A 57671-nucleotide genomic window follows, 5' to 3' on the forward strand; every position below is an offset into this window, starting at 1 on the left:
TCGCTTCAGGCGCAAGACAGGGTAGGGTTTGTAAACGATGGGCAAAGCAACTAGCTTCCACCTGCGTACCATCCGCTGTTTGCGCGCAGCCAAACTCAATCAAATGTTTCAGCTCACGCACATTTCCCGGGAAGTCGTACTGCTTAAGGCAGTCGATGGCTCGATAGTTCAAACCACGAATGCGCGTGTTATGTTGCAAGTTGAACACGCGCACAAAGTGCTCACTGAGCAGCTCAATATCTTCCAAGCGTGCCGCCAAACGCGGCAAGGTGATCGGATACTGGAATAGACGGTAATAGAGATCTTGGCGAAATTCTTTTTTGCGTACTTGATCCAGCAGATTGACGTGTGTGGCAGATACCAGACGGAAATCGGAACTGAGCTCCTGCTTACCACCGAGCGGTCGAAAAGTACGCGATTCAAGCACACGCAATAATTTGGCTTGTAAGGTGAGCGGCATATCGCCGATCTCATCCAGAAATAGCGTGCCACCATTCGCTTGTGCGATAAGTCCCTGTTTATCGCTGTCCGCTCCAGAAAATGCCCCTTTGCAGTAACCAAACAGTTCACTTTCCAGTAGATGCTCAGGGATCGCCGCACAGTTGATCGCAACAAACGGCGCAGACTTACGTGACGAAAGTTCATGCACGGCCGCGGCGACTAACTCTTTCCCCGTGCCAGTTTCACCTTGCACCATGACCGAGAGCTGAGAGTTAGCGGCAGAGACAATCTGCTCACGCAGCTTTTGCATCGCAGCGCTTTCACCAATCAAAGTACGCGATAACGCATTGGCCAGTGAGCGCTGCGCCGAGTCGCGTTCAATATCCGTCAGCGATTGTTTCAGCTCCAAGCGGCGCTGCTCTTCACGTTCCATATCGTTGAGCAGTGACCATTGCTGGGAAAAAACCTCGATAAACTTCAAAAAGTCCGCGTTTTCAAAAGCGCTCACGATACCGTGACTCTCGCCCATCAACAGCAAGATCGAGTGTACTTGACGAGTATCCATCGGCAGGGGTTGGATCCATACCGAATCAAACATCCCCACGCGAGAGGTTAACTGGCTAAAAGTGCGATTGGATTGCCAAAATACCAACTCTTCCGCGGTCAAATGCATCGCATTGGATGACTGCAAAACATGGGCAAAAGGCACATCAAAATCCGTCACTGACCACGCGAACTGACGCTGTGGATCATGAGGCACAAGTAAACGCCCATCCGACGATGGCAACAACAAAAGGCTATCACTCAGATCTAAGCCTTGAGTCAGCAGATCAACAAATTGCAGCGCAAGCTGGTGGGACTTCCTTACTCCCACCAATTGGGTTGCAAACGCCAGCCATTGACTCATGGTTACGCTACCTCTCCGATAAATTCACCCGCTTCTGCCGCTAAACGAATGCGCTCAACGGGCGCTCTCTCGGCGAGTTTATTCAGCAGCGCCAATGAAACGGGCGGCAGCAATTGCCCTTCAATGATCGCCTCCAGCATACGCGCACCGTTTTCGCTGCGTGTCGCACGGCTTAAGATTTCGTCAATTAAGCTCTCTTCAATCACCACTTCTGCGTTGTAACGTGTCTTGAACAGTTTCTCGAGACGAGCCAGCTTGCCGCGAACAATCTGTGCCAACACTTCTTTACCCAGTGGTAGGTAAGGGATCACTTCCATACGCGCCAGCAGAGCAGGTTTAAAGAAAGCGGCCAATTCAGGATAAAGCGCTTCATCAAGCTTGGCGGGCTCATCGGCATAATCGACTATGGTTTGGTAGCCTAAGTTCGATGTCAGGAAGAACACGATGTTTTGGCAGTCGATGACACGACCTTCACCATCGGCGATTTCGCCTTTATCAAAGCCTTGGTAGAAGATATTTAAAACTTCTGGATGGGCTTTTTCGACTTCATCAAGCAGAACCACCGAATAAGGCATCTTACGGATAGCCTCCGTCAGCACACCGCCTTCACCGTAGCCAACATAACCCGGAGGTGAACCAATCAGGCGGGAAACGGTGTGTTTCTCTTGGTATTCCGACATGTTGATGGTGGTGAGGAACTGTTTACCACCGTAAAGCTGCTCTGCCAGTTGCACTACCGTTTCGGTTTTACCTACACCGCTTGGCCCCACCAGCAGGAATGCCCCTTTCGGACGTCCCGGACGACGCAGATCGGCACGCGCTGTCAGTAAGTGACGATGGATACGTTCGATGGCCGTTTCTTGGCCTTTGATCGCTTGGCCTAAAATCGAGGTCAAATGGGTGATTTTATGCAGCTCATCGGTGTTCATCTGATCAACAGGCACGCCCGTCCAATCGGCGATCACTTCAGCAATCTGATCCGCATCGACTTGCGGGTGCATCAAGCGCTCAGCATGATCAATCGCATCGAGTGCTTGATACTGCTCTTGCAGCGCCGTACGCACCACCAATAAATGGTCGGGATCTTGCTCTTGCGCTTGGCTTAACTCCATCAGCTCAGCACGCAGTGCGATGATCGACTCCACCAAGCTTTTTTGCTGCTGCCAACTCTGTGTCAACGCGGCTTTTTCCGCTTCATCGGCCAACTCTTGATTACGCAAAACATCGAGGCGCTCGCTATCGACCTCTTGGCCAAGGAATTGCGCCCGCTCTAGCATGTCAATTTCGAGTTGACGCTGATGGCACAAGGTTTCAAGTAGCGCTAAACGCTTAGGTGGCGTGGTCATATTGATCGCAATCCGCGCACAAGCGGTATCCAGCACATCAATCGCTTTATCGGGCAGTTGACGACCTGAGATGTAACGCGCTGACAGTTCAGCGGCAGCTTTTAGTGCATCATCAGTGATCAGTACGTTGTGTGCCTTTTCATAGACACTGTTAAGACCGCGCAGAATATCGACGGCTTGATCGATCGTTGGTTCATCGAGTTTGACCAGTTGGAAACGGCGCGTCAGCGCGGGATCTTTTTCAAAATACTTTTTGTACTCTTTCCACGTCGTCGCCGCCACTGTGCTTAACTCACCACGCGCCAGCGCAGGCTTGAGCAAGTTTGCCGCATCACTGCCCCCTTCTTGGTTACCAGAACCAATTAAGGTGTGCGCTTCATCGATGAATAAAATGATCGGTTTAGGCGATTGCTTAATCGCATCAATCACCCCTTTTAGGCGCTTTTCGAACTCGCCTTTCACCGATGCACCCGCTTGCAAGCGACCAAGATCCAACGAATAGAGTTCTACATTTTGCAGTTGGGTGGGCACTTTGCCAGCCACCACACGCAGCGCCAAACCTTCAATCATGGCACTTTTACCAACACCTGCTTCACCCACCACAATCGGGTTGTTTTTGCGGCGACGGCACAGAATATCCACCATCAAGTTGAGTTCATTTTCACGGCTCAGGACAGGATCAAGCTCACCGTTACGGGCTTGCTCAGTCACATTCGTGCAAAAGCGTCCGAGTGGTGTTTCTGCGGCGGCTTGCAGTGGATTGGCCGCATTTTTGTCTGTTTTAGCCACTGCGGTTTCTGCAGAATCACTTAAGATCATCGCAAAGTGTTTTTTGAGGTTTTCGCGGTTGATGCCTTCAAACAAACTGATCAATTTGAATGACAGATAACGGTCCGCACGGGTCAGCGCGGCTAAGAAAATCGCCCCTGAACGCAGCTCAGCCTGCTCTAACTCGGTACTGGAAAGCAGCCAAGCTTCTTGCAGTAACTCGACCAGCAGTGGCGAAAACGCTGGATAGGTATCCAAGACCTGTTCACGGCTATAGGTTGATGCGATGGCCTGTTTCACCTGATCGACTTCCAGCCCCGCTTGCTTGAGTACGAGACGCACATCAGAGAGGGGATTATCCAGTAACACATCCAGATAATATTCTAGAGTGACTTCAGGGTGTTGGCGCTCAATACAGAGAGAGGCAGCTTGCTCCAGAGCCAATTTGCTTTGTGCATTCAGTTTTGCAATAAGAGTGGGTAATTCAATACGGATCACAACGTACCACCTAGCCTAATTATGTTTAAAGTATTTGATTGAGTTGATTGAGCACATCGCTGGATTTGCTATGCAGTACATAGCTGTAGCCGAGAAATAGACCTACCCAAAGCACGATAAAGCCAGCAAACACAGACCAAACAGGCATCTGTCTGCTTAGGGTATATTTCGCACGCACCACATGATCGGTCGGACGGGTTAAGTCTTGTGGCTCGCTCTCTTCCAAGCTGCTCAGCAGTTGATGCAGGCGGCTGATCACTTTTTCGCGCTCAGCTTGTCCCCCTTCCATCACACGGTATTTGCCTTCAAAGCCCAAAATCAGGCAATGATAAATAAAGGCCAATAGCGCTTGGTAACGGTGTGGTTCACCCTCAAGACGGCTCAAAATCGTAAACACTTTCTCGCCACCCCACGTTTCATTATGGAAGCGTGACAGCATGGAGTGCTCGGCCCATAAACTGGACGCGCCCCACTCGGTTCCCATCACGGATTCATCCAAAAAGGCGCACAAGATGTAGCGATAGGCCATCAAAATGGCGTGTTCGTAACCTTGCTCCGTCAACTCAATTTCAATCGCTTTGATCTCTTCAATCGTCTGACGGTAGATCTGTTCAATGTTGTCGCATTCGGTGAGGGTACGAACCCGCAGAGAAAGCCCAAACAAGGGTGTCGCGGCATCAATCAGCACATTCGGATTGTCCCCACGCAATTGGAACCAGTAGTCTTGGTCGTGGTTAATTTTTTCCACATCGTCGAACAACAAACTGGCTAATGGCGTCTCTTTTTTACTCTGTGACATGGTTAGCTCCTGATAGCCCAGAATTGCAGCTCAAGATCGTCAAAAGCTGCAGCAACGTGGAACGCAAAACCGCTGGAATGAGTCAACATCGCCCATGCAGCGCTGGTTTTATCCAGTTGGTAGTAGGTGTAGCCAGCGTGGTAAGGCAATTGGCGCGGTGCGACGGGTAATGGCGTCAATGGAATACCCGGCAGTTGCAGTGAGATGAGTTCACGAATTTTCTCAACCGATGCCACTTTGGTTTGCTGAGTAAACAGACGGCGTAGCTCATCCAACGGCATGCGAGCTTTAACCGCGATGATAAACTCTGCACTCTCCATCAGTTGCGGATCATGGATTGGCGCAACCATCAAACCGTACTTACGTTTATCCAGTTGGATAGAGACGGCACGCGGCTCTAGCACCACGCTCAAGCTCTGACGCAAGCTGCGGATCAGCGGCTGGAAAGAGTGGCTGGGTGAATCATGGTTATAGCTTGGCAAACTGGGCGGCAGACGACTTTCGTCAGTAAAGGTAGCCAGCTCACCACACACACACACGAGAGACATTCAAACAGACGCTCTGGGTGTAAGCTGCGCAGCTCTGCCAAATGCTTCATTTGTGGTTGCAGACGGTTTAAAGCTTGCAGCAGCATAAAGTCCGAAACATCAGCAACCCCACCTTGTGCTGGAGAGCTGATCCGCTGAGCAATATTTTTCGCTCGCTCACGCATCAGGCCTGACATCTCATTAATAAAGCGGTGCAGCGCAGAGATGCCCACCACATTCAAGTGACAAGGGATGAAATCCGGATCGAGCACCACACTGCCATCAGGACGTTTTTCTAAAATACGGCCAATAGCAATTGAGGCATACGCACTGCGATCCTCTCGCTCAAGCATGAGTTGCAAACGCACAGGGGAAACATCAATCGTCGTGGTATCACCCTGCACGCTGTGGACATCACGCACTTCGAGACGACGGCTGACATAGCGCCCCGTACCACGCTCTTCTGGCCAGTTAATCTCCATCAGCGACTCACTACGTAGCGGTACGGCTAAGTAGACAATCTGGTTTGCCAATGACGCATCGGTCACTTCGAGCGCATCGGGAAGATGATCTTCTTGAGGAATACGAAAGGTGGTGCCATCGGGCATCACGCCGACCGCTCGCTCAATCGCAATACGGCCAAACGAGAGGTATTCCGGGTTGAGCGACAACTCGGAAATCCCATACAAGTAACGGCTCACGGTGCTCAGGCGCTCGTCTAGGCAGTACTCCGTATATCTCTGCTGTTGCTGGAAATGTTGCGGCTTAATAAATAGCCCTTCATTCCAGATCACTCGGTTACGCGCAAACATCGTTTGTTATTCCACCCTATCCAATTTCACATCGTAGTCTTTAAACAGCATCAGCAAGTGATACTCTCGCCCTTTATTGATCACCTTGACCGCTTTCTTCCATTCGCTGAGTTCAGGCTCGGCAAAATGAGCCATCACGCCGATGTAGTTGGTCTCCTCATCGACTTCGAAAGCGTTGACGAATTTGAACTGCCCTGGAGTCAGTACATAGTCGTAGTTTTTAACAAAGTTACTGCGCAGCGCTTTTTTATAATCGGTTTTGATCTGGTCGTAGTCGGACGACATAAACATCGAGTCATCCTTTAGCTCAAAAACTTGAATTTCTATCGGTGACGCTTCACCCCAGATGTTCGGGTTCACCCCTTCATCGCTGACTAAGCTAAAAGTCACCTTGGTCGGCTCTTTCGCAGGCTCGTACTTATCCGACGAACTGCACGCGGTCAGCACCGTCAAGGCAAACAGCATCCACAGCACTTTGTTCACGGTTATAGCTCCAGTTGCTTCTCGCGAATTTTGCGATCGTAGGCTTGCTCAAAGATCTCCCAAAACAACTTCTCAAAGCCGCGTTGGCGGTTAGAGGTCAGCTCTTGGTAGTAGCTGCAGTACATATTCCACGCCCAAGCATCCGTGGAAGTTTGTGTGGTATCAGAATTGCGCTTGTAGTGGTGGAAACGGCGCAGCATCACCTGTGGTGAGAAAGCGTTGAGAATTTGGCTCAAGGCTTCTGACGTGGCGAACTGCATCGCTTCATTATGATCGCGAACGGTTTTTAGGCTTTCAGCAATCGCCGCAGGGGCAGAAAGGTGCACGACGCTCTTATCAGCATCGTACAGAGTGCGGATCGTCTTTTCATAGGAGAGGCCTAAACGCAGCGGGTTATCTTCAATGGGTTGCAGATTACGGTTCAAAGTACCGAAACGGCTTTCACTCACTTGTTGATGCAAATCGAGTAAACCGCGCACACAAGCTTGCAAAGACTCACCCAGCTCTTGCGATAAAAGATGCATACGATTCATATCATTTTCATCACTCAGGTCTACGCCGAGCCCTTCCAAGATCGGACCTGTCACCAAGTGGTTAGCTTGGCTGGTTGAGCTTGTGTGCATAGTGGAATACGCGCTTTTCTCCAACTGCGGTTGGAAACTTTTCGCGACTTCCTCTTCTAACAAATCCAGTACTTTTTCATCCATTGTGAAGCCCTCTGATACGTTGCTTTCGCTGGTTTTATATTGAGAAATTGTGGGGGTGGCAGAAGTCACGTTCGGTGCTTCTGATTTGGTTTGCTTAGCAAAGGTGGCCTTCGCAAAACCAAGAATTTTCTTAAGGCGGATCGATGAGGTCATCTCATACTCACTGTCCGCTTGTGGCGTAAAATCGGCATTTTGCAGCACTAAGTTATCTTGTGGCACGAGGCTAGGTTGGGCGGATAACGGCTGCTCACTTTTAGGATCATCCAGTAAGGAGGTCGAACTGCCCGCCGCACCCATCAGGTTATCGAGCGCCTGTAATGGGTCTGTATTGGTTGGTAATTCGTGTTTTTCTGGTTCGATGTCGAGCGTCAAATCCGCTAGCAGATCCTCATCCTTAGAGGCAAACAGCGCATCTAAAGATCCATATTGTTCTTCCACTTCGATGGCGTTACCAAACAGCACTCGCAAACGGTAAGGCCCCACACTCACTTCATCTTTGTGAGTCAGACGTGCCATTTGCCCAACGCCCAGTGGCATGTCTGCCCCGTTGACATACGTGCTGCCGCAGCTGTCTTTTAAACAATACGCCCCGTCTACCATCATCACTTCACAGTGCATGGGTTTTACACTGCCTTGCGCATCGACCAAACGCCACTGCGCATTCGGCGATGAGCCGATCACCCCACCTGACGAGGTCCACGTATGCTGAGCGGACAAGCCAGACTCTAAGTGCTGAGCATTGGTGACTAATAGGGTCAACGAAGGTAATGTCACTGAGTTCATGGTTATTGCCTTACTTGAATTAACACATGTTTATTGGCTGCATCTTGGCCAAGAAACGAAGTCCAGCCGAGGGCGATATTCTGTTTCGCATCCAGACAAAACAGCGGCGCTTCCCGTTCATCCATCGCCAGCTCGAGGTCGTACGCCATCTGTTCGCGCAAAATAAACTCCACCAGCTTGCAAAGTGGCTGATACTCTTTACCGGAGGGCAAAAAATCAGCAAAACGACTGCGAGATAACCGTTTGATACAGATAATAAATTTTCCACTACAATCAATAACGGACTCGCCAATCACCGTGTCCATCCCCAACCGCGCATTCTGCTTGCCCAGCGCCAGTTGCTGACTCCGGTCAATCGATACCCGACGTCTGACCCACTGGCGAATGGAGACATCCGGTAAATCAAAACAGTGAGCAATAATGCCGGCCACGACTTGTGGCGAACGGCTACGTCCGGCCAGCGTGCCCGCGTAAGCCAGCATTTTGCACCAGTTGATCGGCGTTTCACCGCGAAGGTCAGGATCGCCCAACCCCACCAGCGCAAACAGCTGTGCAGAGAACACATCCTGCGCACCGGGCTGAAAACGTACGTAGTAACGGTATTTACGCCAAACGCGATAAACCAAATTAATCAATCGGTTATTGAAAAAATCGAGAAACGGCTGCTTATACCCCCCAGGCTCTTCCGTCACCAATTGCTCAAGGATGAACCCCGGCAGAGGTGACTGTGCACCGGAAAGGCCAAAAAAGTTGGTCAACATAACCCAGCGATCATCGTCACGCGCTTCAAGCGCCATCACATCACTAGGCGAAAATCCAAGGCTCGGGTTAGCACTGAACACCAAGCGGCAATCGCGCTCCCACTCTTCCGATTCAGGATTGATATCAGCCAGTTTTTGCAACAGCTCAACCAGTTGGTAGAAGTTGTATTCCCGTACATTGCCCGGCAAGCTCAAGGGAGAGGCTTGCGCTGGATCTGAATTCAGATCAACGGCTGCATTCCGCTCTGTGTGCCCCATGAGTACTTCTCTTGATTGCTGATGTTAACCACGACTAATTCGTGAAATGAGTTGATGCTGGCGTAAAGTGCAAAGAAATGACTGAGTACCGTACCAAACAGGAACAAATCACCTTCCGAGCCAAATCCCGCTTGATCGACATACAAAGTCGATTGCAAACCACGCACAGGCAAACCACGTAGGATTTTATCAACCGGTTTAGATTCTATTTTGACTATGCCATCAAGGCGCATCCGTGCGACACGTTCAGCTTGCCTATCGACCAAGGCGCGAAAATCGTAAGCGCGTAGCACACAGCTCAGTGCATCTTTTGAGAGCAGTGATAGGTAGTTCAGCGATAGATTCGAGATCAGCGTCCACAGTAAGCTGCCATCGAGAACCGGGCGCAGTGACTGCGAAGGCACCGTAATATTTTTGAATGTGGCAAAAGGGGGTGAGCTGTCGGTCGCCACACAAATATCCCCCACCCCAAGTTCCAATGGCAGCAAGCGATTGGTGCAGGTGAGTTTGATTGAGACGGCTTCATCTACGCCCATTGATAAGGTTTCATCACCGCGCACAAAAGAGATAAATGAATCAAAACCATCCCCCCGGATGCTCTCTTTGACTCGTGTGCGATAGTAAAGCGCTTGACGATGACGAACCCGTTCCACTTCATGTTGGAAGCTTTCAAAAGAAGAGTAGATACGCTTTTCTCCGCGGATCCGTTTGCCTTCTGACTGGGTATCTTGCCAACCAACCACTTGATCCACGCTGAAAATTTCATAGTGGGCAGGATAGCGACTGGACGGGACGATTCGATACTCTGAACGACGCCCAGTCAAATCGATCGGATCGGCATCATGCTCAAACAGATTGATGACCGGTGTGCAATAGAGTTGAAAATTGTCCTGACGCACTCGCGTATCAGCAGGCAATGTTTTCGAAAAATGGATGCGTAAGGTGAAATCACCGCTGACCGCTTTCGGTAAAGCTTTGGCAAAACCTTTTACATCAAAGAAGTGAAAGGCTTCAGGAAACGACAGGTACTCTTGCAAAATACGATAACCGTCATAGACATTCTTTGGATAAGGCAGCAAAGCTTGGTCACTTGAGAAACCGACGGTTGAAAACGCATCAGCAGGCAGTGCGAACTCGACACCCTGCACTTCAATCGTCATTTTTTGTAGATAATGGTGTAACCAAAGATAGAGAGTTTGCGAGCTGTATTTATCACCACCTAAGTAAAAACGTACGGTATCGAGCTTAGCGTCGCCTACTGTCATATCGCCCAACATGCGCAACGAGATCTGAATGGTCGTGGCTTCACGTGTGTGCTCGGCATGAACACCTTGACACTGCATCGGATATAGCGCGACATCACGGCAAGTGTTGAAATGACACGCCGTGCCAAAGACTGGCTTGCTATCCAATTGGGTATTACGTGGGATGACTTGCTTCTCGCTGACACTTTTGTCAGGTTCAAACGCCACCACACTCATGCTCGGGATAGGGCGCAGATAATTTGGCCACAGCATGTTAATGATGGAGTGAGTAAGTTCAGGGAACTCATCCTCCACCTTTTCGCGCAAACGCGCGGTAAGAAATGCAAAACCTTCCAAAAGACGCTCAACGTCAGGATCGGTCGTACGGCCATGAAGAAAACGCGAAAGCTGAGGGTGAATTTCGGTAAATTCTTTCCCCTGCTCTTTTAAAAAAGCGAGCTCTTCCCTGAAATACTTGTCTTGCGTCATAGAGGTTAAAACACTCGATATTTTCTGCTTTGATCCAATAACAGACTGAACTGGACTTTTTCGTGTAACGCTTCGCTATTGATGGTCGCGGTAATGTGGAACCTTAAAGTCAGCGAGTTAAAGCTATCTTGATCCGCTCGAGTTAAACGCGGCTCATAGCGCTCAAGGCACTGTTGAATCGCCAATTTAATTCGCACGGAGAGATCTAAGGTTTCCAGCGTTGCATCATTAAAATCCACCAACCCGAGATGAGGGGCACTTTGCGCTCCACCAATTCGAGTGTTCAGAATGTTAGAGACATTCCGTTTGATCGATTCGAGTACATCCCACGCGTCTGGCCCACGGGTCAGCGACATAGGTTTGGCGTTGGCTTCCAAACGTTCGAAAAAGCCAACACCAAATGCACTCTCTTCAGGTGCGATGTACGTCATAATCAGGCTTGATCAAGACGTCCAACTAATGACAACTCAAAGTTCGCACCCATGTACTTAAAGTGAGGACGAACCGAGAGCGACACCTGATACCAACCTGGATTGCCTTCCACATCCATCACTTCAATGCGCGCAGCACGAAGTGGACGACGGCTACGTACGTCTGCAGGTGGGTTCTCTTGATCAGCAACGTATTGTTTGATCCATGAGTTCAGTTCACGCTCAAGATCTTGACGCTCTTTCCAAGCACCGATCTGCTCACGTTGCAGAACTTTCACATAGTGCGCCAAACGGTTGATGATCATCATGTACGGCAACTGGGTACCCAACTTGTAGTTGGTTTCCGCTTCTTTGCCTTCTTTGGTATTTGGGAAAACCTTAGGTTTTTGAATGGAGTTTGCAGAGAAGAACGCCGCGTTATCACTGCCTTTACGCATAGTAAGAGCAATAAAACCTTCTTCCGCCAGTTCAAACTCTTTACGGTCCGTGATCAGGACTTCGGTTGGGATCTTGCTTTGCAATGCACCCATAGATTCAAAGACATGCACCGGCAGATCTTCAACTGCACCACCACTTTGTGGACCGATAATGTTTGGACACCAGCGATATTTAGCAAAGCTATCCGTCAAACGAGTTGCGAAGGCAAATGCCGTGTTACCCCACAGGTAGTGCTCGTGCGAAGCACTGACGTTTTCCGCATAATTGAACGACTTCACTGGATTTTCGATTGGATCGTAAGGAACACGCAGCAGGAAACGAGGCGCAGTCAAACCAAGATAGCGCGCATCTTCCGATTCACGCAATGAACGCCATTTGGTGTATTTCGGGCTTTCAAATGTCGACTTGAGATCTTTAATGTTAGGCAGTTCTTCAAAAGAATCGATACCAAAGAATTCAGGACCTACGCTTGAAATGAAAGGAGCATGCGCCATGGCACCCAGTGCGCCCATGTATTGCAGCAGCTTCATATCTGGCGTTGAAGGGGTAAACGCATAGTTACCAATGATCGCGCCAACAGGTTCGCCACCAAATTGACCATAACCGGCAGAATAAACGTGCTTGTAAAGACCGGACTGAGCCGTTTCTGGAGCAAACTCGAAATCTTCCAGCAGTTCATCTTTGGTTACGTGAAGGATTTCGACTTTGTTATTTTCACGAAAATCAGTGCGATCCACGAACAGCTTCAAACCGCGCCACGCCGATTCCATCGCTTGAAATTGCGAGTTGTGCAGGATTTCATCCATCTGTGCACTGATTTTCTTATCCAGTTCAACCAACATTTGGTCAACCAGAGATTTGTTGACAGGCTCAGCAGAGTGTTGTGAACCCATAAGATTTTCGATAAACGCTGCAACACCTTTTTTCGCGATGTCGTAACCCTCTTCGCTTGGTGCGATACGGGTTTGCGCCATAATTTCATCAAGAAGGCTGCCTTGAGCAAGCTGTGGCCTTTCCAATACCTTTTCAGTCGTAGACATCATTAAGTTCCTAATGAGTGATTAATTGATTAATAACGTTTGCTTACGCTTGTGGCTCTTCTTGACCACTGAGCAGATTCAGTTCTGCCAACAGTTTTTCTCTCGACTCTTCTGAGTTGAGTAATGACTGTAAACGCTCACGAAATGCGGGAATGTTGCCTAGCGGCCCTTTAAGGGCAACTAACGCTTCACGCAACTCAATCAATTTTTTCAGTTCTGGAACTTGTGATGCCACCGCATCAGGAGCGAAGTCGGCTAAGGATTTGAAATTGAGTTCAACAGGAAGCTCGGCATTCTCATCATCAGTCAGCTTGTTTTTCACCGTGGCGGTGATTTTCAGCTCGCTCTCGCGCATTACGGCTTCAAAGTTGTTCTTAATCTACCGTGACTGTTGCACGCTCTTCCAATGGGGTTTGCTCCGCATGCCCTTTGAAATCACCTACAACTAGGGTTTTGAGTGGTAGCTCAACCTCAGCCTGTGCATCCCCCGTCGCCGGAATATACTTGATATTAATCCGCTCTTTGGGAGCTACACTTCCTTCTTTAGACATATTACGTCTCCAATACCTATGCCAAACGTTGTCAATGAAACAGTTGATTGAAATCATTCAATCAACCAAGAATCTTGAACTTATCCTTAGTGATAACTAAGGGCTCTCATTTCAAAATATGAAATAGAGTCAATCACTTCCGTGACACTGTGAGAAAATAAATCCCACACTAAGCCATGTCACAGAGTGTTGTTGTATTTTGATATATTGATGAAAAATGGGCTTATTATGCAAACTTATCATTAGCAGCTTTTTGCTGCCATGTATCAGTTATCTGGTATAAATATTGTTTGCGGTGATCTAATACCCAATAAATATGAGATGGCATTCTATTCATGGAGACAAAAAAGTAATCGAAAAAAAACCCGAAGCGTGATCTTTTACCCAAAAATATATCCAATAACCATACTTAAATAATACTTAACAGGGAACTAATTATCCCAGTAAGCATCATGGTTGAAAAAAGGCTGATAATTTTCGAGTTGAAGCTCTATTTTCTCTGCAATTTCTTTCTCATGCCCATTTAATTGCATTGAAATATCGAGCAGTTGCTTTTGGCTATTTTGGTAGACATGACTCAAGCGATCGCTGCCTGCCACTTCTAAATATCGATTGAAGTAAGCCTTGGCCTGCTTAAGATCAGGCTCGACAAAACGATAAAACTCACTCTGTCCACTGAGAATACCGCCCATCGCCACCAAAGAAGTGAGATCGCCACGCTGTACTGCCTGCTGGCGCCAATAATAGGCATCTTGGTATTTACCTTTATTTTCAAGAAGTTGAATATAGTTTCTTATCGCAGGGATATAGCCCGTTTGCGCCGCTTTCAGATACGTTTTTCGAGCTTCGGTTGCTCGGCTACCAGGCATGGGATAACTGCCCTCTCCTTGCTCAATCTGTTGCGCCATAAGCATCAGAGCTGCGGGGTGTTCAAATTCAACTGCAATCGTTAAATAATGCTGGGCAAGCTTGGGGTTATCCTTTTGATGGAACAGCGCGAGCTCATAAGCGGCCTGACTCGGTTCACGAGAGCCTAATTCAATCAAAGTATCGTAATAAGTTTGTTGCCATAAACTGCGTTCTGCAGCTCTGAGCCACTCACCGTTTTGATACAACACTCGCATCGCTTGACGGCTTCCACCTTGAGCGGCGAGCAATAAATAGTGCTGGCTTTCAGGCGGGGTTCGAATGGTAGTTCGGTAGTTGGCCACTTCCATCGCGTAAAGATAAGCCGCATTAGGCTCACCAAGGTCTGCCGCGTATTTCAAATATTCGCGAGCCGCTAAGTTCTTAAATTGCGCACGTAGCAAACGACCATTTTCGTAGGCTTGCTGAGCACTCAACTGCTGCATATCGTAGTTTTTTTCTTCGCTAAAACTACGTCCTATAAACAGAAGAGTTACGATGAAAATCAGAGTCTTAACCAATGTTGACACTGCTTGCTCCCTGTAATACGCCACCACAATCGACCGCATCTCCAACCCTTGCTGCGGGTTTTCCATCAATCATCACCGTCCCAGAACCCGCAGCAATCGCTCGGCCATGCGAGGGATGCTTTGGTTTATCGTGAGGGGCCAAGGGGTCCCCAAGCCGAGCAGCTGGAATCCCATCATAACGCACAGTTGCTGAGCCTGCGGTCACTGGCGTTGGCGGGAAACCATCATGATCTGTACCTAAATGCCCTACTACGATTCCGTTACCCATATTCTGTCCTCATCGGTTAGTAAAATGTGTTAAAGCAATTAATGTTCCATACTTTGGGAGGTCATTTTTGCTTATCAACCTCATGACTGGGCAATATATTGCCCAAAAACAACACCTCCCTGCTAGGCGGGCAAGATCTTACCTGAAAGGAAAAATTGTCATAGAAACGTCAGGAAAATATAAAACAATTCATTTTTGCGTTTCTTCTTCATTTAAAGTGAATATTAAAAGTGAATAAAGTTAATAGTGTTATTTCATTATCTCCTAATTGAGAAATCTATTAAATTAATACCCTTTCAGCCTCATAACTTAGTCGCAGAGTTTAATAGGATTAATTAGTTCATTCTTATTAAGCAATTTTTACTTAAGCGAATCCTAGACCATACATTAGAGTCAATAACCCTTTATCACGAACATTTGGCCAGAATTCACTCATATTGATGATATAACAGGCAAATACAACATTTGGAAATGATATGTTTTTGAAATGTAACATCGACCATTAATTAGGGTGAACAAATATCCCTACATTGAACTGTTGTAAGTTGAAAGAGCGATAACCAAACTACTTGGTGTTGCAGAAAGGTGGCAAGTAAGTTCATCATCATGAGCATAAATAAACTATGTGATTGGGGTGAGCGAACGTAACCCATATCGCTGCAACTTCAAGTAGGCACGGTATAGGTCAACAATCACCAATAGAAACATAGACTGACAAGTTTCACCCAAGCAGGTAAGATGCGTCTTTGCTTTACCCACTCTGTCATTTGTATGTCTGCACTGCCCGATTGCTTCACTCGTTTCACTTCTGTCATCGCTCATATCGCGCTACCCGAGCGCTTTACTTTTCCATTTTGTTATCAGCCACACCCACTGTCTGAAATTGCGGCCGATGAGCTACAGCAACATTTGCTCACTCAAACCGATTGGTATCACCCTTTTGGTTTAACGGAAACCGACCCACAAGCTCACGGCAAAATGTTTGGAGTACTGGTTGTGCAGCATCGCTCTGGAACCTTGGGTTATTTAGCGGCGTTCTCTGGTCAACTGGCTGAACAAAATCGGCTGCCGGGATTTGTTCCTCCTGTGTTTGATCGCTTTGCTGATGCGTCTTTTTTCAGAGTGGATGGCGATCAGATTGCGGCCATTAACCAACAAGTGCGAGAGCAAGAAACTGATCCGGAGCTTGCGGAACTCGCTAGTGCCCTTAAGCAATCTCAGTTACAAGCCGAGCATGAGCTGAGCCAGCGGCGTATATTGCACAACAAGCAGCGTCACTTTCGAAAACAGCAGCGCTTACAAGCAGAAGAGCTACCAGAAAAAGAAAAACACACTCTGTTGGCTCGCCTAGCGGAAGAAAGTGTGCAACAAAAGCGTCAGTTACAGTGCCTCAAACAAGAGTGGGAACAGCGTATTGCGGCTTTACAGCATAGGTTAGATCATAAACTCATGCGCATTGAGCAACTGAAACAGCAACGTAAACAGCGCTCTGCGGCGCTGCAGAAAAAACTGTTCTCCGCCTATCGTTTTACCAATATCCGTGGCGTTGAAAAGGATTTGGTTGAGCTATTTTCCGTGACCAAAAATCCGCTTCCACCCGCAGGTTCAGGCGAGTGCGCGGCTCCAAAACTATTACACTATGCGTTCCAACATCAGCTGCGACCCATTGCATTGGCAGAGTTCTGGTGGGGGCGCTCCCCCAAATCGGAAATTCGTCAGCATAAGAAGTTCTATCCTGCATGTCAGAGTAAATGCCAACCGATTTTGGCGCACATGTTAGAAGGGATGCCGCTGGAAGATAATCCACTGCTCAGCAATCCGGCGCAAGGTCAAGACATCACCATTGTGTATCAAGATGACGCCATCGTAGTGGTCAATAAGCCTGCTGAATTTCTCTCTGTCCCCGGTGTGCATGTGCATGATTCTGTGTTGACGCGCTTAAAGGCTCAATTTACCCAAGCAGAAGGGGTATTTGCCCTACATCGTCTCGATATGTCTACTTCTGGACTTTTGGTGTTTGCGCTGACGCGACGTGCTAACAAACAGTTGCAAAAGCAGTTTATTTCTCGTGCCGTCCAAAAGCGCTATGTCGCACTTATCGAAGGAAAATTAAGCGAAACACAAGGTGAGATCCAGTTGCCTTTGTGTGGCGATCTGGATGATAGACCAAGACAAAAAGTGTGCTGGCAGCAAGGTAAGCCTGCACTCACTCATTGGGAAACCGTGCAAGTGGAGCAAAACCGAACTCGTGTTTACCTCTACCCACATACAGGACGTACCCATCAATTGCGAGTACATTGCGCCCATCATCTTGGCTTAAATGCGCCGATTGTCGGTGACGATTTGTATGGCTTGCAAGACAAACGTTTGTTTTTGCATGCCGAACAACTGAGTTTTGCTCATCCCTACACTAAGCAGCCCATGACTTTCCAAGTCGATGCGGATTTTTAACCGAAAAAGAAAAGGGGCCCAATTTGAGCCCCTAACCATTCTTAAGCCACTTCGGTCGTGGTTGGTTTTAGCAACACGCTGATATCTGGTTCCTTCTGCACCACAGGGACATGGCCTTCTTCCATCGCACTTAGGTAACAACCACTCAGTTTGATGGCTAAATACATATCGGCACGCAGCACGATTCCCCCTTCAGCGGTATTGATCCCGGTGAGATCACACCAATGGCGTAAACTGCGCTTACGCCCCGCTAGAATGAGACGGATACCGCGTTTTTTCAGGATGCCATGTAAGTCAGCCAGCATCGCCATCACACTCAGATCTAAGTGGGTAAAACTGGCCACGGCATCAATGATCACACAACCCACTTGGGCGCCTTCACGCTCCGTCTGATCGAGAATACGCCGCTTAAAATAGGGCGCGTTAAAATAGGTCAGCGGTGAATTGAAACGGAAAATCACCATGCCGGGGATCGGTTTTGCTTTCTCTGAACCATCGAGTGTGCGCAGCGTTCCTTCCTCATCCAATCCCATCATTTGATCAGTGGGGCGCATCACCAATTTGAGAAATTGGAATAAACCCAGCAGTACCGCCAAAGTGATCCCTGGGATCACCCCAATCACTAACACTGCGATAAAGGTGATGAGTGCGAGGTAAAACGCATCTTTATCGCGCTTTCTTAAATTCCAAACGCCTTTTAAATCGAGCAGAGACAATGAGGCGATGATCAGCACCACGCCCAAAGCCGCGACAGGGATAAATTGCAAAGGCTGATAAGCAAAAACCGCCACCAGCGCAATAAACAAGGCTGCGATGACCGAAACCAGTTGCGATTTACCACCATTGGCGTCATTGACTGCGGTACGGGAATCGGCACCACTGATCGCAAAGCCTTGCGAAAAGGCGGCTGCGACATTCGCGACACCAAGCGCTCGGAACTCTTTATCCGCATCAATATCGTAGCCATTTTTAGCCGCAAAGCTGCGAGCGGTGAGCATCATACTCACAAAGCTCACCATCGCTAAGTTGAGCGCAGGCATAACGAGTTCACGGCTGATCCCTAAATCAAAAGCCGGAGCTTGGAACTCAGGTAAACCGCCTTGGATAACCCCCACCACTTGTACGCCCACACTTTCAAGATTCAGTGCCCACACCAGCAAGGCCGCGACCATGATTGCAAACATCGCCGCAGGCCATCTCGGCTGCCAGCGCTTGATCACTAAGTAAATCGCTAAAGTGAGCGCACTCAAACCCAAGGTTTGCCAATGCAAGGAGTACAGCAGCTCTGGCGCTTCAACAATCCGTTCAAGCAGATAACGTTTTTCATACTTGAGCCCCAATACTTTGGCAAACTGACCAACAATAATCGTCAGCGCCACCCCATTAAGCAGACCTAACAAAATCGGCCTTGAGAGAAAATCGGCGAAAATGCCCAGTTTGAGCCGACTCGCCAATATGCACCAAAAACCGGTCATGGCGGTCATGGTCATCACCAGTTGCCAGTGCTTGGTGGTATCTCCGGCAGCAAGAGGGGTAACCACGGCCGCAATCACCGCGCAAGTGGCGGCATCTGGCCCCACAATCAATTGGCGTGAGGTGCCCATCAGCGCATAGACCAACATAGGCAAAACACACGAATAAAGTCCGACAATAGCAGGCACACCGGTTAATTGCGCATAAGCGATCGCTACAGGCAGCGCTACAGCCACAACAGAAAAGGCGGCTCGTACATCATCGGTTAACCATCCCCGTTGATAATCTTTAAATTGGTAGAGTCCGGGGAACCACTGCCTTATCCACACTGCTTTCACTTCATTCACCTGCTGACACTAAATTGTCATTGTTTTGCAACATAGTTTAGCGGAAATTGCCGCAACTCTCTCGCTAATTTACTGATCTAAAATACCCTTATCTACTGATCCAACCACTACAGTTCTAAGTTTTGGGTTCTCTTGCATCAGGAAAGTATGGGACAATAGCCGCTCACTTTTTTGTGGTAGGTGGGAACGATGAACTTTCAAGCCGCTATTTTTGATATGGATGGTCTACTACTCGATACCGAACGGGTCTGTATGCGAGTGTTTCAAGAAGCGTGTACCGCTTGTGGATTGCCTTTTCGGCAAGAGGTCTATCTCTCGGTGATTGGCTGTAATGCCAAAACCATTAATGGCATTTTGAGCCAAGCTTACGGTGAAGATTTGCCAAGGTTACATAACGAGTGGCGGCAGCGTTATAACGCAGTGGTCATGCATGAAGCCATACCACATAAAGATGGGGTGATCGCACTTCTTGAGTGGCTGAAAGCCCGTTCAATCCCAGTAGCTGTCGCGACCTCTACCCAAAAAGAAGTGGCACTTATCAAGTTGCAGTTGGCTGGTTTAGATCACTATTTTGCGAACATCACCACGGGCTGTGAAGTGACTCAGGGTAAACCTCATCCAGAGATCTATTTACTCGCGGCAGAGCGCTTAGGTGTCGAACCTCAGCAGTGCCTTGCGTTTGAAGACTCGAATAATGGCATCAAAGCCGCTATGGCAGCGCAAATGCACGCTTTCCAGATCCCTGATTTAGTCAAACCGAGCCCCGAGGTGATCGCTCTTGGTCATCCTATTTGCACTAGCCTAAATGAAGTCATTGATCTGCTATCCCCCAATCACTAGGAGCTACTGTGGCAGGCGGCAAGTGAGTGACCCATTTATCAGGCACACATTTGCACAGCCTTCGGTCTTCAGTGAGAGCCAAGGACGGCTTTCATAAACAAAATCTATCAATGCATTGCTTTGCATTTCATTGTGTTACATAGTTTGGACTTATTTGCCACGCTGACGCTCTACAATGGCTAAGGAAAAGACTGTGATTTCAAAAGCACCGATGAGAATCGCGTTTGCCATTCTACTCTCACCCTTGATTATTTTTTTATTGGCTCAGCCGCTCTGGGCTCCTCTTGTCGCACAACATCTGCTTAATCAGAAATTTGCTGAGATTAATCAGTACCTAGAACAACGCAATCTGGCTTTAGACAGTATGATCACGCACCAAGTCCAGTCACTGACGTTTACTTGTAATAACCATGATCTACAGCTAATCCGTGACCCACAGTTTTACAACCGATTTGTTCGTTTGATCGGCATTGAAAATGCACAAGGTGATGGCTGTTCCACCATAGGTTATCCCATTGCTCTTGCAGAAGATTCATCCGCCGCTGAACCGACGGGCTTCACTCTCTCTGCAACACCTAAAACCCAAACGGCTTCACGAGAATTGTTGATCCAATATAGCGAACCAAGAGGCCGTGTCTTTTGGGTGGTGGATGGAAGTTGGGCGCAAGACTTATTGCGTGAACCTTGTGGTGACTGTTTTTACTTACACTTTAAGTTTTTGGATCCTATGCTCAATGAGTTGGCCATTCAGCGTGGCAACATCGCCATACTAGGGGAATCCAATCCGCTTTCTATTCGCCAGCATTCGGGTAACGCTCCTTTCCATAGTGAACAAACCCTGCTTGCTGGTGAGACTTTACTCACTTTGGCACGGCAACAGGTTTTCACTTGGGGGATCCCTCTCGCAGTACTGCTTGGCGTGTTTCTCTCAGCAAGCTATTTGATTTTACGTAACTATCGTAATTCTATTGAAGGCTTGATTGAAAAAGGCATCAGAGATGAAGAGTTTATTCCCTATTATCAGCCCATTGTCGATTCAAGAACGCAAGAGGTCGTAGGTTACGAAGTGCTACTACGCTGGCAAAAAGGCCACCAACTTGTACCCCCCAGCCTATTCATTTCTGCAGCAGAAGATTCTGGCTTGGTCGTCAAGATCACCAACCAACTTATTCAACAAGTCCATCGCGATCTCGCGCAGATCCCCGCACCACGCTGGGTCAGCATTAATGTAGTCGCCGACCACCTTGAGCAACACCATCTGACCCATTTATTGGAAGAGCTACATTGGCCATACAGTGAGCGCCTTAAATTTGAACTTACCGAACGAGTTCCGATCAAGGCCATGACTCAAGCGCAAGAGGAAGTGTTTTACCTCTTGAAAAAAGGGTATCAGTTTAAAATTGATGATTTTGGTACTGGCTACGGTGGCTTTGCTTATCTACAAAACTTACAAATCAGTAGCATCAAAATCGACAAAATGTTCGTCGATACCATCAACACCCACGATGTAAAAATCAGTGTATTAGATTCGATCATCGCTTCCGCTCAAGGAGGAAACATTGAAGTCATCGCGGAAGGGGTTGAGCACCAATACCAAGTTGATTACTTAGCAGAACGAAATGTGTTTTGGATTCAAGGCTATTTTTACGCCAAACCGATGCCATTAGAGCAAGTTTTGGCATTTGAAAAACAACCCTCGATACCATTAAACTTTGCCACAAGCAAAATATAATGAAGGAACTCGTTATGCGACAAAATGGATTAAAAGCGTTATTGGCCTTATTGAGTGCTTGGTTTAGCTCTGGAGCTCAAGCTTCCGAGCGCGCAGAGCTCGCATGGCAGATGGTCAATGAAGGTGCGCTCTTGATTGATGTTCGAACCGTCGAAGAATATGCGCAAGGACACCTCGATACGGCGCTAAACTGGCCACTGAGCGAGGTAGAAACCGCGTTTAACGCCATCGAGAAAGAGCGTCCTATCGTGCTCTACTGCCGCAGTGGCAATCGCTCTGGTATCGCTCAGAAATATTTGATTGAACAAGGCTATACTCGAGTGCATAACGGTGGTGGTTATGAAGAAATGCGCCAAGCAGCGAACAAATAGCTCCGCTGCTTAGCCTAAAGCGTGAGTGCTTTAACGTTAGAGAGTCACCGCTAAGCGTTGGCCTTTGGCGCTACTTTCTAACGCTAGCTCAATCAGTTGGATCGATTGCAGCGCCGACTCTGCACTCACGGGATTGGATGCACCATTTCGGATTGCCTCAACCACTTGTGTGAAATAGTGCTGATAGCCCCCAAGCTCAGTGATGACGTTTTCATTCCCCTCTGCGTGATACAAGATGCCATATTGTTCGGGCATTTCCTGCGACCACTGAGGGTGAGTAGGACGCTCTCCGGCTTTCAAACGATCTTCCTGCGGATCTAATCCATACTTCACGTATTTACCTAGGCTGCCGAGGACTTGATAACGCACATTAGGCTCTGGGCTATACAAGTTCGCGTGTAAGCGCACCACATGCTGTGGGTAATACAATTGCAGATCAAAGTAATCTAGGGTGGTGGCGTCTGGTCGCATCATCCGGCAATCTGCGGATAACGACTGCGGAAGACCAAACAACACTAGGGCTTGATCCAGTAAGTGGGGGGCTAAATCAAACAAAATGCCTCCCCCTTCTTGCGCTTGTTCCCGCCAACGCTGACGAACTACAGGACGATAGCGATCAAAGTGCGATTCGAATACCTTCACGTCACCGAGTTGTCCTTGCTCAATCAGCTTTTTGACCGTCAAAAAATCCCCGTCCCAACGACGATTGTGGAAGACACTCAATAGCAGCCCTTGCTGCCTCGCAAGTTCAATTAAGGTGCGGCCTTGTTCAATCTGCGTCACAAACGGCTTTTCGACAATCACGTGCTTACCATGCTCTAAAGCGAGTTTCGCCAGAGGAAAATGCACATTATTTGGCGCGGTGATAATCACCAAGTCGACATCACTTTCAGTGATGAGCCGCTGCGCCGAATCAAAGTAGGCGATCTGTGGCCAATCTTCTTGTACCACTTGCTGCTGGCTGGAGCTGATCGCGCTTAAGGTGAGCGATTCTAACGTGTCAATAAACGGCAAATGAAACGTTTTTGCAGAGTATCCATAACCGACAACGCCAACCTTAAGTGGGGTATTGGGCATAGCAAGTCGCCTCCAATGGCTTCGCGGCGATTAGGCCGCTGAAATATAGTGTCGTGGTGAACGCTTTTGATGACGCAGCTCTTGGATAAGCGCATCCACATCCAATTCGATGTTAAAGCGCCGTTTGAGATTGGCCAAAAAGATTGGATCTTCACACATGGCTTTTTCCGGTTGATCGCTGATTTTCGCCACCGGGCGACCTTGACACTCAGCAAGCTTAATCACAATCGAGAGTGGGCGATACTCCACACCCGCCGCGTTGCGCCAATTTGCTAAATCATTGGTTAAAAAGGTGCCGATCCCGAAAGAAATCTTCACCCGTCCAGCAAAATATTCACACAGTTCCAGAGCTTGATCGAAATCTAAACCATCCGAGAAAATGAAAAGCTTGGTGGTAGGATCAATACCCAACTGCTGGTAGTGGGCAATCATTTTATCGCCCCAACGGAATGGGCAGCCCGAATCATGGCGCACTCCATCATAAGCGTTTGCCAGATGACGGTTGAAATCATTTAAAAAGGCATCGATGGTTAAAGTATCGGTCGGGGCAATGGCGAGCATACCATCAAACGCCGTCAACCAGCGCTCTAGCGCCACTTGTTGTGAATCGCGCTCATTAACCAAAGCTTGATGCCCCATAAACCATTCATGGGCGATGGTGCCAATCGGCTTTAAATCAAATTCACGAGCGAAATGGTAGTTGCTGGTACCCAGCACCCATTGTGGGATCTCTTGCTTAAGACAAGCCAACACATCACGCTGTACTTGGCTAGAAAAGCGGCGGCGGGTCCCCATTTCGGTCAAAGAAAAGTTGTTGATCCCACGACGCTCAATCTCCGCTTTTAATTGGTCAAGCTTGGTTTTGAGCACCTTCAGTGGTAAATCAGCAGGCACCTCAGCCCAACGCTGACGGCTGCGTACTTCAGATACGATCGCCATGACTAAGGTTTCATACAAAATCGTGTCACGCCAACTGCCACGAATACTGATCCGCAGTTGCTGTTTTCCGCCTTGTTTGACAATCCCCATTTCTACTTGCTCTTGAGGCACAAAATGGAAATAACGCAACGATTGCAAGAAGGTCGCCTTGAGATGTGGCGCATGCTGAGTCAAATAATGAATATCGGCATCCGAAAAACGCAATGTGCCAAGATGAGCTATCTCTTGACGGATGGCATCAAGAAGTCCGCTGGCATCCTCTTCACTGCGTACAATCAATTCATAGCGCACCGACACATCCGGATAAAAATGGTGTATCGCTTGCATCATATTGATTTTATAAGCATCAAGATCGAGCAGGCTACGAATGATGTGGGGAGAAAACAGGCGTGGATTCATGATTGCCGTCCTTCAGTACACTTCGGATGTTAGTAACATTTTGTTGCTAACTTTTGCAGGCACGATAATGGAGCCCTCTATGTTTGTCAACTTTTGTGACAAACCCACAATAAAGAGAAGGAATCTTCGGTTAAAGCACAGCCAGCACGCCTTCTATACCCAAACTGCTTGGAGTTGCAGGTAGGCGGCAAATGAGTGAATCCCCATGAGCATAGGTACACGATGTGATTGGGGTGAGTGAATGCTGCCAACACCGCTGCAGCTTCAAGTAGGAAGGGTATATGGTATTCAGTCTGCTATAAACTGCCCAACATTCAGTTAATCACATTTTGTTATTTACATTTGACCCTTACCATTCAGTTACCTAGAATAGCCGCACCCTAATGTAGGAACCTTGTATGATTGTCACCATTGATATGATCTGTTTGCGCCTTGCCCCCAAGGGCATTGAGACCTTGTTGGTCAAACGCAGCAATCCAAACCGCCCTGATTGCGGTCTTTGGGCGATTCCCGGTGGTTGGGTGTTTGATGAGGATCTCAGCGCACAAGGTGGCGAACCCGCTGACAAAGATTTTGATTCCGCGCGTCGGCGCATCTGCCGCCAGAAAATCCATACTTACCCCAACTTCATCAGTGATCCTTTGGTGGACGGTAATCCTAAACGCGATCCAAGCGGTTGGAGCATCAGTATTTCTCACTATGCCCTGCTCAATCATTCCAACGTCACGCAGATTGAAGAGGCTGAGATGGATAAGAGCCGTGTTAATTGGTTTGCACTAGAGACGATTTTGCAAGGTAAACAAGTTCTGGCGTTTGATCATGTGGCGCAAATTCAGCATGCATGGAAAAAACTGCGCGCAGCGGTTGAGTACACTTCTGTAGTGCTGTTCTCACTTGAGCTGGAGTTTTTGGTGGCGGACATTATTGAGGCTTACGCCAAATTTGGAGTGGACGTCAATCGCATGACGGTAAAACGTCGGCTGATCGATACCGGGGTAATTGTCAGTACCAATAAAATTGCCGCCTCTAGCAAAGGTAAAGGCGGCAAACCTGCGACGGTTTATCGCTTAGCCAGTAACGAAGTCATCTATTTTCAGACTTGCTTGCGTGGCTAAAAAACTAAACACTTACGGGAAGGTGATTTGGAACTGGTTCAAGGTGCCCAATTTGCCACCGAAGTGATCTTGGATCTCAAGACGCCACTCTCCTTCAGCAGCAGACGGATCAACATCATTTAGCGTGAATTGCACGTTATAGCTTTGGCCACGATCATAACGGTTTGCTTGCTTCAATACCCAATAGCTTCCATCTGGAGCAAACAGCCTAATGCTCAGATCGCCACGGTATTCATGGGTAATATCAATCGCAACCTGCGCCGTGCTGGATTGCTGAGCACTTACTACGATCGGCAAAGTCAGGATCTTCATATCCGGTAGTGCAAGCGGGCCTTTTATCGTAAAAACGTTATTCGTATTGTCTGTCGGTTCTGTATCCCCAGGATTTCCATCATCAACCGGAGGCTTTGTACCCGTATAGACTTGCGCAATATGTGGAGCCGTGAGGCCTATCGCACGTACTGAGTTAGCATAATCTTTCACACCACAAGGAGCACCTTCACACTGTAAATTGGGGCTAGAGAACTTATAACTGCGCCCCACGCCAAATAAGTGCGGGTATGCCATGATGGTGGCAAATTGCCCTTTAATCCCATAACCATAAGCATCGACTTCTGTGCCATTATTATGATGAGGTAACTCTCGGTACTGCTCATGAGCGTGGTTCAAACCAAAGTTATGCCCTAATTCATGGATAAAGGTTTCCGCGCCACACTCATTTAAATAGCTGTGGCTATACATGCTTTTCTTTGCATTTTGTGGATATTTCCACGCTGAAGGGGCCACAATCCAAGCCAAACCACAGCTTATCGAATAAGAACCATTCGGTTGACGTTCGTAGTCGGGCGAATTGTTAACATCAAGGTAACGAAAAATAGCCACCATATCCGCCCCAACTTGTTGACGGTAAGCTTCAACATCCGCAAAAGCTGGGTCGATCCGATTAAATGGAGTTGCAGCATCAAGCACTTCACTCTGAGATTTCTTCAATCCCGGTTGTGTGTCGTATTGCACTTCTTTGGTTGCGGCTAAATTAACCTTGATATCCAGACCACTGTCTTTAAGGACTTTGTTCGCTACGTTCACACTGTGCTGCATTTGAGCGACATGCTCTTGCTTAAACCCTTTCGCAGTATCTGGGGTGTATAAGCCTAATACATCAATTTCGGTCGTAGCCCAAATTGCGGGTGAGCAAAGTCCGACACTTACGGCCAGTGCCAATGACGCCTTTTTCATGATAACTCCTAGTTTTTGTGTAAATGCGCGATAAGCGCGAGGTTAATGAGCGCGATCGTGCGATTGCGTATCGTGCTCGAAACCATGGCTATCAGGGACTTGGTACACCCATGCTTGGTGTCCGACCCCTTCTATTTTGATAGAACCTTGGGGATGACCAATAAAACCCATGATGGAATGTTGGCCAAAAGTGAATGTCACCGGAAAAGTGCCACCCTGCGTCTCAAAGTTTCCGGCCCATGTTTGTATGCCTTGAGCTTGAGTTTGCGCCTCATCAATCAGAACTCGAATACTCTCTCCATTTGGCAGCGGCAAAGTGGCTGAATCCCCCGCCATTAACACGCGAAACTGATCGATATTTTCAAACTCAATCGCTTGAATATCAGTGACGGCTTGGCTCTTCGGCTTCAGGTCTGCCAGTTCAGGCGTAGGATTGATGGGCAGCCAGACTTGCTCTAGGTTTTGTGGCTCGATCACGCGAGGAGCTTCACCTTGCTCTTGCACCTCTTCCTGTTCATTCACAACCCGATTTTCCGTTGACTCAAGCTCAACAGCAGGGTGTTCGTGAATCGATAACTCAATCTCAGGTGCCGGTTTCGGAGCGATGACGTGCTCCTGCCGCTCATCAGGCAAATTAGTACGCGGTGTGCTTGAATAGGTAAAATAGAGTAAAGAAATACCTAAAAAAAATAGAACAACAAACGATAAAAATAACATTCTTGATAACTTCATTTGATACACATACGTGATGAATAAGTGTTGCTGTTATAAATAAAAACGACATAGGATCACAATCTAGATTGTGTGACTTTGTACCAGAAATAAAAAACAACATAATGGAATTAAATAAATCACTGAATGGTGATCAAATTTTATCAATACGTCTATTTATCATAATTTAATTCATGACATTGATTTGAATATTTCATGACATGGTTAAAACAGTCTAACTTAGATAAATAAAAAGCCTGCAAATGAGATTGCAGGCTAAAGTGAGTGAATTCGTTACTTAATTACTTTCTAAAAGTGGTTCTCGTTCATTTTCGACGACATGATCTATCCACCGATATAATCCGTTCGCCACGACTCGACCCGATTTGGTCAAACCGTAATAAACCGTCACGGGTATGGTAGGCTGCTGCTCACGCCATACCCAGCCAATCTCTTCAAGCATCTTCAATCTGTGGCTTAACATTTTTGCTGAAATGCCATTCAATGAATATTGAAGTTCACCAAAACGAGCGGACTCAGAAGAGTCTAAATGCCAAAGTATATGCGTGACCCACTTCGTTGATATTCTCTCTAACTGCTGTAAGGCAACAGTATCATTAATGGGTATTCTTGGTGATTTGATATTTACGTCCACGAATATTCTCTATTTTGCTGTGTTTGATTTACCATCATAACACTGGAATAGATTCATTAAAATTATTCGCTCATCAATAATTCGGTTACAAATAGTTAGTAGATATATTATATCTCCCTTAATCTACATATTAGAAAACAGTAATTAGTACTTTTATTATATGAATATCAAACACCCAATATACAAGAAACATACTTGCAACATAAAACAGATAAAAATGCGACGATTTACATCAAGTCTTGTTCTGATTTTTTGAATAAGCAATCATCATGGTGAACTTTCTCTAGGCCTTTAGCCAAACGACTTGGAGTTACAGGTAGGAGACAAGTGCGTTCATCCTCATTAACATATTTAAACCATGTGATTGGGTTGACCGAACGTAGCCAACACGGCTGCTCCATGTAGGAAGGGGGCAGACGAAAAATGAGCTCCTACCTTTTTATTCCTATTCAAGCATGGTTAGATAATAGGCCTTACCCTCGGCAAAGGTTCTGCGACTGATGAAGATTGTAATACTGCACGGTTTGTATATGCATGGTTTGGTTATGCAACCTCTCGCGCAACGTCTCAATAAACTCGGATATCAGACAGAAGTGATCAGCTACAACACTTTAGCCATCGATGATGAAAAAGTATTTCAGACCATAGACAGCGCACTAGCACAAGATCGCATCAACGTGTTGGTAGGACATAGTTTGGGTGGATTGATGATCAAACATTACCTACGTTCTCGTCACCCTTCACCCAATGTGATTTCTCATGTGGTTGCTTTGGCCTCCCCCCTTAAAGGGGCATCGATTGTCCCTAAGATCCAGCAGTTAGGGCTAGGAGCTATGTTAGGTAACGCACATCTGTATGGCTTGCAATTGCATCAAGATAGCTGGGAATTGCCACAACGGCTGGGTTGCATTGCAGGAACATTGCGTTTCGGATTTCGCCCAATCTTACTCGGTGGCTCAGGAATGTGTGATGGCACGGTCACGGTTGCCGAGACTCAAATCTCAGGAATGACTGATCATCTTCTCTTGCATCAAAGCCATACTGGATTGGTTTACAGCCATAAAACCGCCCGTCAAATTGACTACTTCATTCGCCACAATCAATTTCAGCATAAAAAAATCCCCGAATGAGGTGATAAGCCTCTATTCGGGGGAGCCAGGTGAATAATGCGCTTGGCAAAAGAACCACTCTCAACGCATGGATAGAAGGAGAAAGTGGTTGGTCACAGCGGTTCTGTGACACACAATCTATCACTCACTCTGGCGTTTCGCAGGCTGTTTATCCCAATTGGTTTAATAGCTTAATCCGATGACTTATTATCAATAGCTTGAATATAAAGCGCTTTTTGATGAAGCAGGCAATCGACCACCTTAAAACGTGCTGCTTTGACCAAATTGGCTAAGGTTTGTCTTGATACCTGCATTTGCAATGCAGCCTGCTGTTGCTGCAAGCCAAGCTGATCAACTAATCGCAACGCTTCCAGTTCATCTGGGGCTAACTCAACACGAGCGAGCTGTCTGATAGGAACACCGTTGGGTTTAAAACACGATGCTGGCGGATGACACTCAATTCGGCGCGGAATTTTAGGACGAGCCACGAGAAAGATTCCTTTTGCTATTCACCGGGCTATTGAAAAGCAAATGCAGAGGGAATTCAACTGACAGATGACTCAGACAGCATAACTTCAGGCATTAGTCCAATTGGCCGCATAAACTGCCCACTTAACAGAACACAGGCCATTTCTGGCAATCTAATCGATTTGCTGATTGCATATTTTCGCTTTGTAGCCGAGAGTGAGTGCTCTTTAGATTGAAGGAGGGAGAAGTATGTCGTTGGTGAACTTGCTGCAACTGCTCTGTTTGGCTGCGATTTGGGGCGGATCATTTCTTTTTATGCGTATTGCTGCCCACAGCTTTGGTCCCGCTTACCTGATAGAAGCTCGCGTAGGATTTGCCGCACTCAGTCTCTTTTTAGTGGCGCAGCTACTCAGGCGATCACTGCCAATACGCCAGCATTGGCCACATTTTTTGATTTTGGGCTTAATCAATACCGCCGTTCCCTTTTTACTGTTTGCTTATGCGGCGTTAACTCTAAATGTTTCAACACTCTCCATACTCAACTCCACAGCGCCCATTTGGGGAGCAGTGATTGGCTTTCTCTGGCATGGTACTCCTCTCTCCCGTAAAGCGGTGGCTGGGCTTCTGCTAGGCGTAAGCGGTGTGGCGGTTATTGTAGGATGGGATATGGTGGCGATAGGACATCACGCTGCGCTACCGATGGTATGCGCCGCGCTCGCAGCAGCCAGTTACGGCTTAGCCACCAACTACACCAAACAAGCACCCCAGCTCTCCGCGTTTGAAAATGCCCATGGCAGTATGTGGGCCGCGTGTTTATGGGTTGCTCCACTGATGTGGTTTGTTCCTCTACGTGAAACGCCTTCCAGCTTAGAATGGGGAGCGGTGATATTGCTTGGGGTCATTTGTACTGGGTTGGCTTACTTAATCTATTTCCGTTTGGTGAAAGCCATTGGTGCGGCATCCACACTTTCCGTTACCTTCCTCATCCCCGTTTTTGGCATCTTGTGGGGCTACTGGATCCTCGATGAACCGATAGGGCTCAACACCCTGTTCGGTACTTTACTAGTCTTGGCAGGTACCATGTTGGTTACCGGTTTTTCTCTACGTAACGCCCGACTTTCACGCCAACCGCAACCGCATTAACCCTCTTCACCCCCGCCATTTTCACCCGTTGAGAATGGCGATTTTTGTTGCATATGCAAACTTATATGTTGCATTTGATAATAAAGACAAGATTTAAAGCTAAAACTTTGTTACCAAATACGACAAAAACCAGCCATTTAAGTGATAAAGATCACAACCAAACAGCGAGATTTGCTTTTTATTTTCGAGTTTTTGATTACGCCTGCTAACCTCCGGCTCGCTTTGCAATGATGTCAGAGCGAAAAACTATAAGGAGTGTTCTGGATGAATACCAAAAAACCGTTATCGCTCACCGCTAAGGTCATCCTTGGTATGGTAGCCGGTATTTTGACTGGATTTGCGATTCGCGCCCTGTTTGCAGGAAATGGATTTGTAGACGCATATATCGTTAATGGACTGTTTGATGTTGGCGGCAAGATTTTTATCGCCAGCTTGAAAATGTTAGTCGTGCCACTGGTGTTTGTTTCACTGGTATGTGGTACGAGCTCACTCAAAGATCTCTCCACATTGGGCAGAATGGGCAGTAAAACCTTAGGTTTTTATCTCGCCACCACCGCGATTGCCATCACTCTTGCACTCACTATGGGCAGCTTATTTCAACCGGGAGCAGGGGCAGATTTAACCGCCGCCAGCAATTTTACCTCGGCGGAAGCCCCGTCTCTGGGTAAAGTGATTGTGGATATGTTCCCAACCAACCCAATCAGTGCAATGGCGCAAGGCAATACCTTGCAGATCATTATCTTTGCCGTTCTGTTTGGTGTGGCAATCAGTGCTGCTGGCAAACCCGGAGAGCGCATTGCTCAGGTGTTCAATGATCTCAATGAAGTGATCATGAAGCTGGTTGCGATGCTGATGCACTTAGCTCCTTACGGCGTATTTTTCTTGATGGCCAAGCTCTTCACCGGACTCGGACTGGGGGCAATTTTGAATTTAGCTGAATACTTTGTGGTGCTGGCGGGGACTTTGTTACTGCATGCCTTCGTCACCTATGGGTTGATGCTGAAAACCTTTGCAGGCCTGAATCCAATGGTGTTTTTCCGCAAAATGGAAGATGCGATTATGTTTGCATTTTCGACTGCGTCATCCAATGCCACCATTCCTGTCACCATGGAAACGGTGAAAAACCGTTTGGGCGTCGATAACAAAGTGGCTTCCTTCACCGTACCACTCGGTGCAACGGTGAACATGGATGGCACTGCGATCATGCAAGGTGTCGCGACCGCATTTATTGCGCAAGCCTTTAACATCGACCTCACCATGACCGATTACCTGATGGTGATCCTGACCGCGACACTGGCTTCTGTCGGTACTGCGGGTGTGCCTGGCGTTGGCTTAGTTATGCTCGCCATGGTACTTAACCAAGTGGGTCTGCCACTGGAAGGGATTGCGCTGATCATGGGTGTCGACCGTCTACTGGATATGATCCGCACTGCAGTGAATATCACTGGTGATGCCTGTGTCTCTTGTATTGTGGCGAAATCTGAAAACGCCTTTGATGAAGCACGTTTTGCCGATCCAAAAGCGGGTGAAAAAGAAGAAACGGTTCACTTATCTCAAGCTCAGTAAACTTAGCGACTTCACTGAATGTGACGTAAAAAAATCGCCCCACACATTTGTGGGGCGATATCATTCTTAGTCTAGCGTTTTCCCGCTTTCGGCTGAACATTCAAACACAAAAGCTTAATCACATAAGCTTATTGGCTAAACTTTTGACGCATTCTCTGTAATAAAGAGCGCTTTTTCGTTTTGCTTTTACCAAACTGAGCTTGATGCATCGCTTGTTTAGCGATCATTTGGCCTAGGTAAACAGAACCGAGTTCATTATTCATAACACATGCCTCTTTGTTGTTGAGTGACATTTTGCGCTCAATATAACAGCGAAAAACAACAAAACAAGAGTATGGTCACGTTTTTTTGTAGTTTTATTACAAATTAATGGCGTTTTGGTTGTTTGTACGTTTTACCTGCCGCTTGGTAAACGTCTTTTTGCTTGATATCGAAAAAGCCATCAAAGAACCAAGCGACAAATTTCACCACGTCGTCACCTTCGTTCATGATGTGTTCGACGTATTCTTGTTCTTCGCCCTGCTCATCCACTTCCGTGGTCACATGGTAAATACGTTGCTCACCTTCGACTTCAGCCAAAGCAAACTGACCTGAAAGCGATTGCGCCGCTTCAGCAATCGCCTCGTCTTCGCTGCTTTTTAGCAGTTCTAGGGCTTGCGGTAACGTCGCTTGCTCACATAAAAGTTTAATTAAGGCTTCAAATTGACTCTGTTGCATGATGTTTCCCCGTAGAAAGCACTTCCCCATAAAAATGAGCGGCGATTATATACACTTCTCCACCTGAGCGGCAGTGAATCTCGATGGAGAGAGAAACCTTTTCCTAACCACTTTGGATTGCCCTCTTAGCTTAGGCAAGCACCGCGCTTAGCTTCATACGACCATTAAGTCGCACCATCATAAAAACGGCAGCAACCATCACCATCGCCGCCAACATAAAACCTAACTGAGTTAGCCCAAAATGGCTTAGGAAAGCAATGGCGACATAACTGACACTTTGCACTAAAGTCGAAAACATTTGTAACCCACCATCGGCACGCCCACGCTGATCAATGTTGACGCTATAGTGCATCCAATTCGTGCGGGCAATCCGATTTAAGGCGTTAAAAGTACCAAAGAAAAAAGTACAGAGAATCAGTGACTGCGGCGATGCCGACAAACTCATCCCAATCAATGCCATCGTTGCCAATAGCATGGCTCCGATGATGATCTTTGGATGCGTACTGATCCCAAGCAACCGACTCACAAACAGGCCAGTGACTAAAGAGCCCATACCGAAAGCGATGTTATAACCCGCAAACCAATCACCTGAAATATTCATCTCGGCAAACCAGATCGGCACCAACTTGCTCAGAAACGTTAAGATTGGGTAGGTTAACGTCGAGAGCATGAGAAACGCGTAAAACTGTGGGCGTAGAGTAAACACCTCTCGGCTCTCTTTGATTTGTTCGAAAAAAGAGGCCGAGTGAGTTTGTCGTAATTGACGACGATAAGGTGCCAACAAATAACTGCTCATTGCGATCCCAGAAGCTAAAGCCGCAAAGCATGCAAACTCAAACATGCCCCACATTTCAAGCAGTACAACCCCCAATGCGCCAGATCCCAGCGTGGTCGCTTGCATAATCACTTCTTGTTTACCTGAAATGGACGCGTATTCGTGGGGTTGAAAGTGCTCTTGGGTAAACGCATTGTTAGCTGACCATGCCAAGTTACTCGATGTCCAGAATACGAGCTGAGCGGCTGCTAATAATCCCATTGAGTCATAACCCGCGCCATAACACAACGCCACCACTACAGCGGTTCCGGCCTGTAAAGCCTGCACCAACACCAGAAGCTGTTTTCGAGAGCTGCGATCAATTAAGGTTGAGAAAAATGGGGTAAGAAGAAAAGAGAGCACCGTACAAACTAAAGCCACTATCGCCACAAAAGCGCCCTGATTTGGTTTTGAGAGCATCATCCAAGGTAATGCCATCATAAATAGTCCTGACGAAATACCATCAAAAAACAGTCCTGTAAGGTAGTATCCCGCACGCGTTGTATTATTTTTTTCCATGTTAATATTCCAATTGAAGCCAACTGGGTGCTACGGTAATACCTCAAGTTAACTTTAGGTAAAGCGTTTTTTTCAATAAAACGGGTGTACCCAAACCACTTAGCGTTGCAACCCGCACGGCTGCAACTTCAAGTGGGCAGGAAATAGAAGGCTCGTTCGGTCAATGGGAGACAAATCATATGGAGATGACAGTAGGCGAAGTGGCGCAAAGAGCGGGCGTGAAGGTCTCAGCGTTGCATTTTTATGAACAGAAAGGATTGATCCATAGTTGGCGTAATCAAGGCAATCAACGGCGTTACGATCGTAGTGTACTGCGCAGGATCGCGGTGATTAAGGCCGCACAAATGGTCGGACTGACCTTAGAAGAGATTGCCGAAGCTCTGGCACATTTACCAAAACATGAAGCGCCCACTCGTCAAGATTGGCAGCAAATGGCTTCTCATTGGCACCATTTTCTCGATCATCGGATCCAACAATTAAACGCATTGAAAGAGGACTTAAGCGGCTGCATTGGCTGCGGATGTTTATCTCTTGAGTCTTGTGCTATCTACAATCCCAAAGATATTCGCGCTATGACTTTCGCGGATAAAACACGCTTATCGCATCCAGAAGAGTGGAGCCGTTAAACCAGATTTGACATTGTACTTAGACGGTAAACCCAGCTTACTTACATCGGCACTTGCGCAGCGCTAGGCTGCGAGTGCGCTTTTTTCGTTGCGATCAACACACTCAACATCGTGATGCCGACCAGAATATAAAACACACCCATTGCATTTTGGCTAGTCACCCAATGCTCCACCAAATATCCTCCCAGTAAACCTGCGATCCCCATCTGAATCGAACCAGAAAGCGCAGAAACCGCCCCCGCTTGTGATTTATGAGGTGATAACAAAAGCGTTGTAGCCAATGGAAAAGAGATGCCCTGCGCGATGCTCAGCCAAGTAAAAGCCCAAATCAGGTTAAACACGGAGAATTCGGTCAGCAGCAGCCAAAGGCCCGCAAATACCATCAAGCTAATCGCACACCCCAGCAATTGACGCACCGAAAAACGAGAAGTCAGCATGTTTACAAGCACGCTGCCCAGTAATAAACCTGAAGAGGGAATAATAAGGGTCGATCCGTAATCGGCTGCGGTCATACCTAGCTGTTTTTGGAGCAGAAAGGGCAAAATGGATAAGGTGACCAAGCTGGCTAAATAACTTAACCAGTTGTAACTTGCACTACTGGTGACTTGTTGATTAGTAAGCAGTTTAGCGTAGTTAATCACAATGCCACGCCATTGAACTCGCCGTTTTGGGTAAGGCAGCGTTTCTGGCAGGATCATCAACCCGAGCGTAAAAATCGCTCCAATATAGAGCAGCACAAAAATAAACACCGACTGCCAGCTTAAATGGTACGCCAGCCATCCGCCAAGGACTGGTGCAATAATTGGCATGATTGAGGCGGTGATTGAGAGATATGAGAGAGCTTTGGTCAGATGGAAACCATCATAGCTGTCTCGCAACACACTACGCCCAAGTACCGAAGCACTGCCCGCCCCTAATCCTTGCAATAAGCGTCCAAATTCAAGAGCTTGAAAATGATCCGACATCATCACGCAGAGCACAGTACCTAGCAAATAGATACCTTGCCCAAGCAAAAACGTCGGGCGTCGGCCTACGGCATCGGACAGTGCGCCATAAAATAGCTGTGAGCCACCAAAACCCAGTAAAAAGAGCGTGACGAGCATCTGCGCACTCGCTTGATCGACCTGTAAATCACGGCTAATCAGAGGCAGTGAGGGCAAATAAATGCTCACACCCACTTGGCCAGTAGCGATGATCATCATCGCAAGTAGCATGGGGGTGCGGCGAAAACGAGTAGAGGTTTGTGCGTTCATGGCAGAGAGTCTATATTGGCAACTCTTATTTGATAATCTCGCAAATTGGAAATAAATTAGTTCCAACCAAGAATAAATAAGGGCACGAGATGGACTGGCTGCAGAGCGCAAAAACCTACATCAAAGTCGTTGAGGAAGGCAGTTTCAATGGCGCAGCACGCAAACTCAACACCACCAGTTCGGCGGTCAGTAAGCGTATTCACTGGCTTGAGGAGCGTATTGGAGTTCAACTGCTGAAACGCACGACACGTTCAGTTACGCAGACCGAAGCCGGAGCGCTTTTTTATCAACGAGCCAAAGCACAGTTAGAAAGCTGGCAATCCGTGGTCGATGAAACACGCTCCGTCAACCAAACGCCCGCAGGCTTGCTGCGTATCGGTGCAACCTTAGCGGTCGGCTCTAAATTTTTGATGCAGTACCTCGATGAGTTTTTACAACGCTATCCCGATATCCGCGTTCAGCTCATCACCACCACACCGGGACAATTACCTGAACTGCATCTCGATCTGTTCATCAGCCGTGAAATTGAGCAGCTCAATTCGCTTAGCTTCAAAGCCACTCCCCTATTTGAGTATCAAGCGGCGTTTTATGCCTCTCCGAGCTATTTGGCTAAACATGGCGTTCCACAAACGCTACAGGAGTTAACTGAGCACAATGTGCTGTGCTGGGGGGAGCAAACATTTCGCGAAGTAAAAACAGCGCAAGGCAAACGTCTCACGTTAACGGGCAATTTCGCCACCACCAACCCTGAAGCCTTGTTTTATGCAGGGAAAGCCGGCATGGGGATTATTGTCACTGGGCATATTATGATCAAAGAAGAGCTAAAACAGGGCAATTTGGTTCGCCTATTGCCTGATGTCACTATAGATCAAGCGACCGTATACGCGTACTACCCCAAATTGGAGTACCAACATACCCGTACTCAGCTATTCCTTGATCATTTAAAGCAGAAGTTAGTGCAAAACAAAACTGAATAAGTGACTTTAATGTCAATTAATAGATCGAAATTCCTGCTTGCAGTCTAATTTTTTTGCTCAGTAAATGATTGAAATAAAAAAGTAAGCCTAAAAATCCATGACTAATCCATAAAAATTGGGTGGAAAATCATCCAGAACTCATCAATAGTAACTACATGCATATAAATCCAAATGGCTTGGAAGCAAGGACTACCTTCCAACTTATTGGACAGAGAACTTCGCCGTGACGAGCTCCATATTGTCAGTTACCGCTAGAGAGATCAAAGTATGACGAGCACTCAATTGAAATCAGAGAAACTGAGTCTGGATGCCATACACCACTTCAATGGGCTTTGCGGTTCAGAGCTACTTTCTCAAGCCACACAGTTTCTGCATAAAACGTTTAATAGCCACAGTTCAATGGTAATTGAGCTCGACAAAATGCGCTATAAAGCACACAACCTGTCTTGTGCCAGTATTGAACCCAGTGGTTTAGAGCCTGATTACGAATTGCATGGCACACCTTGTGAGCAAGTCGGGTTAATGCAGCAACCTTACTGCTTATTCACACACCAAGTCGCCGAACGATTCCCTACCGATGGCTATCTGGTAGAAAACCAGATTGAAGCCTATCTTGGGATCCCGATTTCGTTCTCCAATGGTGAAAACTACGGCATCCTGATCTCCACCTTTACTCGCCCATTGGAACAGTACGATAACTTAGTTTTGACCCATCAAATTTTGGCTCAAATGATCGCCCATGATTTGGAGTGCCAACAGATCGCCGCTCGCTCGCAAAGTTTAGTCAACCAACTACGCCATGAAATATCCCATGATAATTTAACAGGTCTAATGAATCGTAATGATTTGGCTGAGAAGCTGACCGCTCTTGTTCAAGAAGACCGACATCATTTCACCCTAGCCTTTCTTGATATTGATGAGTTTCGTTCGATAAACGATCTGTATGGGCACTACTTAGGCGACCTTGTGTTGAAATTTGTCGCGGATGCGATAAAACAAGCAGTCCCCGAAGAAGGATACGCTTTTCGCATCGCCGCTGATGAATTTGCGTTTTTGACCACAGATCGTGAGCCGATGAAGATCTGCCAAACCATACTCAACAAGCTGGCGCAAGATTATATCGATCAAGATCGTCGCCTCAAAATCAGTGTCAGTATTGGTATAGCCAAGTACAGTGGTGAAAAACTCAATGCCGATCAATTACTGTTCAATGCAAGTCTCGCTTTAAAAGAGTGTAAACGGAACCATAACACGCGCATTCGTTTCTATGACAACTTACTCAGCAATCAATACTATCGGCGTACACAAATCATTGAAGCTTTGCGTAGTGAATTGAGTAAGCCAATTCATCAAACTGAGCTGTATGTGGTCGTACAACCGATCGTGAAAAAGCATCAAAGCAATTGGGACTATTTTGAGATCTTAACGCGTTGGAATAGCAGTACGCTCGGTGTGGTGACACCACTGGAATTCATTGAAGCAGCAGAGCAATCTGGCCTGATTGTCGAATTTGGCGAACGTATTCTCGAATTGGCCTGCATCGCGAAACAAGAATTAGAACAAGGTATTGACCAAAAAATTCGCTTAAGCATCAACTGCTCCGCCGATGAGCTAACGCATTCCAATCGTTACCTTGAGCATCTATTAAAAACCATTAAAGCCTATGGTTTTCAAGCCGACGAGTTCACCATTGAACTGACAGAAACGGTTTTACTCTCTAAGGCCGCAGAAGTGTGCAGTATTCTCACCATATTGCGTGAATTGGGTTTTAAAATTGCCTTGGATGACTTTGGAACAGGTTATTCGAGCCTTAACTACATCCATAGTTATCCGATTGATTGCATCAAGATTGACGCAGCATTTGTGCGTAACTTACTTACCAACCAAACCTCTGAGAGTATCGTATGGTTGATTATTCAGCTTGCCAACCAGCTTAAACTCGATCTCGTCGCTGAGGGGGTAGAGAACCAACAAGCGCTGGATAAACTCTATCAAATGGGCTGTGAGCAAATTCAAGGGTATTACTTCAGTCGACCTGATTTACCGAGTGTGATGATTGAACGCTGGCAAAAAGGGACGAATGTAACTCAAATGGCGAATTAACCAATATTCTCAACGCAGGCTTCAATCCAAACGATACGCCAAAACAGCAACGGCTAGAAACGACAAAGCCCCGTAACGGGGCTTTGTATTCACACTCGATTTTATTGCGCTGCTAGCATGCTTTCTTGGCGAGCTAACATCTGGTCAAGCTCTTTGCGCTTGGCAATAAACTGCGCCATCTCCTTCTTCGGCACTGAACTTGCCATCGGGATATTGGCTTTCATGGCGTTGACAGGACGACCACGCACGATTAACTCATAGTGCAGATGAGGACCTGTCACACGGCCGGTATTACCCGATAATCCTATCCGCTGACCACGCGATACTTTCTGCCCTTTCTTGACCAAAATCTTGCTCAAGTGCAGATAGCGCGTCATGTAAGTATTACCGTGCTGAATCACCACATAGTTGCCCGCATAAGGGTGATTACGTGTCATGACCACAACACCATCACCTGAGGTATACACAGGAGTACCAATTGGCATCGCAAAGTCTGTACCGTTATGCGGCGCTACGCGCTTGGTCACTGGATGCAGACGTCTCGGGTCAAAGTTTGATGAAATACGCCACTTGCTGTCCACCGGATAACGTTGGAAAGCGCGTTGCAAGCTATCACCATTCTTATCGTAATACTGACCGTCTTGGTGCAGATACGCGGTAATCTCTTTGCCACGGTTGAAGATTTTAATCGCCTGAATTTCAGAATTACCGGTGAGCTTTTCTCCGACGAGCTGACGCGATAGTACGACTTCAAAGCGATCGCCACGACGCAAATCACGGCCAAAATTAATTTTGTCTTTCAGCAGAGTGACGATTTGATCCACATCGGCGGCACCAAGGCCAGCACGATTAGCCGAGAGAGAAAAGCTACCGTCCACTTCACCAATCAGAGGCTCAACCTTCCACGTACCAGGAATTTTGCGCTCTTCAAATTCGTAGCTACCATCGTTTAAACGCGTATAAACGGCGCGGTCAACGAGGCTAAACTCCAGCTCCATTTTGGCCAAGGTGTTATCGCTGCCTTTCCAAAAACGCAGCACGTTACCCGGCCGTAACGTATCAAGAGCGAGGTAGTTTAAGTCAGTTTCCATGACTTTCATTAGCTCGGTATAAGCAAAACCAAGCTGATTAAAGATAGTACTTAGGTTATCACCCGGCTTGATTTCATATTCATAATCCGGATGGCCCACTTTGACCACTTCTACAGTATGTTCTGCTGAAGAGAACTGTACGAGCGGAGATTCTGGAAGAGACAACTCAATACGTTGTTGCCGCGTGGGACTGTTTAGCGAAGAAGATATCGCGGCCACAGCCAAAAGCGGCAAACCTACTAGTGTCGCTTTCTTTCGCATTGAAAGCTCAGAAAATCGCAAAATAATAGATTTAGATATCACCAGTTTACCTGTGGAAAAAAGTCAAAACTCGGCCAAGAGTAAGGGTTTCAGCGCGGTTTGTCACCTACGCTTTCGTCAATTTAAAGCAAAAAAGGCACATTTGTGCCTTTCAAAAATAGAGGATTTTGTGTGCTAGCAGCAACTTAGTTGTTTGTGATTTTTTGAGCTTTCGTAAAAAAATGCTACCCAAATCACTGATAGGTGGTTAACAAACAGTTTTCTTCGCCAAAACCGTTAGCAATATACTGATCAGCATGGGGATCATTGACCCACTCTTGTTTATCGAGCAAATAACGGAACTGAAATTCACGATCTTTCGGCAAACGAGTTTTAAATTTGAACGTGCTTGATTTGGCCACTTTTTTCATTGGCTCAGGCTGCCAACCTAAAAAATCGGCCACAATCGCCACTTCAGAGGCCGCTTGCGGGGCATCGCATTCAAAAGTGACTTCCACTTCATCTTTTGTTTTAAGGAACTTCTTGTTAATCATGTCAAACTCCATCTTCGAACAAAAAACAACCAACCGAAGGAATCATAGGTAATTTGTTATCTATACTCAACCTACAATCTCTCAATTAAGTGCATATCTTGAAAATCATCGGTGCTCTGTTTTTCCGCATGAAATTCCAATTAATCGCAGTCTTTTCCGTTAATGTTGGGAAAATGTGACGTTACATGAAGTTAATTCAATGAAATTAAAAGATTAATTTTTTGACTCTGCCCGCCTAGCGATAGGTCAGTCAACTGAAGCCGCCCTTTACAGCCTATAAAATGAGCGTAGAATCCTCGGCGTTTTCATTTCCCTATTTTTGTTAAGGTGATCAACTATGTTTGCCATCTATGAATCCTATAAAGCCGGTCAGTTGCAACCCAAACAATGGGTCAACAATATTACAGCAGGATTGATAGTTGGGGTGGTGGCACTGCCGTTAGCCATGGCGTTTGCCATTGCATCGGGAGTAAAACCAGAACAAGGAATTTATACCGCTATCATCGCGGGGATTATTGTTTCCCTGTTTGGTGGTTCACGCGTACAAATCGCCGGCCCAACCGGCGCGTTTATTGTTATTCTTGCAGGCATCGTAGCCGAACACGGCGTGGCTGGATTACAAATTGCCACCATCATGGCGGGCTTTATTCTAGTGGTATTGGGGCTCGCACGATTAGGTAGCATCATTCGCTATATTCCTGACCCGGTTATCGTCGGTTTTACTTCAGGCATTGGGGTGATCATTTGGGTGGGGCAATGGCGTGACTTCTTTGGCCTTCCTGAAATTAAAGGTGAGCACTTTCATCAAAAACTGGTGGCGATTTTTCATGCTTTCCCACAATTCCATCTCACAACAACACTGCTGGCTTTACTGTCTCTGGCTTTAGTGATTTTTGGGCCGAAAATTCCCAAACTCTCAAAAATTCCGGGGCCGCTTTTGGCCCTTGTGGTGGTCACGTCGCTGCAATATGTGGTGGGGTTTGATGGCGTCAGAACCATTGGGTCAGCGTTTGGCGGTATTCCACAAGGCTTACCTGAGTTTGCGCTACCGGATCTTAGCCTAAGCCAAATGATTCAACTGATTGGTCCTGCCTTTGCGATTGCGATGTTAGGTGCAATTGAATCCTTACTCTCCGCCGTAGTTGCTGATGGCATGGCTGGCACTAAACACAACTCAAACCAAGAGTTGGTTGGACAAGGGATTGCGAATATTGTGGCCCCTCTATTTGGTGGTATTGCTGCAACGGGTGCGATCGCGCGAACCGCGACCAACATTCGTAATGGCGGCAATAGCCCAATCGCTGGAGTCATGCACGCGCTGACGCTGGTCATTATTCTGCTCGTACTCGCACCTTTGGCGGTGAATATTCCTCTCGCGACGTTGAGCGCGATTCTATTTGTGGTGGCTTGGAATATGAGTGAAGCGCCGCACTTTGTACAACTGGCTAAGCGCGCACCGCGTGCTGATGTGGCGATTCTACTGCTCACCTTCGGTTTGACCGTGTTTGCCGATCTGGTCGTGGCAGTCAATATCGGTGTGATCATTGCTATGTTGCACTTTGTAAAGCGCATGGCATCGAGCGTTGAAGTGAAGGCCAACGGCTCGCAAGAGATGAGCTACGAACTGGCACAACACGGCAGAAGTACACTGCCTCGTGAACTGGCGGTGTACGCGCTAGAAGGCCCCTTCTTCTTTGCTGCGGCAGAAACGTTTGAACGTGTGATGGGCAGTATTCAAGAAACCCCTCAGATCTTAATCTTGCGTTTAAAATGGGTGCCTTTTATGGATATAACGGGTATTCAGACGCTGGAAGAGATGATTCAAAGCTTCCACAAACGTGGGATTAAGGTTTTGATTTCAGGTGCCAATAGTCGAGTCTCACAAAAATTGGTCAAAGCAGGCATAGTCAAACTGGTCGGCGAGCAGAATGTCTATCCCGTTTTTGAAGTCGCTCTCAGCGCAGCATTAACGGAAATTGAAGCCCAACCCACCGAGTGATTGACGTAAACGACTTGATATTTACGCATCGAGTCGAAGCGAAAGACCATACTTCAACCTAAGCCTCCGAGAGCAAGGAGGCTTTTTTATTTTTATTCTCTTCTTAATCGAAGCTACAGCAGTGCTGACTACCACACTCGTGGCTAACAATATGCTTTACGCCACACAATGACCAAGCAATCGCTTTGTGGTCTTATTCATCAACAATGACACTTTTAACAATAAATATACAAAAAACCATCAAAGCTTGAAACATCAGGAAATTAATTTGAATGCATACCCAAAATAAATGAATAGTATTGCGTAGGGTGTCAAAAATAGATATTCTTGCGCCCGCTGATTAAATACGGAAATGCAGTGAATTTTTATGCCAAGGTGTGGCGAATTTCGACTGAACAGTGTGTCTGAATGACGCAGCATGAATAGAGATAAATAATGCAAGATAACGCGCAAACCTTAGAGCCACCAGCGAAGGCTGGCACAGGTAATCTGTGGATGTTCCTGATCCCTTCTCTGATCGGGCTTTTCCTCTTTATGGCTCCCATCAGTTACGATGGATCGTTAACCATTCCAGTGGCGGTGTTGGCCAAGTCCGTTCAAGCGCTGTTTGGGGATTCTCTGGTGACTGTCGTTACGGCAATCATCGCCTTTATGTCGGTTGCCTCTGTTATCTGTAAAGTCTTTAAACCAAGTTGGGTCATGTCTCGTCCTTTCTTAAACAGTTTGTTTAATCCTTCTTGGCTTTGGTTAACCGTGCGTGTGATTGGCGGAGCTGCCGTGATCATGACATTTTTCCAAATCGGTCCAAAAGCGATTTGGGAAGAAAATACGGGTGGACTGGTTTTGCAAGGCCTGCTCCCAACGCTATTTTCCGTGTTTATTTTCGCAGGCTTACTGTTACCTTTGCTGCTTAACTTTGGCTTGTTAGAGCTGTTTGGCAGCTTACTGAGCAAAGTGATGCGCCCTTTATTCAATCTACCGGGTCGCAGCGCAATCGACTGTATGGCTTCATGGCTGGGCGATGGTAGCGTAGGCATCCTACTCACCAGTAAACAATACGAAGAAAAATTCTACACCCAACGTGAAGCAGCGGTAGTTGGCACAACCTTCTCTGCGGTATCGATCACTTTTAGCTTAGTGGTGATCGCCCAAGTCGAGCTTGAACACCTATTCCTACCTTTCTATGGTGCAGTCTGTTTAGCGGGATTGGTGGCAGCAGTAGTTATCCCTCGCCTTCCTCCTTTGTCATGGAAAAAAGATACTTATATCGATGGCAGCAAGCCTCATCCTGATGCCGATGCGATCCCGGAAGGTCACAGTGCGTTTTCTTGGGGCATGGAGCTGGCTTTAGCCAAAGCGGCAAAAGTTAAATCCGTCCAATCGGTGATCGGTGAAGGCATACGTAACGCCGTCGATATGGTGTTTGGCGTACTGCCTGTCGTGATGGGGCTTGGCACTATTGCCTTGGTGATTGCTGAATATACTTCGGTATTCTCCCTGCTTGGCCAACCTTTCATTCCGTTTTTAGAGCTGCTGGGCGTACCAGAGGCTGCCGCGGCTTCAAAAACCATTGTGGTTGGCTTTGCGGATATGTTTATTCCGGCCATTTTAGCGGCCTCTATCGATAACGAAATGACACGCTTTGTCATTGCAGCGATGTCTGTGACTCAGCTTATCTATATGTCTGAAGTCGGTGCACTACTGCTCGGTAGCCGCATCCCAGTCAATATTGTCGAGCTGTTTGTCATTTTCATTTTGCGCACCCTGATCACTCTGTCGGTGATTGCCGCAGTCGCACATCTGCTGTTCTAATCTGTCTCCCTATTAAGAAGCGCCATCAGCATGGCGCTTTTCTTATACAAAATCTCATTTTTGAGCCTTTTTATCATCAATCTTATTAATATCAGTGATTTTCATATCATCTGACTCCGCCTATAATTCAACCAAATAATGATGATTAGCCGTCAAGTTGTAATCAATAGCCCTGCAACTTTAGGTTGAGAAGTAGAACACAATCGATATCCACACGACTTGGAAACAGACGCAGCCAACACCGCTGCAGCTTCAACGAGGAAGGGGATAACAGTGCGGAATAATCAATAATGAGATGGATATTGCTGATCTTGACCTTGTGGTGCAGCTCTTTCGCTTTGGCATCGAACATCACGATACAAATCGCAGACGCGCCGCCTAAGGTATTTTCATTGCAAGAGCTAGCCACTGAACTGCCTGCAGTTTCTTTTACCACTGGACTGCCATGGATTCATGGTTCACATCGCTTTACGGGTTTTAAAGTGAGCGATTTGCTTGATTATCTACAGCAAGATCACGTCAAATCGGTGACTTTTATGGCATTGAATGACTACGCTGCTAATATTTCGATAGCGGATATTCAATATTATGAACCGATTGTGGCGTACTACATGGACGGTAATGAGATGAAAATTCGTCACAAAGGCCCTTTTTGGTTGGTGTATAACTTAGATCAAAATCCAAAACTGAAGAACTCCGTTTATTACACCCATATGGTTTGGCAGATAAGTCAAATTTTGATTCATAAGAAGCCATGAATACACAAACTCAGAAAACGCTCCACCCGCTGATCTTACATGCCAAAACACTGCTGATCTTCATGTCGGCGATTCTGATTTTGGCCAATTTGTATTTGATCAACAGTACTCGCGATTTATCTAAGTCTTACTCTTCGCATACTAACCAAGCGATCTGGTTCTTATTCCAGCTCAATAAAGAGTTTACTGAGATGCTGGCGCTCTCCCCCTACCTATTGGAGTCGGAGATCAACCAGCGCGATGTGATGGTGAAATATGAGCTGACTTGGAGCCGTTTTGATCTGATCCTCAATAGCCCAGAAGCCGACGGCATTATAGGCATGCCCAGCACTCGCGAATTCTTCCAAGCCGCGTTTGCGCGCTTTAAACAACTTGAACCGCTACTGCTTGCGGCCAAAAATCCAGAAAGCTTACAAACTTTTATTGTTGCCGCCCAACAAGAGCTGGAGATTTTTATTCAGTTCATAAACCGCACATTTGGAATGCAAAGTCCTTTGTATGTAGAGCAAAAAGAGAAACTGAATTACCTCAGTCGCATCCAGTTTGCGTTAATTTTGTTGACGTTTAGCTGTGTGGGACTGGTGAGTTTTATTTTGCATAAAGAGGCCACGCACCATAGAGTCTTGGCCTTAACGGACCCATTAACAGGGCTGGAAAACCGTACAGCCATGTTCGCCGAATTAGAACGCCACCGCCGCAGCGGTGGATTCTCTCTCTTTTTGCTCGATCTGAATGGTTTTAAACAAATTAATGATACCTACGGACATCCAATGGGCGATGCGGTACTCAAACAGGTTGCTTATCGCTTAAACAACTCGATTCCTTCATTCGATTATCGTGTATTTCGGATGGGGGGAGATGAATTTGCCATCATCCTAAGCAGCATCAATTCGACCGAGCAGATGATGATGCAGCGCATGATCAAACAGTGTTTCGACCATGAATTTGAATTAAGTGGCGATTTACGAGCCAAACTCAACACCAGCGTCGGGGTCAGTACTTATCCACTCGACAGCACCAATTTGAGCCAGTTGATCCATCTGGCAGATAAAAACATGTATGAAATGAAATTCCTACAAAAAAGCCCCTCATCGTGAGGGGCAAAGTTTACCATCGCTTATAGTTATAATTTGCCAGTATTCATTAACCAAAATCACCATTCACATAACCACGGGTACGATCATCGCGTGGGTTACTGAAAATGACTTGAGTGTCATCGTGTTCAACCAACTCACCCATTAAGAAGAATGCAGTACGGTCTGAAATACGGCGCGCTTGCTGCATTGAGTGAGTCACGATAACGATGGTGTAGTTCTTCTTAAGATCTTCCATCAGCTCTTCTATTTTGTGGGTCGCAATTGGGTCAAGTGCCGAAGTCGGCTCATCCATCAAGATCACATCGGGTTCCATGGCGATGGTGCGCGCGATACAAAGACGCTGCTGCTGGCCACCTGATAAACCAAAGGCATGAGATTTAAGACGATCTTTTACCTCATCCCATAGCGCTGCGCCACGCAGTGAACGTTCAACCACTTCATCAAGATGCTTTTTGTCCTTGATACCTTGCGCACGCAGACCATAGGCCACGTTTTCATAAATACTCATTGGGAATGGGTTGGGTTTTTGGAACACCATACCAACGCGGATACGCAGATCAGACACATCGATATTGCCATACACATCTTGGCCATCCATGGTCAGCTTACCGGTAATTGTGACTCCCTCAATGAGATCATTCATACGATTCAGGCAGCGCAACAGGGTTGATTTACCGCAACCAGAAGGGCCAATCAGTGCTGTCACTTGACGCGTAGGAATCGGCAGATTAATCGATTTCAGGGCTTGGTTCTCACCGTAAAACAGGTCGAGGTTTTCAATGTTGAATTTGGTCGTTTTCATTGTGTTATCTCTAAATTCTGTCAATGACTTAATAGGTCGCAGTATTGAATCGTTTGGCGATGAGCTTGGTGATCATGTTGATCAGCAAAACCACAACAATCAGCACAGTGGCGGTGCCATAAGCTTGGTTCCATTCTTCAATAGTGAACAGCTCTGTGGTCAGTTTGTACAAGTGAACGGTCAAGGTGCGTCCAGAATCTAGCAGAGAATCTGGAATACGCGCCACCATACCCGCGGTTAAAAATACTGGGGCAGATTCACCAATGACACGGCCAATACTCAAAATGACAGAAGTTAAAATCCCCGGCATAGCACTTGGCAAAATTAGCCGGCGGATGGTGTAAATTTTTGAAGCACCCACGCCATACGAGCCTTCACGGTAGGTTTGTGGTACCGCCATTAAGGCTTCTTCCGTGGTACGAATAATGACTGGCAGGATCAAGATACTGAGAGTTAATGCACCGGAAAGAATCGAGAAGCCTAAGCCCAAAATCGCCACGAAGAAGGTCATACCGAACAGACCAAAAATGATCGAAGGGATCCCCGCCAGTGACTCGGTACAGAAGCGAATGATTTTGACCAAACGGCTGCCGACTTTGGCGTATTCCGTCAAGTAAATCGCTGTCATGATACCAATAGGCGCTGCGACCGCGATCGAAGCGACAACCATATACACGGTCGAGACAATCATCGGGAAAATACCGTGCTCATCGCCCGTGTGGGTGTAATTATCAGTAACGAATTTCCAGTTAACGTGTTGCAGACCGTTGGACAAGATGTACCAGATGATCCAGAACAAGAAGCCGACGGTCAGCGCCGCAGAAATCCAAATAAACGTGCGCAAGATATTGTCTTTGAGCACACGCGCTTGTTTCAGTTTTACGCGATCCATCGTCATTACCTCGCTTTCTCACGGTTTAAATACAGCAACGCACCGTTCAGCATCATGATGAATACCAGCAGTACCACACCTGTGGCGTAGAGTGCATTAGCATGGATGCCACTGGCGTAAGACATTTCAATCGCAATGTTGGCTGTCAGGGTACGCGCCGAATCAAGTAGGCCTTCTGGCATCGCAGGTGCGTTACCCATCACCATGATGATCGCCATGGTTTCACCCAGAGCGCGACCAATACCCAAGATAACGCCCGTCATGATCCCGGAACGCGCGGCGGGAACCAGCAGTTTGAAGATGGTGTAGATGCTTGAAGCACCCAGTGCGAGTGAACCTTCTTTGTAAGCACGCGGTACCGCGCGAATCGAGGTTTCAGAGACCGTAATCACGGTGGGAAGGATCATGACGCCCAACACTATGATACCTGCCAGAATCGTGTTACCCGCAGGCACATTAAAGACATCTTGAATCAGCGGAACGATGATCACCAAGCCAAAGAAGCCATAGACCACAGAAGGAATACCGGCGAGCAATTCAACTGCAGGGCGTATCACATCCGCTACCCGTTTGGGAGCCACTTCAGCGATAAAAATAGCCGTGAGAACACCAACCGGAACCCCCACAATCACAGCCCCAAAGGTTGAGACGACAGAAGCGACAATCATGGTCGCCACGCCAAACAGTGCAGGTGGTAACCAGTCTTGTCCGAGCACTATGCCGGTGACTCCCGCTTCTTGGAAAGCAGGGATACTTTCACGAACAATGAAGTAAGCAATGATGGCTAGAGACAAAATGCCGATCACAGCACTGGTCATAAACAAACCGTGAAAGATACGTTCTTTCCAGTCAACACGTCGTTGCTCACGCAAACTACGCATAGAGGTATTATCCATAAGCTTGTCACTATTTGTTGCGATGGTCATAAAATCACCTATCGAACTAAGGTCGATGTAAATAAAGTACCCGACCCAAATTGGGTCGGGCAAAGGAGTAAAGCGTGTTAGTTAACTGCGATGTAGCCTTTATCAGCGACAATCTTTTGTGCTTCTGGAGACAGCATCCACTGTAAGAATTTCTGTGCTTGTGCTGATGGTTTACCTTGTTGGTAAAGCACGAGGAACGGACGAGAAACTTTGTAAGTACCGTTTTTCACGTTATCAACGCTCGCTTCTACACCATCCACAGATAGAGCGTGAACTGATGTGTCGACAGTACCGAGCGAAATGTAACCAATTGCATAAGGGTTAGAAGCAACGATGGTTTTTAGTGCACCGTTACCATTCGCGACTTGAGCACGTTGAGAAATGGCAGAGACTTCTTTATCCGCAATTTTCTTTTTCAGAGACATGATGTCTTCGAAAGCACCACGAGTGCCTGAAGCAGTGTCACGAGTGACGGCAACAATTGGCTTATCTTCACCGCCAACTTGTTTCCAGTTGGTGATTTCACCTTTGTAGATTTCAGAAACTTGTTCCGCTGTCAGACCTTTCACCGCATTGCTTGGGTGAACTACGACTGCGATACCGTCAAGCGCTATCGCTTCTTCCATTAATGTTGGCTCTTTTTCAGAGTCTTTCAGATTGCGCGATGACATACCGAGATCTGCGCTGCCATTTTTCGCGGCTTTGATACCCGCAGAAGAACCTGGGCCTTGTACTTCAATGAAAACTTCAGGATTCTTTTTAGCATAGGTTTCAGAAAACACTTCCATCAATGGGGTAACACTGTTTGAGCCCACAGCTGAAATTGTCTCTTTCGCCATCACTGGAGTTACTGCAAGTGCGCCCATAAGAGCGATAGCACCGATTACTGTCTTTTTCATCACGAATTTCCTATAAGTGGCTGGGTTGCCGTTGTGTTTCACTTGAACGAGGCTCACTTTAGGCGGTGAATATGACAATTATGTTTCACTTAATTGAACCCTCTATGACACCTTTCGCTTATTGTTCATAAAATCCACAGACATAGCGTTTTCACCCAAGCGGTTATCAAGGTTGCAACAAAAAATTCACCCCAAAAGCTAACTATTTCTTCCATCAGCAACATCAGGATAAAAATGTGACCAGAGTCAATGTTTAGTCATCAATCTTGGTTTGCAAGCGATTGCAATCTCATCATTGATGCTTATTATCGGAGGGCATTTATTTTAAATAACGATAATTATTCTTAATAACTTTTAGAAGAGGATCACCATGCGCCAGTTACTCAGCGGCTTGTCTATCAAGCTGCAGGTTGTAGTACCGGTATTTTTCACTCTGTTGTTACTGATCATTGGCATTACCTTCAGTACCTCCAGCTTAAAAACCGCCTTCCACCAAGTTACCGTCTCTACTGAACAACTCATCACCGATAAAGATAATCTCACCACTCTGATTGATAACACGTATGCGATGCGCATCAGCGCCATTTATAGTCTGTTCCGTCCCGCTGAAGTGACCGCCCTTCCTAACGTTCTTAAAGAAAAACAAACCGAAAACTTGGCGCTCTTACGCAGCCTTGCGGATAATCCCGAACTGAAAAATGAAGTCGCAGGGCTTACACAAGCTATGCAGCGTTATGTGGATTACTCGATTCAAACCATGATCCCATTACTGAACATCGAACACAGTGACCAAGAGAAAGACGAGCGATTTACCGCCCAGTATGAACAGGCCACCGCAGAATATCGCAAGGTGGGCAATGAGATGATTAAAGCCATCGATGTGCTATCCAATCGCTTAAACCAAGTGGCTATGACGACCATTGATGAGAGTGAGCATGAGCACGATTCAGTCATGTCTCAATCCACGTTTGCTTTAATCGGTATTTTACTGGTCGCTGCGCTAAGTAGTTGGCTACTGGCGGGCATCATTGTCACCCCAATTCGTCAGTTGCAACAAACGGTACGTGAAATCGCAAAAGGTAATTTACTGGTTAAAGCCCAAGAAGAGGGCAATAACGAAATCACCCTTCTGGCCCGTGATGTCAACGCCACGGTGACTCAACTGCGCCAAACGGTAGAGAGCTTAGTGCGCATCAGTACCGATGTCGCTTCTGCCTCAACCGAATTAGCGACGGTGATGACTCAAGCCAGTGTCAACTCCGATCAAGAGAAACAGGAAGTTGAACAAGTGGCTTCAGCCGTCAACCAGCTGCAAAGCACCGCACAAAGTGTGACTGATCATGCACACAGTGCGGATGGCGCAGCACAACAAGCCAACCAACTGGCATCTCAAAGCTTACGGATGTTTGAAGAGAGCCACCGCGCAACCGCGAAAATGGCTGACCAACTCAGAGAAGCCGCACAAGTGGTCAATCAACTGAAGGAGCAATCTGAACGCATTGGTAATGTAACAGAAGTGATCCGTAGTATTTCTGAGCAGACAAACCTTCTGGCACTGAATGCCGCGATTGAAGCGGCTCGCGCGGGAGAAAGCGGACGCGGATTTGCTGTAGTAGCCGATGAAGTGCGTATGTTAGCCGCGCGTACACAGACCTCGACTCAAGAGATCCAAGCCATTATTGAAGAGCTGCAAAACCAATCCAATACCGCTAACAGCAGTATGCATTCAAGCTTAAGCCTGCTTGAGCAAAACCAATCTTTAGCAGCCAAAGTCAGTGCATCTCTCACTGAAATCAATCATTCGATCAGTGCCTTGGGTCAGATCAACGCGCAAGTGGCAACCGCTTCCGAAGAACAAAGCCAAGTGACCAAAGACATCAACCGCAACCTCAGCAATATTTATGAACTGGTTAGCCAAAATGTGACTGGCATTACTCAATCAGCAGCAGCAAGCCATGAGCTGTCCGACCTTGCCGAGCAGCAACACCAGCAGCTCCAGTATTTTCGCGTGTAAATGACTCGGTGCTCTTTATGACATAAAAAAGGTCTGGCTAAGCCAGACCTTTGTCTTTTTCGTGCCGCTTATTTTTAGAGCTAACACCACTGCCCTTCAAGCAAGATGGGGACAGCAGAAATAAGCATGCCTATTACTCATCCGCCACAAGGAGCAACCCCATTTCATGAGCGTGAATCGAGTACGCATAAATCTCGCCGTTAATGGCATCCCACGTCCAAGCTTCTTCACGCTCAATACGCGTGGTATTACTCCATAAATAAGCGGCATAGTTGCCCACCTCGGTCACTAAGCCAGAGGCAAACGCCGTCTCATTCGCCGCTGGCGCAAAGCAGGCTTGTTCGGTCAAACTGCTTAGCTCTTTGATGTTTGGCATGCGCCACTGTTTAACACCCGCAAACTGGTGTAAACGGTGACGGCTACCCGGGTGATTGATCGCTTGCACTTCTTGCAGTGCCGCTTGCCAGCGCAGAGGTTGCGCCTGTCCTGTACAACGTCCTTGCTCAGCATTCCACTCTTTGCCAAAGGTGCAGCGCATCCACGTTAACCCTGTGTGCAGGTCTTTTACTGTTCCTTGGGTGCTGTACACATAACGTAAGTTGGGTGCGGTGCGCATAATATCACTTGCACACTCTTGCGCCATTACCGGTAAGCTCAACGCCAACAGAGTGGCCATAGTCGAGAGGGTTTTCATTCTTGATTCTCCACTGGGTTGGCAACCATACGCACTGGAAGCAGCAAGGAGCTACCCGAATCCGCTTCTTTATTCTGGTCATAGATTTCGATCACGCTGACTTCACCCTTAGCTAAGCCTAAGTGACTAATAAATCTGTAGGAGTGGGAGCCATTAGCCATTAATAACGAATAATTCATATAACTCACGGCAGAAGTCCAAGTATGGCCAGAGTAATCTTCGTTCTGGCTCTGCTGCGGAAAATAGCTCACGCTCAATGCCTGCGCCTCTTCGCCAGTCTCGCCAAAATCAAACAGGTTGAACAACTCTAGGCTGGTTGGTAATCGCCAATGACGGATCCCACAACGCGCAGTTTGGTTTAGATGTGTAATGTATTGCGCCGTCGTACAGACTTCATCACCAGCACTATGGCAGGTGGCTTCTTCCACATCCTCAGCATAAGGACTAAAACGCCCAGGGATCTCAAGGGCAAACAGGCGTTCTTTGTGATTAAGCGAGGTCGTATCTGCACTTTTCACTTCCCACACCAATCCGGTTACTTCATCGCGTACACAAGACCACTCACTTGCGCTGTCGCTCAGTGGGTTACCCGCCGCATCGAGTTTGCGCATCGTGAAGGCTGACTTGCCCGATAGAGCATCACGACCATACTCGGCATCCTGCTCTGGATAATCACTGTTGGGGATATAACCGACAACACCCCCTTCTTCATAAAAAGTGACCAGCCCAGTATCGTTTAGCGGCACTTGGCGAGGAACGCGTTTCGCCAACTGTGTCACGTACTCCGTAAGCTGCACCTCACTCAAAGCGTTGTGGACTATGCCAGGATGTTCATCGCCAAAGGTTTGCGCCAAGGCGGCTAGCACTTGCGTGCGCTTTTCTGTGGCGATGAGTGGCAAAATCTCCAGCATATTGGCTTCAAGCTGGGCTAATGAATTTTGCGTAAATAGCGTCTGCAGATCCCGGGGAGCGGAGATGCCACGCTGTTCGAGCTGGGCGAGAAAGAGTTTAATTGCGTCGGCTTCGGTGTAACCAGCCACCATTAACGCCGCAAACAGGGTGCTCACACCGTTGATGAGTCGATCCCCCGCTCGGTTTAACCCCGGAGCGGCAAGCACAATATTGGCTGAATCATTGTCTGCCGAGCGCGCAGCACTGGCACGGCTCACTTCAGCCAAAATAGGCAATGAATAGAGTGATTTATCCAAGCTTCTTAGCGTAAAACGACCATTGCTGTCCGCTTGGGTGGTAAATTCGCCGCTATCACAAGTGAAGTTTTGGTTACGGTCTAAGCAGATTTTGCTGTTCAGTGCGACGTTTTGCGCGCTCAACGAGCCCGATAAAACGTATTCAGGCAGACTCGTCTCCAGCGCAGCATCTTCACCGCCACAACCAGCCATCAGTAGCGCCATACTGATCAAAGAGTAGTGATATTTCATGATTGAGTCCCCTTGTTAGCCCAACGACGACGAGAGAAAGCGCTCAGCAGAAGCAGCAAGCCTAAAGTGAGAGAACCACTGCCCGCCGCGACGTCTTCTTCACTATTGGTCGTGCTTGTTTGATCTTTGACTTCTTTATCACAGGTGTAGTGGGTCACTTCACCGACTCCCCATAAATGTAAAGTACCCACATTGCCCACGACATTATCGAGGATCTCCAAGCGCCAATTGCCATCTAACCGTTCACCGCGTAGCACTTGCAGCGCCTTTTGATGCGCTAATACCCAATAGTCATCCAGCTGCGCAACCGGCGTGGTTTGGTTATTGAGGATCTCAACTCGGGTACCTTGTGGGGAAATCAAGGTGATACGCAAATCCTGCATATTGCTGTGGCTAAGTTTCACGCGCAGCGCAAAATCATCGCCCACGATGCGTGCGGCGCCTTCCACAAAGAAGTTGTAGCTTTTAAAACCTGAAGCGAGTTTGCCATCACTGCTCAACTGCGCATCACGCAAGGTTGAGTTCAAGGTCGTAAAGGTTTGTGCCATCTTAGGAAGACCAAACACGACAGGTAACTCCGCCTGCCAAGTTTGCTGGCCTAAGAAGTGGGCATACTGGTAGTTAAAATCGACCTTAACCGAGGTCGCTACACCACATTGGTAATCGGTTGGTGCAGGCAATCGCCACACCACATTAGCCAGATTGTCTTGGCTAAAAGTATGAGTTTGCCCAGCCATCACCACCGTGGCTTGCGTCGTTGCCGAGCGCTCTGTCGCGTTGACGTAAAGGTTTTGAGTTGCGAGCGGGTCAAGGTACTTTTTAGCAAACGCCGCTTGGAACGGTGCTTGCAGCAAACCGTGATGCTGCAAATTGCGCTGTAAGATCAGCTTATAGTCTTTATCTGGATACAGTGCGTTGGCCACATACAGCATGTTTTGTGCAAGGTCGTGCATCAATACCCCACGCCCTACGCCAAACATGGACTCCAACACTACAGTGTTGAACTCATCAAAGGCGCTGACCCCATATTGCTCAACCGCCTGCTTCAAGCTTTGAAACAAAGGGGTCGACCAGAGTTCATCACCTAAATGACCCGCTTCACGCTCATGGGCACGATAATCCCCTGCAGAGTAATAACGCGCCGCGAGGTTAGCCAAACTGCGAGTGGAAATTGTGGTTCCAAAATAACCATCCCAGTTGAACAGGGTGTCAATTTCAAACGCTTTGCCTTGTTCATACTGGTTACGGTAGCTGTGCGCTCCCGCCCAATAGTCGCCAAACCCTTCGCCTAACGCGCCAGTATGGCCGTACGCCCAGTCCGGAACCATGTGGTAGTGAATAGCATGACCAAGTTCATGCCAGATGATATCGGCATCCAGCGCATCGTGAGAGACGCCTTCACCAAATAAAATGACATTAGGGCCCACATAGTATGAGGAGTTGTTGGTTGAGAGCGCGGCGGCATCAAACAGTACTGGTTCGATGCCTGAGCCATCGGCTTTATTGAACAGGTCATAACCGAGCGAATTCAAATAGCGTAGCGAATTATCCAGATGCGCAAACGCCATGATCTGTTTAAAACCGTCATCTTCCATTTTTACGGCTTGTAACTCAGCGATCGAACTCCAGCTCATGATGACGCTATCAGCAGGTGCAAGGGAAACACCACTCTCAACATAGGTACTGCTATTTGCTTCTTTTTCTAAGATGGCTTGTGCATCGACCATCTTTACCCGCTCGTTAGCAAGATAATAGCGGCCACCCGATTGCAACAATGACACTTCGGTTCGTACATACTGCGCAGGGTTGGGATAATCCTCTATTGTTGCCCAAGGCGTCGCAGGGGCCGCCAACCCATCCATGGTGCGCAAGTCAGGGTCAAAAATCGAAACGTCAACGTTAATCGGGCTCCCCGTCGTTAATTCAGGCGGTTGAAGAGCGGTTAAACGCTGTGGGGCAACCAATTCAGCGGCGACACTCGGCACGCCGTTAACCAGCACGGTATCATTGAGGCTTTTAAACACTCGAGTGACATTGCCCTGCTTATCGGTAGAGATAACCACCGTTTTTTGTGCCTGCACTTCACCATTTTGGGTCAAGTCAAAATTGTAATGGGTACCAAGCAGGCTGGTTTTGCGATAATGCAGTGCTGGCTGGCCCACTTGTGGATAGTACTTTTCGACAAACGCCAGTGCCTGCGCCTCGTTCAGCACTTTATCGCTGGTGGCCGGATAATCCCACTGCGCCGCTGAGGCTAAAGGGGCTAATAGACTGGCTATAATTAAGGTCAACGTTGATTTCATCTTAAATTCCTAGAACACATACTTAGCGTGCACGGTGAAATAGCGTCCCGGCTCCGTGGAATAGAGGGTGTCACTTGGCGTCACACCAGCGACATCTTGATAGCGCGTGTATTCTCGATCGAGCAGGTTAACCACGTTGAAACTGGCACTCAGCTGTGCGTTCCATTGGTAGTTGAGGCCGATGTCCCAACTCACCCAACCTGTGGTCGTGGCACATTCAGTTTCTTTGCCTTGCTCTGTGGTGCAAGTCGGCACTCGGCTCATGGCACTCGCCCAGTTCAGGCGGCTGTAAGCGTCCCATCGCTCTCTTTGGTAGTTGAGCTGCACACTCCCTTCTAGTGGGGTTAAGGTGCGCACGTATTGGTTTTCACCATCTTTACCATCCACGTATCCGAGCTTATTTTCGACACTCCAACGATCATCTAGACGATGCATTACCGACATTTCAGCCCCGTAGGTTTTGACGCCCGCGATATTTTGGTACTGCTGAATCACCGACCCTGTGGCGTTGTCATAACCGACT

At 47.3% G+C, this 57671-nt stretch carries 48 protein-coding genes and 2 pseudogenes (2 of these 50 only partly in view); 16 read left to right on the forward strand and 34 right to left on the reverse strand.

The features are described 5' to 3' along the window. The 13 genes and pseudogenes from vasH to T411_RS0107350 all read right to left on the reverse strand — a co-directional run. Positions 1-1348, reverse strand: partial view of a sigma-54 dependent T6SS transcriptional regulator VasH gene (gene vasH, locus T411_RS0107290; protein ID WP_000084793.1) — the 5' portion only. The gene continues 245 nt to the left of window position 1, outside the view; only the first 1348 of its 1593 coding nucleotides appear in the window; its start codon is at positions 1346-1348; its stop codon lies beyond the left edge, outside the window. 2 nt (positions 1349-1350) lie between these two features. Then, on the reverse strand, positions 1351-3960 hold the full coding sequence (gene tssH, locus T411_RS0107295) for a type VI secretion system ATPase TssH (protein WP_000619136.1): 2610 nt from the start codon (positions 3958-3960) through the stop codon (positions 1351-1353). Between the two features lie 25 nt (positions 3961-3985). Continuing rightward, a complete protein-coding gene (gene icmH, locus T411_RS0107300; RefSeq protein ID WP_000083409.1) occupies positions 3986-4759 on the reverse strand; it encodes a type IVB secretion system protein IcmH/DotU in 774 nt (257 codons plus the stop codon). 2 nt (positions 4760-4761) lie between these two features. Then, positions 4762-6098: pseudogene (tssK, locus tag T411_RS01000000119175) on the reverse strand (type VI secretion system baseplate subunit TssK). A 6-nt stretch (positions 6099-6104) separates the two neighbouring features. Beyond that, entirely contained in the window at positions 6105-6581 is a 477-nt protein-coding gene (tssJ, locus tag T411_RS0107310; protein ID WP_001045311.1) for a type VI secretion system lipoprotein TssJ, read from the reverse strand. 2 nt (positions 6582-6583) lie between these two features. Continuing rightward, positions 6584-8071, reverse strand: a complete 1488-nt coding sequence (tagH, locus tag T411_RS0107315; RefSeq protein WP_001089706.1) for a type VI secretion system-associated FHA domain protein TagH — start codon at positions 8069-8071, stop codon at positions 6584-6586. Positions 8072-8073: 2 nt separating this feature from the next. Further along, positions 8074-9090 carry a type VI secretion system baseplate subunit TssG gene (tssG, locus tag T411_RS0107320; protein ID WP_000510174.1) on the reverse strand — a complete coding sequence of 339 codons (1017 nt, stop codon included), beginning with the start codon at positions 9088-9090 and terminating at the stop codon, positions 8074-8076. Then, the gene (gene tssF, locus T411_RS0107325) at positions 9054-10823 is read right to left on the reverse strand and encodes a type VI secretion system baseplate subunit TssF (protein WP_000189792.1); all 1770 of its coding nucleotides are present in this window, start codon (positions 10821-10823) and stop codon (positions 9054-9056) included. Before tssF ends, tssG begins: the two co-directional genes overlap by 37 nt. 5 nt (positions 10824-10828) lie before the next feature. After that, complete coding sequence (tssE, locus tag T411_RS0107330) at positions 10829-11254, reverse strand: type VI secretion system baseplate subunit TssE (RefSeq protein ID WP_000220998.1); 426 nt, start codon at positions 11252-11254, stop codon at positions 10829-10831. A 2-nt stretch (positions 11255-11256) separates the two neighbouring features. Next, on the reverse strand, positions 11257-12732 hold the full coding sequence (gene tssC / locus T411_RS0107335; RefSeq protein ID WP_000108140.1) for a type VI secretion system contractile sheath large subunit: 1476 nt from the start codon (positions 12730-12732) through the stop codon (positions 11257-11259). 43 nt (positions 12733-12775) lie between these two features. Beyond that, positions 12776-13283: pseudogene (gene tssB, locus T411_RS01000000119180) on the reverse strand (type VI secretion system contractile sheath small subunit). A gap of 431 nt (positions 13284-13714) precedes the next feature. Next, positions 13715-14635 carry an SEL1-like repeat protein gene (locus T411_RS0107345; RefSeq protein WP_001901866.1) on the reverse strand — a complete coding sequence of 307 codons (921 nt, stop codon included), beginning with the start codon at positions 14633-14635 and terminating at the stop codon, positions 13715-13717. A gap of 67 nt (positions 14636-14702) precedes the next feature. Next, positions 14703-14987, reverse strand: coding sequence for a type VI secretion system PAAR protein (locus T411_RS0107350; RefSeq protein WP_000526403.1), 285 nt, complete (start codon positions 14985-14987; stop codon positions 14703-14705). A 771-nt stretch (positions 14988-15758) separates the two neighbouring features. Here T411_RS0107350 and T411_RS0107355 point away from each other — a divergent pair. Beyond that, on the forward strand, positions 15759-17438 hold the full coding sequence (locus T411_RS0107355; protein ID WP_001275247.1) for an RluA family pseudouridine synthase: 1680 nt from the start codon (positions 15759-15761) through the stop codon (positions 17436-17438). Positions 17439-17479: 41 nt separating this feature from the next. On the opposite strand, the gene T411_RS0107360 is transcribed toward T411_RS0107355, so the two are convergent. Continuing rightward, the gene (locus T411_RS0107360; RefSeq protein WP_001006513.1) at positions 17480-19258 is read right to left on the reverse strand and encodes a SulP family inorganic anion transporter; all 1779 of its coding nucleotides are present in this window, start codon (positions 19256-19258) and stop codon (positions 17480-17482) included. A gap of 189 nt (positions 19259-19447) precedes the next feature. Here T411_RS0107360 and T411_RS0107365 point away from each other — a divergent pair, with 189 nt between their 5' ends. From T411_RS0107365 to T411_RS0107375, 3 genes are all read left to right on the forward strand, one after another. Further along, the gene (locus T411_RS0107365; protein ID WP_001010777.1) at positions 19448-20098 is read left to right on the forward strand and encodes an HAD family hydrolase; all 651 of its coding nucleotides are present in this window, start codon (positions 19448-19450) and stop codon (positions 20096-20098) included. A gap of 175 nt (positions 20099-20273) precedes the next feature. Next, positions 20274-21830: an EAL domain-containing protein gene (locus tag T411_RS0107370; RefSeq protein WP_001882958.1), complete on the forward strand. Its 1557-nt coding sequence runs from the start codon at positions 20274-20276 to the stop codon at positions 21828-21830. A gap of 14 nt (positions 21831-21844) precedes the next feature. Beyond that, entirely contained in the window at positions 21845-22201 is a 357-nt protein-coding gene (locus T411_RS0107375) for a rhodanese-like domain-containing protein (protein ID WP_001249602.1), read from the forward strand. A 36-nt stretch (positions 22202-22237) separates the two neighbouring features. Here the strand turns inward: T411_RS0107375 and T411_RS0107380 are convergent, their stop codons facing one another. Beyond that, positions 22238-23278 carry an oxidoreductase gene (locus T411_RS0107380; protein ID WP_001134027.1) on the reverse strand — a complete coding sequence of 347 codons (1041 nt, stop codon included), beginning with the start codon at positions 23276-23278 and terminating at the stop codon, positions 22238-22240. Positions 23279-23308: 30 nt separating this feature from the next. Next, entirely contained in the window at positions 23309-24616 is a 1308-nt protein-coding gene (pncB, locus tag T411_RS0107385; protein WP_001069589.1) for a nicotinate phosphoribosyltransferase, read from the reverse strand. A 398-nt stretch (positions 24617-25014) separates the two neighbouring features. Between pncB and T411_RS0107390 the strand changes: the two genes are divergently transcribed. After that, entirely contained in the window at positions 25015-25731 is a 717-nt protein-coding gene (locus T411_RS0107390) for an NUDIX hydrolase (protein ID WP_000637371.1), read from the forward strand. Positions 25732-25743: 12 nt separating this feature from the next. On the opposite strand, the gene T411_RS0107395 is transcribed toward T411_RS0107390, so the two are convergent. From T411_RS0107395 to T411_RS1000000120115, 3 genes are all read right to left on the reverse strand, one after another. Then, positions 25744-26967, reverse strand: a complete 1224-nt coding sequence (locus T411_RS0107395) for a zinc-dependent metalloprotease family protein (protein ID WP_000710203.1) — start codon at positions 26965-26967, stop codon at positions 25744-25746. A 42-nt stretch (positions 26968-27009) separates the two neighbouring features. Next, positions 27010-27699, reverse strand: a complete 690-nt coding sequence (locus tag T411_RS0107400) for a hypothetical protein (RefSeq protein ID WP_001997721.1) — start codon at positions 27697-27699, stop codon at positions 27010-27012. A gap of 277 nt (positions 27700-27976) precedes the next feature. Further along, positions 27977-28333: a winged helix-turn-helix transcriptional regulator gene (locus tag T411_RS1000000120115; RefSeq protein ID WP_000382996.1), complete on the reverse strand. Its 357-nt coding sequence runs from the start codon at positions 28331-28333 to the stop codon at positions 27977-27979. Between the two features lie 500 nt (positions 28334-28833). Here T411_RS1000000120115 and T411_RS0107410 point away from each other — a divergent pair, with 500 nt between their 5' ends. Beyond that, the gene (locus tag T411_RS0107410) at positions 28834-29463 is read left to right on the forward strand and encodes an esterase/lipase family protein (protein ID WP_000706545.1); all 630 of its coding nucleotides are present in this window, start codon (positions 28834-28836) and stop codon (positions 29461-29463) included. A gap of 170 nt (positions 29464-29633) precedes the next feature. Here the strand turns inward: T411_RS0107410 and T411_RS0107415 are convergent, their stop codons facing one another. After that, on the reverse strand, positions 29634-29930 hold the full coding sequence (locus T411_RS0107415; RefSeq protein ID WP_000113593.1) for a DUF134 domain-containing protein: 297 nt from the start codon (positions 29928-29930) through the stop codon (positions 29634-29636). A 229-nt stretch (positions 29931-30159) separates the two neighbouring features. On the opposite strand from T411_RS0107415, the gene T411_RS0107420 reads away from it, so the two are divergent. Next, on the forward strand, positions 30160-31053 hold the full coding sequence (locus tag T411_RS0107420) for a DMT family transporter (RefSeq protein WP_000060640.1): 894 nt from the start codon (positions 30160-30162) through the stop codon (positions 31051-31053). Between the two features lie 264 nt (positions 31054-31317). Continuing rightward, positions 31318-32619, forward strand: a complete 1302-nt coding sequence (locus T411_RS0107425; RefSeq protein WP_001093088.1) for a dicarboxylate/amino acid:cation symporter — start codon at positions 31318-31320, stop codon at positions 32617-32619. Positions 32620-32747: 128 nt separating this feature from the next. Here the strand turns inward: T411_RS0107425 and T411_RS1000000121490 are convergent, their stop codons facing one another. The 3 genes from T411_RS1000000121490 to T411_RS0107440 all read right to left on the reverse strand — a co-directional run bounded on the left by T411_RS1000000121490 (position 32748) and on the right by T411_RS0107440 (position 34669). Continuing rightward, positions 32748-32882: a hypothetical protein gene (locus T411_RS1000000121490; RefSeq protein ID WP_001058399.1), complete on the reverse strand. Its 135-nt coding sequence runs from the start codon at positions 32880-32882 to the stop codon at positions 32748-32750. A 103-nt stretch (positions 32883-32985) separates the two neighbouring features. Then, complete coding sequence (locus tag T411_RS0107435) at positions 32986-33336, reverse strand: hypothetical protein (RefSeq protein WP_001187740.1); 351 nt, start codon at positions 33334-33336, stop codon at positions 32986-32988. 130 nt (positions 33337-33466) lie between these two features. Beyond that, a complete protein-coding gene (locus T411_RS0107440) occupies positions 33467-34669 on the reverse strand; it encodes an MFS transporter (protein WP_000414458.1) in 1203 nt (400 codons plus the stop codon). Between the two features lie 179 nt (positions 34670-34848). On the opposite strand from T411_RS0107440, the gene soxR reads away from it, so the two are divergent. Next, on the forward strand, positions 34849-35295 hold the full coding sequence (gene soxR / locus T411_RS0107445; RefSeq protein WP_000426189.1) for a redox-sensitive transcriptional activator SoxR: 447 nt from the start codon (positions 34849-34851) through the stop codon (positions 35293-35295). Between the two features lie 41 nt (positions 35296-35336). Here soxR and T411_RS0107450 read toward each other — a convergent pair whose 3' ends face one another. After that, positions 35337-36548: a multidrug effflux MFS transporter gene (locus tag T411_RS0107450; protein WP_000993857.1), complete on the reverse strand. Its 1212-nt coding sequence runs from the start codon at positions 36546-36548 to the stop codon at positions 35337-35339. 89 nt (positions 36549-36637) lie between these two features. On the opposite strand from T411_RS0107450, the gene T411_RS0107455 reads away from it, so the two are divergent. Then, positions 36638-37525 carry a LysR family transcriptional regulator gene (locus T411_RS0107455; protein ID WP_000383983.1) on the forward strand — a complete coding sequence of 296 codons (888 nt, stop codon included), beginning with the start codon at positions 36638-36640 and terminating at the stop codon, positions 37523-37525. 267 nt (positions 37526-37792) lie between these two features. Next, positions 37793-39628, forward strand: a complete 1836-nt coding sequence (locus T411_RS0107460) for a putative bifunctional diguanylate cyclase/phosphodiesterase (protein WP_000204840.1) — start codon at positions 37793-37795, stop codon at positions 39626-39628. Positions 39629-39729: 101 nt separating this feature from the next. On the opposite strand, the gene shyA is transcribed toward T411_RS0107460, so the two are convergent. Next, complete coding sequence (gene shyA, locus T411_RS0107465; protein ID WP_001882946.1) at positions 39730-41022, reverse strand: peptidoglycan DD-endopeptidase ShyA; 1293 nt, start codon at positions 41020-41022, stop codon at positions 39730-39732. A gap of 191 nt (positions 41023-41213) precedes the next feature. Continuing rightward, a complete protein-coding gene (locus T411_RS0107470) occupies positions 41214-41513 on the reverse strand; it encodes an isoamylase early set domain-containing protein (RefSeq protein WP_000608713.1) in 300 nt (99 codons plus the stop codon). Positions 41514-41850: 337 nt separating this feature from the next. Between T411_RS0107470 and T411_RS0107475 the strand changes: the two genes are divergently transcribed. The 4 genes from T411_RS0107475 to T411_RS0107495 all read left to right on the forward strand — a co-directional run bounded on the left by T411_RS0107475 (position 41851) and on the right by T411_RS0107495 (position 47179). Then, a complete protein-coding gene (locus T411_RS0107475; RefSeq protein WP_000457413.1) occupies positions 41851-43512 on the forward strand; it encodes a SulP family inorganic anion transporter in 1662 nt (553 codons plus the stop codon). A gap of 435 nt (positions 43513-43947) precedes the next feature. Then, positions 43948-45324 (forward strand): YjiH family protein, encoded by a 1377-nt coding sequence (locus T411_RS0107480; RefSeq protein ID WP_001153650.1) that lies wholly within the window; start codon positions 43948-43950, stop codon positions 45322-45324. A gap of 290 nt (positions 45325-45614) precedes the next feature. Next, complete coding sequence (locus tag T411_RS0107490; RefSeq protein WP_001890274.1) at positions 45615-46082, forward strand: putative pterin-binding protein; 468 nt, start codon at positions 45615-45617, stop codon at positions 46080-46082. Beyond that, a complete protein-coding gene (locus T411_RS0107495) occupies positions 46079-47179 on the forward strand; it encodes a GGDEF domain-containing protein (protein WP_001097198.1) in 1101 nt (366 codons plus the stop codon). The genes T411_RS0107490 and T411_RS0107495 overlap by 4 nt, the downstream gene beginning before the upstream one ends. Before the next feature lie 46 nt (positions 47180-47225). Here T411_RS0107495 and pstB read toward each other — a convergent pair whose 3' ends face one another. From pstB to T411_RS0107515, 4 genes are all read right to left on the reverse strand, one after another. After that, entirely contained in the window at positions 47226-47981 is a 756-nt protein-coding gene (pstB, locus tag T411_RS0107500; protein ID WP_000858875.1) for a phosphate ABC transporter ATP-binding protein PstB, read from the reverse strand. 28 nt (positions 47982-48009) lie between these two features. Next, on the reverse strand, positions 48010-48873 hold the full coding sequence (gene pstA / locus T411_RS0107505; protein WP_001912363.1) for a phosphate ABC transporter permease PstA: 864 nt from the start codon (positions 48871-48873) through the stop codon (positions 48010-48012). Positions 48874-48878: 5 nt separating this feature from the next. Continuing rightward, positions 48879-49799: a phosphate ABC transporter permease subunit PstC gene (pstC, locus tag T411_RS0107510; protein WP_000150746.1), complete on the reverse strand. Its 921-nt coding sequence runs from the start codon at positions 49797-49799 to the stop codon at positions 48879-48881. 77 nt (positions 49800-49876) lie between these two features. Then, the gene (locus T411_RS0107515) at positions 49877-50698 is read right to left on the reverse strand and encodes a phosphate ABC transporter substrate-binding protein (protein ID WP_000754388.1); all 822 of its coding nucleotides are present in this window, start codon (positions 50696-50698) and stop codon (positions 49877-49879) included. A 370-nt stretch (positions 50699-51068) separates the two neighbouring features. On the opposite strand from T411_RS0107515, the gene T411_RS0107520 reads away from it, so the two are divergent. Beyond that, positions 51069-52712: a methyl-accepting chemotaxis protein gene (locus tag T411_RS0107520; protein WP_001249514.1), complete on the forward strand. Its 1644-nt coding sequence runs from the start codon at positions 51069-51071 to the stop codon at positions 52710-52712. A gap of 133 nt (positions 52713-52845) precedes the next feature. Here the strand turns inward: T411_RS0107520 and T411_RS0107525 are convergent, their stop codons facing one another. The 4 genes in view from T411_RS0107525 to T411_RS0107540 are tightly spaced (at most 9 nt apart) and all read right to left on the reverse strand, a layout consistent with a single transcriptional unit that may run on beyond the window. After that, positions 52846-53406 (reverse strand): Lcl C-terminal domain-containing protein, encoded by a 561-nt coding sequence (locus tag T411_RS0107525; RefSeq protein ID WP_000855100.1) that lies wholly within the window; start codon positions 53404-53406, stop codon positions 52846-52848. Next, the gene (locus T411_RS0107530; protein WP_000873764.1) at positions 53403-54845 is read right to left on the reverse strand and encodes an Lcl C-terminal domain-containing protein; all 1443 of its coding nucleotides are present in this window, start codon (positions 54843-54845) and stop codon (positions 53403-53405) included. The genes T411_RS0107525 and T411_RS0107530 overlap by 4 nt, the downstream gene beginning before the upstream one ends. Then, positions 54842-57148 carry a proprotein convertase P-domain-containing protein gene (locus tag T411_RS0107535; RefSeq protein ID WP_000843249.1) on the reverse strand — a complete coding sequence of 769 codons (2307 nt, stop codon included), beginning with the start codon at positions 57146-57148 and terminating at the stop codon, positions 54842-54844. Before T411_RS0107535 ends, T411_RS0107530 begins: the two co-directional genes overlap by 4 nt. A 9-nt stretch (positions 57149-57157) precedes the next feature. Next, positions 57158-57671: the final stretch of a TonB-dependent hemoglobin/transferrin/lactoferrin family receptor gene (locus tag T411_RS0107540; protein ID WP_000777824.1), read on the reverse strand. Its footprint extends 1628 nt past the window's final position; 514 of the gene's 2142 nt are visible here — the last part of the coding sequence; its start codon lies beyond the right edge, outside the window; it ends in the stop codon at positions 57158-57160.

The sequence above is a fragment of the Vibrio cholerae ATCC 14035 genome, assembly GCF_000621645.1.
Classification (GTDB): Bacteria; Pseudomonadota; Gammaproteobacteria; order Enterobacterales; family Vibrionaceae; genus Vibrio; species Vibrio cholerae.

Excerpts from the sequence above, each read along its gene's own strand:
- T411_RS0107395 (WP_000710203.1), bottom strand. The coding sequence starts at position 26,967 with ATGAAAAAGGCGTCATTGGCACTGGCCGTAAGTGTCGGACTTTGCTCA.
- T411_RS0107355 (WP_001275247.1), top strand. The coding sequence starts at position 15,759 with ATGTCTGCACTGCCCGATTGCTTCACTCGTTTCACTTCTGTCATCGCT.
- T411_RS0107525 (WP_000855100.1), bottom strand. The coding sequence starts at position 53,406 with ATGAAAACCCTCTCGACTATGGCCACTCTGTTGGCGTTGAGCTTACCG.
- T411_RS1000000121490 (WP_001058399.1), bottom strand. The coding sequence starts at position 32,882 with ATGAATAATGAACTCGGTTCTGTTTACCTAGGCCAAATGATCGCTAAA.
- T411_RS0107495 (WP_001097198.1), top strand. The coding sequence starts at position 46,079 with ATGAATACACAAACTCAGAAAACGCTCCACCCGCTGATCTTACATGCC.
- tssC (WP_000108140.1), bottom strand. The coding sequence starts at position 12,732 with ATGTCTACGACTGAAAAGGTATTGGAAAGGCCACAGCTTGCTCAAGGC.
- T411_RS0107425 (WP_001093088.1), top strand. The coding sequence starts at position 31,318 with ATGAATACCAAAAAACCGTTATCGCTCACCGCTAAGGTCATCCTTGGT.
- T411_RS0107440 (WP_000414458.1), bottom strand. The coding sequence starts at position 34,669 with ATGGAAAAAAATAATACAACGCGTGCGGGATACTACCTTACAGGACTG.
- T411_RS0107370 (WP_001882958.1), top strand. The coding sequence starts at position 20,274 with ATGGCTAAGGAAAAGACTGTGATTTCAAAAGCACCGATGAGAATCGCG.
- T411_RS0107435 (WP_001187740.1), bottom strand. The coding sequence starts at position 33,336 with ATGCAACAGAGTCAATTTGAAGCCTTAATTAAACTTTTATGTGAGCAA.
- T411_RS0107375 (WP_001249602.1), top strand. The coding sequence starts at position 21,845 with ATGCGACAAAATGGATTAAAAGCGTTATTGGCCTTATTGAGTGCTTGG.
- T411_RS0107460 (WP_000204840.1), top strand. The coding sequence starts at position 37,793 with ATGACGAGCACTCAATTGAAATCAGAGAAACTGAGTCTGGATGCCATA.
- soxR (WP_000426189.1), top strand. The coding sequence starts at position 34,849 with ATGGAGATGACAGTAGGCGAAGTGGCGCAAAGAGCGGGCGTGAAGGTC.
- T411_RS0107520 (WP_001249514.1), top strand. The coding sequence starts at position 51,069 with ATGCGCCAGTTACTCAGCGGCTTGTCTATCAAGCTGCAGGTTGTAGTA.
- T411_RS0107515 (WP_000754388.1), bottom strand. The coding sequence starts at position 50,698 with ATGAAAAAGACAGTAATCGGTGCTATCGCTCTTATGGGCGCACTTGCA.
- T411_RS0107400 (WP_001997721.1), bottom strand. The coding sequence starts at position 27,699 with ATGAAGTTATCAAGAATGTTATTTTTATCGTTTGTTGTTCTATTTTTT.
- T411_RS0107420 (WP_000060640.1), top strand. The coding sequence starts at position 30,160 with ATGTCGTTGGTGAACTTGCTGCAACTGCTCTGTTTGGCTGCGATTTGG.
- T411_RS0107455 (WP_000383983.1), top strand. The coding sequence starts at position 36,638 with ATGGACTGGCTGCAGAGCGCAAAAACCTACATCAAAGTCGTTGAGGAA.
- T411_RS0107480 (WP_001153650.1), top strand. The coding sequence starts at position 43,948 with ATGCAAGATAACGCGCAAACCTTAGAGCCACCAGCGAAGGCTGGCACA.
- tagH (WP_001089706.1), bottom strand. The coding sequence starts at position 8,071 with ATGAACTCAGTGACATTACCTTCGTTGACCCTATTAGTCACCAATGCT.
- T411_RS0107450 (WP_000993857.1), bottom strand. The coding sequence starts at position 36,548 with ATGAACGCACAAACCTCTACTCGTTTTCGCCGCACCCCCATGCTACTT.
- T411_RS0107365 (WP_001010777.1), top strand. The coding sequence starts at position 19,448 with ATGAACTTTCAAGCCGCTATTTTTGATATGGATGGTCTACTACTCGAT.
- pstA (WP_001912363.1), bottom strand. The coding sequence starts at position 48,873 with ATGGATCGCGTAAAACTGAAACAAGCGCGTGTGCTCAAAGACAATATC.
- pncB (WP_001069589.1), bottom strand. The coding sequence starts at position 24,616 with ATGAATCCACGCCTGTTTTCTCCCCACATCATTCGTAGCCTGCTCGAT.
- T411_RS0107530 (WP_000873764.1), bottom strand. The coding sequence starts at position 54,845 with ATGAAATATCACTACTCTTTGATCAGTATGGCGCTACTGATGGCTGGT.
- tssF (WP_000189792.1), bottom strand. The coding sequence starts at position 10,823 with ATGACGCAAGACAAGTATTTCAGGGAAGAGCTCGCTTTTTTAAAAGAG.
- tssE (WP_000220998.1), bottom strand. The coding sequence starts at position 11,254 with ATGACGTACATCGCACCTGAAGAGAGTGCATTTGGTGTTGGCTTTTTC.
- T411_RS0107470 (WP_000608713.1), bottom strand. The coding sequence starts at position 41,513 with ATGATTAACAAGAAGTTCCTTAAAACAAAAGATGAAGTGGAAGTCACT.
- pstC (WP_000150746.1), bottom strand. The coding sequence starts at position 49,799 with ATGACCATCGCAACAAATAGTGACAAGCTTATGGATAATACCTCTATG.
- pstB (WP_000858875.1), bottom strand. The coding sequence starts at position 47,981 with ATGAAAACGACCAAATTCAACATTGAAAACCTCGACCTGTTTTACGGT.
- icmH (WP_000083409.1), bottom strand. The coding sequence starts at position 4,759 with ATGTCACAGAGTAAAAAAGAGACGCCATTAGCCAGTTTGTTGTTCGAC.
- T411_RS0107380 (WP_001134027.1), bottom strand. The coding sequence starts at position 23,278 with ATGCCCAATACCCCACTTAAGGTTGGCGTTGTCGGTTATGGATACTCT.
- T411_RS0107390 (WP_000637371.1), top strand. The coding sequence starts at position 25,015 with ATGATTGTCACCATTGATATGATCTGTTTGCGCCTTGCCCCCAAGGGC.
- T411_RS0107475 (WP_000457413.1), top strand. The coding sequence starts at position 41,851 with ATGTTTGCCATCTATGAATCCTATAAAGCCGGTCAGTTGCAACCCAAA.
- T411_RS0107410 (WP_000706545.1), top strand. The coding sequence starts at position 28,834 with ATGAAGATTGTAATACTGCACGGTTTGTATATGCATGGTTTGGTTATG.
- T411_RS0107350 (WP_000526403.1), bottom strand. The coding sequence starts at position 14,987 with ATGGGTAACGGAATCGTAGTAGGGCATTTAGGTACAGATCATGATGGT.
- T411_RS0107345 (WP_001901866.1), bottom strand. The coding sequence starts at position 14,635 with ATGCAGCAGTTGAGTGCTCAGCAAGCCTACGAAAATGGTCGTTTGCTA.
- T411_RS0107490 (WP_001890274.1), top strand. The coding sequence starts at position 45,615 with ATGAGATGGATATTGCTGATCTTGACCTTGTGGTGCAGCTCTTTCGCT.
- tssG (WP_000510174.1), bottom strand. The coding sequence starts at position 9,090 with ATGGGGCACACAGAGCGGAATGCAGCCGTTGATCTGAATTCAGATCCA.
- T411_RS0107535 (WP_000843249.1), bottom strand. The coding sequence starts at position 57,148 with ATGAAATCAACGTTGACCTTAATTATAGCCAGTCTATTAGCCCCTTTA.